The following is a 57509-nucleotide window of genomic DNA, read 5'->3' on the forward strand; positions in this document are numbered from 1 at the left end:
GGCCCGAGGTCCTGGATGAGGGGGAGCGTGACCGTCTCGAAGCTCTTGCCCCCCGCCTCCGAGGCGAAGGCGATGTCGAGAACGGCGACGTTGCCGCGCAGATCGCGGGCGCGGGGGAGCTTGCGAGGGGAGGCGAAGGCGAGATCGAATCCGTGCATGGCGTGGCTTCCCGGAGAGGCAGGTACCGTCCAGCCGGGCGACCCGGCGCGTGCCGCGGCGGGCGCCCTGCTCCATACACCCGAAACGGTCGAAGCGCTGCGGTGGAGGACCTTTCTCGGGCGAGGCCTGAATGTTCCGCTAGGATGATCCGACCAACGGCAGGGGCGGCTCGGCGTGCCGGGCGGCCCCGCAGTGAGTGCGCCGCCGCGCAGAGCAGGCCGGCGGTTCCAGGGAGACTCGACAGCTGGGGACCGCGCTCGGGCTCGCCGCGCGAGCGGGGCTGCCGGCCTGTGTCGGAGGAAGTGGATGAGAAGCGACGTTCTGGGACTCGGTCTTCTGGCTCTTGGGGGGGTCCTCTGCGCGGGGCTCCCGGGCACGCCGGCCGTCTCCGAGGCGAAGGCAGAGCCCGCCCAGGTGGTGGTGTCGGCCGCGCAGGTGACGGGGGCGGCCGCGCAGGCGACCGCGACGGTCGTCCAGGCGGTGTCGGGGCCGGCGTGCAAGCTGAAGGGGACGGCGCCGGTGCCCAAGGGCGCCCGGCTGCATGACGCGCCGAGCGGCGGCAGGACGGTCGCGAGCTTCACCGGCGCGCTGGTCCCGATGACGCTGAGCGCGATCCCGGCGGATCCGGCGGCGGGCCGCGCGCGGCTGAGCACGTCGGACAGCTCGCCTGCGCTGCGGATCGACGGCTACATCGCGCCCACGGACGTCGCGGTGTTCACGACGCGCGACATCCCGGTCATCGCCGGGCACGTGTGGATCTCGAGCGCGCAGAAGGTGAAGCTCGTCGCGGCCACGGGCGACTCGCTGCGCGCGGAGCTCTCGATCTCCGGGACCGAGAGGCAGACGGCGAAGGCCTCGGCCCCCTGCGACGCCTTCGCGCTGCAGCGCGGCGTCTCCACGAAGATGGAGATCCCCGGCAGCGCCCGCGGGTACCTGATGAAGACGTCGACGATCGAGCTCTTCGATCGCCCGGACGGCGACGTGATCTTCACGCTGAGGATGCTGGAGGGGACGGCCCAGCTCTTCTGGAGCACCGAGGCGAAGTCCGGCTTCGTCCACCTGATGTCCCGGGGCGACCTCACGATCGACGCCTGGGCGCGCCTCAAGGATCTCGAGCCGCTGAAGAAGGGCGAGATGATGGACCAGTACATCCCGCCGACGACCGCGGTGGCCGGCGCGCAGCTGGCGCTCGACAAGGCGCCGCCGATCGTGAAGGCGACGAGGGCGATCCCGGTCCGCGCGCGGCGCGACGAGAAGGAGAAGCCGATCGGCGAGATCGAGGCCGGCGCGGAGATCTACCTGCTCGAGACGGTGGCGGGCTGGACCAACGTGCTCCCGAAGGCGCTCGGGATGACGCCGCCGGACGAGGGCGGCTTCTGGATCCCCGCCACGGAGACGCCGAAGTAGCGAGGGCGCCGCGGGCCCGCTGTGCGCGGCGGGCCCGCCTGGACGACGCGCCGCAGCGCCGGTCCGGGGGGAGCGGCGCTGTGATCGAGGCGTCAACTCTCGATCAACTCTCGAGCGGTTTCGCCGCGCCGGGCGACTAGGATGGCGCGCATGTCCAGATCGCCGTTTCGTTTCCGGCGGCCCCGCCTTGGCGCCGCGGCCGGGGTGATCGCGGCCTCCGCGGCCGTCGGTGGCAGCGCCGCCGCGCAGGTCGCGCCCGTGGTGCTCCCTCACGCGGCGGGCCAGCAGGCGCTCGCTGTCCGCATCGATCCGGGCGGGATCACTGCCCGCGCCTGTCCCGCTGCGGCGGCGTGCGCGCCCGACGGCGGTAAGGTCCTCGCCGTGCCGTCCGAGGTGGCGCCGCTGCTCGGCGGCGCGCGCGTCGTGCCGGTCACCCTGGCGGACGGCAAGCGCCTCGCCAAGATCGAGGTATCGGCCGGCGGAAAGCCGGCGGGCGCCGGCGCGCCGGAAGGCGCGAGCGGCAGCTGGGTGATGCTGCTCGCGGCGCCGCTCGCGGGGAAGGGGACGGAGCCGCTCGCGCTCTGGAGCGGCTGGACCGGCGTCGCCACAGGGGAGCACGGCGAGGGGCGGAGCGACGCCGTGGTCGTGGAGCCGCTCGGCGGCAGCGGCAGCCGTGTGCTCGTCGGGCAGCTGCGAGACGACGTGACCCTCTGCGGGCGGCCGGCGCTGGTCGGCGCGAGCGAGGTCGATCCCCGGACCATGACGCTCCTGAAGGGGGCCAGCTTCCAGAACCTCTCGGCAGAGGAGCGGCGCGCCGCAGGCAAGCTGGTCGCCGAGCGCCGTGACGCCGACGCGGCGGCGGCCGCCTTCCGGCTGCTGCGCCCGACCGCCGCGTCGAGCGCGCTCGGCAAGCGCTTCGCGGAGATCGCCGACGGCGACCCGAAGACCGCGTGGTCCGAGGGCAAGGCGGGCGCGGGCCGGGGCGAGTTCGTGTCGTTCTCGTCGGCGGACGAGGTCGGGATCACGGGCCTGGGTCTGCGCATCAAGCCGCCCGACGGCGTCGAGGGCGGCGCCGCGCCGCGCACGCTCTTCGTGGCGACGCCCGACCGGCTCTTCCAGGTGAGCCTGCCCGAGGACGCGTGGCTCAAGGAGTCCGCCGGCTACGAGGTGAAGCTCCCCGAGGAGATCAAGGCCTCGTGCATCGCCGTCGTGCTCGACGACGCGTACGCGCCGGCGGGGGCCGGGGGGGGCCGCGGCGCGCCCTCGGCTCCGGAGGTGCGGGTCACGATCGCCGAGGTCACGGCGCGCACGGCGTTCGACGGGCAGGGCCCGGCGGCGCTCGTGGGCGCGCTCGCGGGCGGCGGCGAGCGATCCAGGGCGGCGGCGGCGCTGCTCGCGCGCGGCGGACCGGAGGCGGTCGAGGCGGCGATCGCCGGCTATGACAGGCTCGACCCCGCGGGCAGGCAGCTCGCCCGGGGCGTGATCGACACGGCGCCCTGCGCGATGCAGATCCCGTTCCTCACCGCGCGGCTGGCGTCCGGCGCGTCATCGGCGGCGCAGCTCGCGCCCGGCGCGGCATCCGCGGGGCGCGCGTCCGGGTCGGCATCGGCCGCGCCGGGGCGCGCCGCTCGCGTTGCGCCGCCCGAGCCCGATCCGGAGCTCCACCACGCGCGCGATCGCATCCGCCGTTGCGGGCGCGCGGCCGCGCCGGCGCTCGCGGAGATCGTGAAGGCGGGCGCGGCCGCGGCCAGGGTCGCGGCGGCCCGCGAGCTCGCGCTCGTCGCGCCGGCCGAGGCGATCCCGGCGCTGCTCGACGCCCTCGCCGAGGCGCGCGGCGCGGCGCGGAGAGAGCTCCGGGCTGCGCTCGCGCTGGCGGCGCGGAGCGAGCGGGCCGCTTCCGTGGTCGAGGAAGAGGTGCAGATCGAGCGGCTCCGCGCCCGGCCGGAGGACGCGCAGCTCGATCTGCTGCGCGCGCTCGGGCCGGCGCTCGGGCGGGTGAAGGGCGGCGGGGCGGCGTTCCAGGCGCTCGCTTCGGCGGGCGGCGCGCCCTTCGAGCGGCGTTACCTGCTGCAAGCGCCGGCCGCGGCGCTCGCGCGCGCGGGCGAGGCGCCGGCGGAGGCGTACCTCCGGGCGTCGCTCCGGAAGGACGCGGACGCGCACGTGCGCCTCCGCGCGGCCGAGGTCGCGGCGGACGTGCCGTCGCTCGCGCAGGACCTGCTCGCGGCGGCCTCCGATCCGGACGCGCGCGTGCGCGAGGCGGCGATCGTGGCGCTCGCGCGCGCGGCCGCTGCCGGCGCGACGCTGCCCGCCGGCGCGGCCGAGGCGCTCGCGGCGCGGCTCACCTCGGACCCGTGGACGTTCATCCGGGGCGGCGCTGCGCTCGCGATCGGCGCGATGCCGGCGACGCCGGCGGGCGACCGGGCGCTCGTCGGGGCGCTCGCCGACAGCTCGCCCGAGGTGCGCCGGCACGCGCTCGACGGCCTCGGCGCGCACCGCGCGACCGCGCACATCGAGGCCGTGCGCGACCGGGCGGAGGACAAGGAGGAGGACCTCGAGGTGCGCGCGCGGGCGATCCTCGCGCTCGGGGCGATGTGCGACGCGAGCTCGGTCGACCTGTGGACGCGGCTCGCGCTCCGGGCGAAGGCGCCGATCGGCGAGCACGATCAGCGGCTCGGCTCGGCGGCGCTCGCGGCGCTCGGGTCGGTGCACCCGGCGGATCTGCCCGCGCGTCTCAAGCCGCTCCTCGACAAGGACACGCCGCACGGCCTGCGCGAGGCGGCGAGGGCCGCGCTCTCCGCGGCGCCGCAGTGCCGCCGCCGCTGACTGAGAATTGAAGGCAGGGGGCAGCAGGCCGCCAGCGATGCCCCTCGCTCTCCGCTCTCCTTCATTGGCCAACGAAACGCATGCTCAACCTTCACAAGCTGGTTCGGGACGCGCTTGTGGACGACGCCACGCACTCCCCGACCCTGCGGGGTTGCCTCGAGCGGGACGGGGCGCGCGCCTTTCGCTACTTCGACCGGATCCTGCGCAGTCGTGAAGCCTACGCCAGGGTCGGTCTCGATCTCACCGAGTTCTCTTCGCTGCTCCCCTTCGATATCTCCAGTCTGTCGACCCCGCTCCTGGTTTGTCTCGCCATGCAGCGCGACGGCTACCTGCGCCAGCGCGCCGTCTCCGCGCTCGCCGTCCGAGTGGAAGCCATCTCGCTGGCTGGCGTCGCAAACCGGATCGTCGACCCCGTTCACCAGGTCGCTGAACAGGCGTGCGATGCCTGGGCCTCTCTGCTGGCGTACTCGAGCGTCCAGCACCTGGTTTGGTGCCTCCCGCTCATCGACATGGTCATCAAGACGCCACGGGGCGCGCGCTCCAGTGTTCTGCAAGACGTCGACGGCTTCATGTCCCGCTTTCCGGACCTGGCCGTCACCGAGCTCGATCTCGCGACCCGTTCGCCAGACCAATCCTTGCGCCTGAGCGCGTTCACTCACCTTGCTCGCTTGTTTCCGAACGAGCTCACCCCGCGCCTCGCTCAAGCCCTCGAAGACGCGAGCCCTCCCGTCCGACGATGGGCAGGGCGGACCGCGCTCTCCGTCGTTCCACAACATGAGGTGGAACCTCTTCTTCGGCTGCTCGCAGACAATCGCAGCCCGTCCCTCCGACTCCTGGCATTGCGTGAGTATCGTCGGCGCGCAGACGCCGATCGCATCGAGGACGCATGCCTCGACGGCAACGCCAATGTACGCTTTTACGCTCGGCGCTACCTCCGCAAGCTCCACAGGCGCGTCGACCACCGCGACCGCGCGCTCTCGATTCTCACGAGCTCTGCCGGCCAAACAGCGCAGCTCATCGGCGCCCTCGCGGTCCTGTCAGAGTTCGGCCGCGAACAGGATCGACCTCTCATCGAGACGTTTGCGAAGGACAAACGCGCAAGGGTCGCCGCCGAAGCAGCTCGCACGCTTCGACTTCTGGGATAGCCACTACCGACCATGGCTGTTTCATCGTGAGGACGTCAGCGCTCACCTCACGACGCGCCCTGCCCGCCGCGGGAGCACCGCGCGCGCGCGCGCGAGCCACTCGCCGAGCGACGTGGCGTCCGGGGGGACCGCGTCGAGGTCGGCGTCCTCCGCCACGCGCACCATGGCGGCGCCGTCGCCCGGCATCATGCCCTTCGCAGCGAGCATCGCCTGCGCCCTGAGGGGCGACATCTCCTCGGTCGCCTTCTCCCCGAGCAGCGCGAGGATCCAGCCCCCCAGCGCCGGCGCGGCCACGCCGCCGATCACGTCGGGCGGCGAGGACAGGGCCGACGAGACGCGCCGGATGCCCTCCGCGATCGCCTCGCGGCGCGCCGGATCGCGGTCGATGTCGCGGGCGAACGCGAGGATCTCGCACCCGGCCTCCTGCGCGTCGAGCGCCGCGCCAAGCACGTGGTGCGTGTCCTCGTGGGCCGCGCCGCGCGCCTGGTACTTCCGGATGCTCCTCCACTCGCGGGCGCCGCCGACGACCCATCCGCTCGGCTGGACGCGGGAGAGCAGCGTGACGAGCACGCCGGGGTGCTTGTCCGACTGGTAGGCGGGCGCCCCGGCGCGGCTGCCCAGCTCACCCTCGCCCTCGCCGACAAGGAAGACCCGGATCCGATCGGGCGCCTTCATCACGGCCGCGGCCCTCCTCCGAGGAGCGGCGCCTCGTCCCCGCCGTTGGCGTAGCTCAGCCAGAGCTCCCCCAGCGCGTACACCCTCGCCCGCTCCTCGAAGCCCGGCGTGTCCAGGATGCGCGTTGCCCTCATCCCCCGCTCGCCCGCGCGGGTGACGACCGTGACCTCCTCCGGCTGCAGCTCGTTCACCACGAGCGGGCTGTGCGTCGCGAGGAGGACCTGGGTCTTCTCGGAGACGAGGCGCAGCGCGCGCATCACGTCGGCGATGCGCGCGGGGTGCAGCCCGTGCTCGGGCTCCTCGACGAGGAGCAGGGGCGTCGGATCGAGGTGCGGCAGCGCGGCGAAGGCGAGGTAATACAGCATGCCCTCGCTCATCAGCGACGCCGGCACCACGGCGCCGCCCTCGAGCTTCACGCCGATGGCCTTCGTCGTGGAGCTCGGGTTGGCGAGGTGGAGGCTCTTCACGCTGGGGAACAGGCGGGTGAGCTCCTCGTTCAGATCGACGTACGCCGACAGGTCGCGGCTGATGACGGCGTCGTAGACGGCCGGCAGGCCCGTGCCGCGCTCGTCGGCGAAGCAGAGCGGGTGCCCGTCGGGGATGAGCGGGTGCGGGGCCCTCAGCGCGTCGGGATCGAGGCGGAGCATCTGGGCCCCGCGCAGCGCCTGGACGATGTCCAGCGCAGGGCGCTCCGGGCTGGGCGCGCCGCCCGCGTCGTCGTCCCCGTCTGCGTCGTCGAGCAGGGAAGGGGGCTCGAGATCCCTGGGGAACGACATGGACCGGACTCGCCCCCCGGCGTCGAGCTCCACGCGCCACGTCGTGCTCGCCGCCGACACCTCGAACACGGCGCCGTCCGGGGCCTTGCTCGTGGGGCCGGCGCGCCCGAGCGTGTCCAGCGACGGCGCCCCGAGCGCCCGCTCGAGGACGGAGGAGAGCGTGCGGAGCGCCCGCAGCACCGTGCTCTTGCCGCTGTCGTTGGGCCCGATGAGCGCATGCAGCGGCGTCAGCTCCAGGGTCGCGTCCTGGACGCAGCCGTAGCCCTGGATGCGGAGCTGCTCGACGTAGGGTCGGTCCATCGAGATCGACGCCAGCATAACCGCTCGCTCCGTAGCAAGGAACTTGGCCCGTCCTCGCCAGCCCCTCTACGCCGCGGTCATGCGCCGCCTCCCGTCGATCGCGCTCGTCGTCCTCGTCGCGCTCGCCGTCCCCGTGGCCAGCGGACTCGGCGAGCGGCACGCCAGCGCCAGCGTCGCCTATGAGTCGCCTTACACCTTCGAGCAGACCTTCGGCACGGCGCTGCGCCTCGTGCGCGTCGATCTCGGCTTCAAGATCGTCGAGAAGGACGTCGCCAATGGTTACCTGCTCTTCGAGTACCGGAGCCCGGAGAGCGGCGGCAGGGTGACGCAGGGGGCGATCGAGGTGGTGGACGGCCGCGCCGGGGTGCACGTCGCCGTGCAGCTCCCGGCGATGCCGCAGTACCACGAGCAGGTGCTCCTCGACGGGCTCGTGAAGAAGCTCACCGACGAGCACGGCGACCCGCCGAAGAAGGCGCCCGCGGGCGGGGGCGCACCTCCCCCTGACGCGGGCGCGCCTTCGCCCGACGCGGGCGCGCCCTAGCCGCGCCGCACGTACTCGAAGTCGACGGGCTTGCCCTTGAGCCCCTTCGTCGGCGCCGCGATCCAGTTCGCCATCTGCTTCGGATCGAACACCGGCTTCTCCATCAGGCTCCGCACGTAGGCCTCGTCGCTCGCCGTCGGCAGCCACGCGTCGCGCCGGCGCTCCCACGCCTCCTTCGAGAGCGGGTTGCCGTCGACGTCGAAGTGGAGCCCCGCGTAGATCCCCGAGCTCCGGTGGAAGCGCCGGCTCGGCAGGCTCAGCTTGAACGACACGCCGGACGCCTCGATCACCCGGTTCATCTTGTCGATCCCGCGCTGCGAGTCGGCCACGTACTCGTCGCGCAGCACCTCGTTCATCGCGTTCCTGAGCGGCACCTCCTCGCGCCGCCAGCCGGTCACCGCGCCGCCCCCGGCGGCGGATGCCTGCGGCACCTGCGGCACGTCGATCACGTACACGCCGTCGAGCGCCCGGTGGTCGTCGTACGACGCCTCCTTCGCGCGGCCCTTCACGCTCGAGGCGAAGAACGACGCCGCGTTCGACGAGATCTCGCCGCCGAAGAGGTCCAGCGACAGCGAGTACCAGAGGTTCAGGTACTTCTGCATCGTCGGCAGATCGATGCCGCCCTCGGCGCGCGCGTCCTCGTTCGCGTTGCGCTTCATCAGCTCGCACGTGCGCTCGACGATGCGGAGCAGGCCCGTCTCGCCGACGAACATGTGGTGCGCCTCCTCGGTCAGCATGAAGCGCGTCGTTCGCGACAGCGGATCGAAGCCGCTCTCCGCGAGCGCGAGCAGCTGGTACTTGCCGTCGCGATCCGTGAAGTAGGTGAACATGAAGAACGAGAGCCAGTTCGTGCACGGCTCGTTGAAGGCGCCCAGGATCCGCGGCTTGTCCGGGTCGCCGCTGCGCCGCTCCAGGAGCCCCTCCGCCTCCTCCCGGCCGTCGCGGCCGAAGTGGCTGTGCAGGAGGTACACCATCGCCCAGAGGTGCCGCCCCTCCTCGACGTTCACCTGGAACAGGTTCCGCAGGTCGTAGACGCTCGGGCAGCTCTGGCCGAGCAGCCGCTGCTGCTCCACGCTCGCGGGCTCGGTGTCTCCCTGCGTCACCACCAGCCGCCGCAGCATGTTCCGGAGCTCCCCCGGCACCTCTTGCCACGCCGGCTCGCCCAGGTGGTCGCCGAAGCCGATCGTCCGGTCCGCCACCCGATCCGCGAGGAAGATGCCCCAGCGGTACTCGGGCATCTTCACGTAGTCGAAATGCGCCCACCCCTCGTGATCGACGCTGATCGCCGTGCGCAGGTAGATGTCGTCCGCCTGGAAGCCCTCTGGCCCCGTCTCCCGCCACCAGTCGAGGAACTTCGGCTGCCACGCCTCGAGGGCGCGCTGCAGCTTCCTGTCCGACGCGAGATCGACGTTGTTCGGGATCCTCTCCGAGTTGACGACCGCGCTCATGTCCGCCTCCAGTCGAATTCGGGGCGCTCCGGCCGCCCGTATACCGTCAGCGCGCCCCGCTGACCCACCGCATTGGGGCGCTGGAAGATCCAGTTCTGCCAGGCCGACAGCCGCGAAAAGATCTTCGTCTCCATCGTCTCGGGCCCGCAGAAGCGCAGGCTCGCCTCCATCCCGGTGAGCGCGTCGGGCGACAGGCTCACCCGCTCCTCGATCGCGAGCCGCACCTCGTCGTCCCAGTCCATCGCGTCCGGCGCGAAGGTGCAGAGGCCCTCCTCCAGCGCCTCCTCGGCGGACAGGAGGCCCGTCTTCTCCTTCAGCGCGGCCACGCGCTCCGGCGCGCCGAGGAAGCGCGACGCGAGCCGCGTCAGGCCGTTCGACATGACGAGCGGACCGAAGTTCAGCGAGCTCAGCGCAATCGACGCGGGCGCCCCTGCCTGCCCCTCGTCCCCTCCGCCGTCCAGCATGTAGGAGCGGTCCGCCGCGAGGGCGAGCTCGAACAGGCTCCCCGCGAAGCAGGAGCCCGGCTCGATCAGCGCGAACACGCTGCGCGCCGTGAGGTCGAGCCGCTTGAGCACGCGCCGCATGTGGAGCAGCACCTCCTTCACGAACCAGTCGTCGCGGCTCGCCCACAGCGCCTCGTCCGCGGCCCGCACCGCGGCGGGAGAGCCGGACGTCCGCAGGAGCACGAGGCCCACCGTCGGGTGGTTGAAGCGGAGGTCGAGCAGCGCGTCGTCCAGCTCGCGGAACGCGCGGAGCGCCCACAGGTCCGCGCCCGCCCGGCGCATCCCGGCGGCGTCGGTCGGCGCCTCGCGCGTCTCGCGCGTCTCGCGCCCTTCGCCATCCGGCCCGAGCACGCGGATCTCCGCGGTCCTGGCGGCGCGGTCCACCTTCATCGACACGTGGCGGTAGTCGCAGGTGGACACGTCGCCCGCCGTGGCGCGCCGCGCCTCGAGCGGCGAGAGCCTCACCCCGGGCCCCGCCCTGTCCGGCGTCGCCGCCGCGAGCTCGGCGGCGCGCTGGGCCACCGCCTGCTCGAAGCGGCTCTTCGGGATCGATCGATCGACGAGGCCCCACTGCTCCGCGCGCTTGCCGCGCACCCCCTCGGCCAGCGTCGAGAATACGTCCGCGAGATCGCGCCGCACCTTGCGCTTGTCGACGAGCCGCGTGAGCCCCCCGGTCCCCGGGAGCACGGCGAGCAGCGGCGTCTCCGGGAACGAGACGGCGCTGCTCCCGTCGTCGGCGAGGAGGATCTCCTCGCACGCGAGCGCGAGCTCGTAGCCGCCGCCCGAGGCGACGCCGTTCAGCGCCGCGAGGTAGCGCTGCCCGCTCTCGGAGCACGCCTCCTCGAGCGCGAGGCGCGTCTCGTTCGTGAACTTGCAGAAGTTGACCTTGAACGCGTGCGTCGACGACCCGAGCATGTAGATGTTCGCGCCGGCGCAGAAGATCCGCGGCTGCGCGCTCGTCACGACGACCGCCTTCACCTCGGGGTGCTCGAAGCGCAGCCGCTGCACGATGTCGGCGAGCTCGATGTCGACAGCGATGTCGTAGCTGTTGAGCTTCAGCTGGTAGCCGGGCCGCGCCGCCGCGTCCTCGTCGACGTCCATCGCCACGCGCGCGATCGCCCCCTCGAACGAGAGTTTCCAGTGCCTGTAACGGCCCGGCTCCGTCTCGAAGCGGAGGGGCGCGTCCTCGCCGGACGCGCCGTCTTCCCGGGCCCTGGTCTGCGGCGCCGGCGCCGCGGAAGGAGGAGAGGTGGTCGCTTCCATACCCGACGAGCCCACCACCGCGCCGGGGTTCAGTCAAGCAGTATAATTCTTGTTGGTCCGGCTTTCATGAAATATAGTGCATCGACGAGATGAAGTCCCGTCAGACATCGCGCAGGGCGCGCGCAGGCCAGGGGCCGGAGGCCGGCGCGGGGGGCGTCGCGGACGGCGCGCCGCCGATCCTCGCGCACCTCGGCGGTCGGCTCCGGCAGCGGCGGACGGAGCTCGCGCTCACCTTGCGGGAGCTCGCCGAGCTCGCCGGCGTGAGCGAGCGCTTCCTTGTGCTGCTCGAGAGCGGGCGGGCGAACGTCTCCGTGGTGCGGCTCGAGGACATCGGTCGCGCGCTGGGCACCTCGGCCGCCGCGCTGCTCTCGGCGGGCGAGCTCGGCGAGGAGGCGCCTCTGCGCGGCCGGTCGGCCGGCGAGGACGGGGGAGGGGCGGGCGAGCCCCTCGTCGCGCTGCTCGGCCTGCGGGGGGCCGGCAAGACAACGATCGGCGGCCGCGCCGCGGCGCGGCTCGGCGTGCCCTTCCTCGAGCTCGACGCCCTCGTGGCCGCGCGCGCGGGGATGAGCCTCGCCGCCCTGTTCGAGATCCATGGAAACGCCTACTACCGGCGGCTGGAGCGCGAGGAGCTCGCGCGGCTCGAAGGCGCGCGCGCCCACGGGATCGTGGCCACGGGCGGCGGCCTGGTGACCGATCCGGCGACCTTCGAGCGACTGAGGCGCTGCGCGGTGACGGTGTGGCTGCGGGCGACGCCCGAGGACCACTGGCGCCGCGTGGTCGAGCAGGGGGACGCGCGCCCCATGGCCAACCGGGCCGACGCCATGAAGGAGCTCAGGGCGCTCTTCCAGGCGCGGCGCGCGCTCTATGAGCAGGCCGACTTCGCGGTGGACACGTCGGCGCTCGGTCTCGCGCGCTCTGTCGATCGCGTGGTCAAGATCGCGCGTGAAGCTGGTAGAAGGAACGCGACGCGCTCGCCTTGAGTCGGGGGCGCGCTCCCCCTCCTTCCCATGCCCATGCCGCGCCTCAAAATTCTCTTCGTGGTGTCCGAGTGCGTCCCCTTCAGCAAGACGGGTGGTCTAGCCGACGTGGCGGGCGCGCTGCCGATCGCGCTCGCCGCGGCCGGTCACGACGTGCGCGTCGTGATGCCGGCCTACCGTGTCGCGAAGCGCTACCTCGCCCGCCAGAGCGCGCTCGCCGAGCAGCAGCCCGCGGGCAGCGAGGCCGTCGCCGCGCCGGCCGTCGCCGCGGCGGCCGCCGGCAGCGGGCTCGCCGCCTCGGCGGCCGACGCGGCCGCGTCGGCCGACGCCGCATCGGTCGCCGACGCGGCCCCGGCCGCCCCGGCGGCCGATGCCGCCCCGGCGGCCGACGCGGCCCAAGGCGGAGACGGCGAGCCCCCGGCGGAGCGCTTCGTGCCGCACCGGCTGCCGATCTCGCTCGGCGTGCCCCTCGGCGGCGGCGAGGCGTGGACCGCCGTCTGGGAGACGCGCCTCGATCCCGGGGCGCCCGGCACACCTGCGCCCCGCGTGTACCTGCTCGAGCACGACGTGCTCTACGATCGCGACGGCATCTACGGCGACGCGCACGGCGAGTTCGGCGACAACCTCGCCCGCTACGCGCTCCTGTCTCGCGGCGCGCTGCAGCTCTGCCACGCGCTCGAGTTCTGGCCGGACATCGTCCACGTCCACGACTGGCAGTCGGCGCTCGTCCCGCTCTACCTCAACGTGCTCGAGCACCGGTCGCCGCTCGCCCGCGCCGCGTCCGTGCTGACGATCCACAACCTCGGCTACCAGGGCTGGTTCAACAAGGGACAGCTCCCCACGACCGGGCTCGGGTGGGATCAGTTCCACAGGTTCTGCCTGGAGGCGTACGACAGCATCAACCTGCTCAAGGGCGGCATCTACAACGCCACGCTCGTCTCCACCGTCTCCCCCAGGTACGCGCAGGAGATCCAGACGTGGGAGGGCGGCGAGGGGCTCGACGGCGTGCTGCGGGATCGCGGCACCGACGTGATCGGGATCCTCAACGGCATCGACGATTCCATCTGGAACCCCGCGACCGATCCCCACATCGCGGCGCCGTTCTCCGCCGAGGATCTAGGCGGCAAGCGCCTCTGCAAGGCGGCGCTCCAGCGAGAGATGGGGCTCGAGGAGCGCCCCGACGTCCCGCTCCTCGGGCTCATCAGCCGCCTGGCGACCCAGAAGGGGATCGACATCCTCGCGGGCGCGCTCGACCACATCCTCTCGCTCGACGTCCAGCTCATCGTCCTGGGCTCTGGCGAGCGCTGGGCCGAGGACCTCTTCTCGCGAATCTCCGGCGCGAGCGACCGCTTCCGCGTCTACGTCGGCATGAACGAGGGGCTCGCCCACCGCATCGAGGCGGGCGCCGACCTCTTCCTGATGCCGTCGCGCTACGAGCCCTGCGGGCTGAACCAGATGTACAGCCAGCGCTACGGGACGCTGCCGGTCGTGCGCGCCGTCGGCGGCCTCGACGACACGGTCGAGAACAACGTCACGGGCTTCAAGTTCGAGGAGATGTCGTCGAGCGCGCTCGGGAACACCGTCGCGTGGGCGGTGCACCTCTACCGCGCCGACCCGGCCTACTTCCGGTCGATGCAGCTGCGGGCGATGAAGAAGAACTTCGGCTGGGCGCAAGCCGCGCGGCAGTACGAGGCCCTCTACCGCCTCGCGATCGCCCGCCGGACCGGCCGCCCGTTCTGACCGCGTCCGCGCCCCCGGCGGAGGCGCGGCGCAATCGGCACGTGGGCGGCGCGCGCCTCCCGTGCGGGGAGCGCGCCCGGGCGGTCACTCCTTCTCGGGCTCGGGGGCGGCGGGCGCGGCGGGCGCGGCCGGCTGCGCGGTCCCGGCGGCCTCGCGCGTCGCCGCCTGGCTCTTCGCCATGAGCGAGCGGGAGAGCGCGCGGTGCTTCCCCTCGATCACCGACACGAAGCTCGTGACGACCGGCAGGAACAGGGCAGGGGAGGTGATCCCCTTGTCCGTCAGCTTGGGCTCGGCGGCCTTCACGTCGCGGATGAAGCCGGCGAGCGCGGGCTCCATGATCTTGGCCCACGGGTCGGTCTGGTGGGTCGAGCCGTACGTCTTGAGCGCGGCCGCGGACGTCTCCAGCTTCTGGAGCGCGGCCTTCTCCGCCGCGGGATCGACGTTCTTGCTGGCGAGGATCAGCATGAGCGCGCGCGCGTCCTCGAGGGCCGTGATCGCCTCCTTCTGGCCCTCTTCCGCCTTCGCGAGGTCGGGCAGGTGCGACGCGTGCCACGCGGACACCGCGAGGCCGAGCTTGTCGGAGTGCGCGTCGAGCTTCTGGAAGTCGGCGAGGAGCTTCGCGTGGAGCTCCTTGCCCTTCGCGAGGCTGTCCTTCTTGTACTCCTCGCGCTGGTAGTAGTTGGCCGCCGCGGCGATGTTCTTCGCCAGCTCGGTCGCGAACGGCGCGTACTCGGCGAGCGCGGCGTCGACGTCCGCCATGGCCGGCTCCTTGAGGCTGAGGGCGACGGTGCAGGCGCGTGCGTTGCGCTCGTGCGGCGCGCGCGCGCTGAAGTTGATCGGCCGGCGCTCGTCCGGCTTGCCAGGCGGGGTCGGCGCGCCCTTGGCGGCGGGGGCGCTGGTGCCGCCCGGCGCGGCGGCGGCGCCGGGCAGGCCGGTCGTCTTCGGCGCGGCCGCGGCGCCCGGCGCGGGCGGCTTCGCGGGGAGCGCGCCCTTCGCGGCGTCTCCGGCCTTCGCCTGATCGTCGTTGCCGAAGCTCGGGATCTTCTTCTCGCTGGGCTCATCCTTGCCGAGGCTCGCGAGGTACGCGTCGCGGGCCTGCTTCAGCGAGAGCGTCCCGAAGTAGCAGACGTCGACGCGGTACTCCTTCATCGACTGCGGGTCGACCTTCGCCATCGGCGACACGGGCGTCCGCAGGCTCGCCTTTCCCTTGTTCGTGTTCGCCGCCGCGGAGCTTGCCGGCTCCGGCTGGGGAGGGGGCGGGTCCTCCTTGCAGCCGGCGGCACCGCTGGCGACGAGCACGAGCGCGATAGAACAGAGAGACCTGACGGAAATCATTCGGTGTGCCTCCTCGGCTGGCGCAGGAACGGGCGCATCATGCCTAAGCCGGCGGCGCTTGCAACACCCGGCCAGGGGCGAGAACTTGCGGCCCTGGTCGGGAAAACCCCGCCCGCGGCACAAAACACGCGACGCCGCCCGGTTCTTCCAGGCCTCCGCCGGGGCTGTCCTTCCCCGGCCTCCGCTGTGGCTGACGAAACGTTCCGGGTCTAATGTCCGCCGCGTGAAGCTGCGAACCTTGACCCTGGACGAGCTGACCATCGACGACGAGCGCTCCTTCCGGCACGTCGCGCTCTACGACGATCTGAAGCAGGCACTCCGGCGCGACGGGTACCGCTTTCGCGTGCCCGAGGGCGAGGCGAGCTGGGATCGCGTCGTCTTCTTGAACCTGACGTTCTGGAGCCAGAGCGAGCAAGGCGACCTGATCGCCGGCGATCACCTCGCCGCCGACGTCATCGCGCACGTCGCGTGGCACCACCTCGCCCACCGCGCGCTCACGGCCGCGGGCGCCGGCGCTCCGCCCAGCGCTGAGTCGCTGCTGCTCGCCGAGGCCATCGCCAGCGCGTTCGATCTGTACCTCGTCGGGCGCCTCCTTGGGCACGCCCCCAGCTCCGACTTCCTGGCCACGCAGGTGCCCGCGATGGCCGAGGCGGCCGAGGCGGCTGGCCTCTCCGACGCCGGGTTCGAGGCGCTCCTGGAGAGCGTGGCCGGGAACCCGGAGCGCGCCTTCGAGGACCTCCGCGCCCTGCTCTTCGACGTCACGACGGCGCTCGTGCGCTGCGATCGCCTGAGCCGCGCCGCAGAGATCCTCGCCGGCTTCGACGCCCACCGGTTCGCGCCGCTCCTCCACCACTACGAGCTGTCGAACTGGATCCTGTCGACCCGCGCTTCCGGGTCAGCCCCCGCCCCCGATCCGGTCGCGCGCGCCGTCGACACGGCGCTGCGGAGCGCGCCGGTGTCGCTCGACTGGTTGGAGCAACGCTGGGTGCGCCCGCCCGCGCCCCTGCCGGCGCCCGCCGGCGAGCCCTCCGCCTAGGCGAATCCAGCGGGATCCGGCGGAATCCCGCGGCGCGGAGCCGGGAGGAGCGGGCGAGCCCGAGGACGACCGCCCTGGTCACCTGTGAAGAAGATTGCGCGTGCTGGCGAGCTGCGCGATTCTCTTCTCAAGGTGCAACTCGCCTGCTCTCTCTGCAGGACCTACGTGGAGATCGGTGTAGGACGCGAGATGCGTCCGTCCTTGCCGTTTGTCTGCAAGACGTGTCGCATGAAGAGCAAGCAGTCCGCTTCCGAGAGGGGTGAGCCACGGTCTTCCCCCTCGGGCGTTCCGAGCTCCGCGAGCGGACGCGACCGGCGAGAGCCGTCGAGCGAGCCGGAGCGCGCGAAGCCTTCCTCCGGGCGCCGCTCGGAGAGGGGGGCCGGGCCGACGAGCGATGTGCTGGACGCCGAGACGACGCTCCCGGGCGCTGGCATCCAGCACCGGCTGGAGCCTGCAGGCGACACGGAGCGGCGCGCGGCGCCGGCGGCGGCCGGAACCAGGCGAGGGCTCACGCTCGCGGAGCGGATCGCGCAGCAGGAGCTGGACGCCGCGCCTGAGTCCAGCCCGAGGGCGCTGGATGCGTTCTACGCGGCGGCCGAGGCCTCGCTCGAGCACGCCGTCGTGACGCCGGACGGCGGGCTGGGGCGGCGCGAGGTCCCGGCGCGGCATCGGACGTTCGCCGGCCTGTCCTGGGACGACACGCCCCGCGGCGGCGCGGCGCCGACCAGGAGCCCGTCCGCGCTCCCTCCCGCCGACTCGGATCCCGTCTCGATCCAGGACCTCGCGCAGATGCTCTCCCCGGGCGTCGAGCCGCCCTCGCTCTCGTTCGGCTCGCACGTCATCGAGGAGGAGCGCGCGAGCCAGCCCGCGCCCGCGCCCGAACCCGCTGCCGTGCCCCGCGCGACCCCGCGCACGCCGGTCCCGGCGCGACCGCCGGCGCGGCGCGAGCAGCGCACCACGGCGCCGGTGGCGCGGCCCCGGACCGCTGCTGTCCCGCGCGCAGGCGGCTCCGCGCGGCCTGTCGCGCCGCCGTCGGAGATGCCGCCGGCGCCGCTCTCCGAGATACCGTCGGCGCCGCTGTCCATCGACGAGGGCCGGCCGTCGTCGCACCGCTCGTCGCCCGAGCTCCGGCTCCAGGACGTGCAGGCGATGGCGGCGCTCGCCCCGCAGCCCATGTCGTCCGCGCGGCGCGCCCGGTCCGGTCCGAGCGCCGCGCAGCCCGCCGACGCCTCTCCGGCGGACCTCGCTTTGCTGGGTTCGCTCGCCCCGTCGCCGGCCGCGGGCCCGCCGCGCGTCGCCGAGGAGCAGCGGCGAGACCGCGCCAGGTCCAAGGCGGCCGAGGCGCAGGGCGCCGCGGGAGAGCCGCGGGATCAGGGGAGCGACGAGCGGCCGTCGCACGAGCCGCTCGCGCTCACGAACCTCTCCCCGCGCTCGAGCCCCCACGCGGCGGGCGGCGGGCCCGGCCAGACCGAGCCTCGCGGGCGCGCCGAGCGCAAGGAGACCTCGGGCCTGATCGACCTGCGCAGCATGGCGCCGCCGCCCGGCGAGGAGGGCGAGGCGCGCCGCAACGAGGACCGGGCCGATCACGAGATCCTGAGCATCAACAGCGGGCTGTTTGATGACGCCTCCGCTGGGCGGAGCTCGGACTCCTCGTTCCCCTCTCAGCCCGTCGAGCCCGAGCTCCTGGCCGTCGAGGGACACACGTCCTCCGGGGAAGAGACGCCGGTGCGCACCTCGATCACGGCCGGCTCCGTCGTGTCCGAGAAGCTGCGCGCCCTCTCGACGCCGGCATCGCGGCAGAACATGGCGCTCGCCGGCTGGGTGACCGTCGTCTTCATCGTGTTCGGCGCTGCGCTCTACCTCGCGCAGGCTCACGGCCGCTCGTCCAGCGCCGTGGCGACCCAGAGCGCGCCCGCAGGCAGCGGCGCGCTCGTTGCGGCGCCGCCCGAGGTGCCGCCTCCGTCGTCCGCCGCGGCGGCGCCCGCTGGCCAGACCGCCGACCGGGAGCCGTCCCTGGACGACGAGCCGGTCGCGGACCCGCCGGCCGCCGCTCCCGGCCCTGCGGAGCAGGCGCTGGCCGCCTCCGCCAGCCCTGCCGGCGAGCCAGCCGCACCGCCGCAGCCCGCGCAGACAGGGGCTGTTCCTTGGGCCGCACCCGAGCCGACCGCCGCGCCAGCAGCGACCGCCGCGCCAGCAGCGACCGCCGCGCCGGCGGTGAGCCCCGCGGCAGCGGCGACCGCCGCGCCGGCGGCGACCGCCGCGCCGCAAGCCAGCCAGAAGCCTGATGTACCCGAGCGTCCTGCCCGGGCCGCGGCGCCGAGCGAGCCCGAGCGCGCCAAGCCGGCGGGCAAGCAGCCGCCGCCGGCGCCGCTCCTTCCGGCGAAGGACGAGCCAGCGCGCTTCGATCAGAGCGCGGCGTCCGCCGTCCTCGCGTCCGCGGCGGCGGCCGCCGCCGGGTGCACCGGCGAGGGCCTCACCGGCACGGCTCGCGTGGCCGTCACCTTCGCCCCCACGGGGAAGGCCATGTCGGCACGCGTGGAGGGGGGCGACCTGGTCGGGACCGCCACCGCCGGATGCATCGCCGGTGCATTCCGCGACGTCGCGGTGCCGCCTTTCGAGGGAATTCCGGTCACCGTCATGAAGCAGGTGAAGATCCGCTGACGACGGGTCGAAAGCTTTCTATCCTCCCGCCGCTGTGCTGGTCGCGCTTCGGGTCAAGAACTTCATCCTGATGGACGCCCTCGAGCTCCGGCTCGAGCCCGGGTTCAACGTGCTCACCGGCGAGACGGGCGCGGGCAAGTCCATCGTCGTGGGCGCGCTCTCGCTGGTCCTCGGCGGCCGCGCGAGCGCCGAGCAGGTCCGCCCTGGCGCGGACGAGGCCGAGATCGAGGCGCTCTTCGACGTGCGCGGCTCCGATCGCGCGATGGCGATGCTCGACGCCGCCGGCATCGCGAGCGAGGGCGAGCTCGTGGTCCGCCGCGTGGTCCAGGCGACCGGCCGCTCGCGCGCCTACCTGAACGGCCGTCTCTGCACCGCGGGCGAGCTCCAGGCGCTCGCCCCGGAGCTCGCCGACGTCGCCTCGCAGCACGAGAGCGTCGCGCTGACCGATCCGTCGACGCACCTCGGCTACCTCGATCGCTTCGGCCGCCTCGTGCCTGCGCGCAGCGAGCTCGCGGCGGACGTCAGCGCGCTCGAGGCGCTCAGCGCCGAGCTCAGGGCCGCCCGCGAGCTCGAGCGCGGCCGCGGCGAGCGCGAGGCGTTCCTCTCCTTCCAGCTCCAGGCCATCGACGCGCTGTCGCCGCGCCCCGGCGAGCTCGCCGATCTCGCGGCCGAGCGCAACCGGCTCCGCCACGCGGGCCGCCTGCACGACATCACGCGGCGCGCCGCGTCCCGCCTCGATCAAGGGGACGACGCGATGTGCGACGAGCTCGCGCGCCTCGCCTCGGAGCTCCGGGCGGCGGCGGAGATCGATCCCGCGCTCGACGATGTCGCCCGCGCGGTCGACGGCTGCTGGACGGAGCTCAGCGAGGCGGCCCGCCAGATCGCCCGTTACGCCGAGCGCGCGGAGGCCGACCCGGATCGCCTCTCCGAGATCGAGGATCGCATGTACCGCCTCGAGGGCCTGCTGCGGCAGCACGGCCCCACGCTCGACGACGTGCTCGCCGCGCGGGCGCGCCTCGCGGCCGAGCTGGAGCGCCTCTCGGGGGTCGAGAGCCACGTCGCGGAGCTCGAGCGGCGGCGCGACGCCTTGCTCGCCGTCGCCGCCGAGCGCGCCCGCAAGCTCTCGGCGAAGCGGCGGAAGGCCGGCGAGAAGCTCGGCGCCGCGATCTCCACGGAGCTCGGCGATCTCGGCATGGGCGGGGCGCGGGTCGTCGTGGACATCGAGCCGCACGGCGGCGACCGCGCCGAGCTGGTCGTCGACGGCGCCCGCCTCGGCCAGGACGGGATCGACCGCGTCGAGTTCCTCATCTCGCCCAACAAGGGCATCGAGCCTCGCCCCCTGCGCCGCATCGCCTCGGGCGGCGAGCTCTCGCGCGCCCTGCTCGCCCTGAAGCGGGTGCTCGCGGAGTGCGGGCCCGCCGGGCTCTACGTCTTCGACGAGGTCGACAGCGGCGTCGGCGGTGCCGTCGCCGACAAGATCGGGCGCGCGATCGGCGACGTGGCGCGCCACCACCAGGTGCTCTGCATCACCCACCTCGCGCCCATCGCGGCGTTCGCCGGCGCTCACTTCGTCGTCGCCAAGGAGAACGCGGGCGGCATCGCCAAGAGCTCGGTCACGCGCGTCGACAAGAAGGACCGCATCGCCGAGGTGGCGCGGATGCTGTCGGGCGCGAAGGTCACCGGCGCGTCGCTCCGGGCGGCAACGGAGCTCATCGAAGCGGCACGCCTATAGATCGACGGCGCACCCAGGGCGACGGCGTAGCCGAGGTGACGGCGTAGCCGAGGCAGGGCGCGTGGGGCGGATCAGCTCCGCGCGAGCGCGTAGTCGTTCAGATCGACGCGGATCAGGTCTTTCAGCCAGGGGTGCACCGTGATCGCGGTGCGGTAGAGCCCCTGGGCCATGCGCCGGTAGCTCGTGTGCCCCTGCTTCGCCGAGCGGAGCTCGATGACGTGGAAGAGCTCGCGCAGGTTCAGCGTCCAGAGGGTCCTCACGCGGAAGCCGAGCGGCACCGCGTACTGCGCCTCGAGGGGGTAGCGCTCCTCCATCGCGTTCCACACGTCGCGCGCGGCGAGCATCGCGTCCTGATACGTCTCGGCGTGGCCGAGATCCGAGAGGGCCTGCGGCGTCTCGAAGCCGAGCCGGCAGGTGAGCCGCTGCGTCGCCGGCGTCAGCATCCTGTGGCGCTGCAGATCGCGGTAGGCGCCGTAGTCGAGCATCAGCTCGAAGGTCATCGTCGACGCCTCGAACGCGCGCGGCGGCGCGTCGTACGGGCCGCGCTTCTCGCACGCGGCCTTCGCTATCCCGATGAGCTCCGGCAACGTCGCGCGGTGGAGCGCGTCGCCCAGGTTGTAGGCGTGCACGCCCGGATCGCTGCCGTCGTACGCGAGCGCGAGCGCGACGCGCTCCAGCGCGTCCTTGTCGTAACGCACCAGCCGGACAGGCTGGTTGATCACCATCGTCGCGCTCACGCCCTCCTCCGGCGGCGTGTAGACCCGCTTCATCGCCGCGGCGACGGAGGCCTGCAGCGTCTGCCGGAGCTCGTTCGGCGCGGCGTACTTCACGAGCGTCGGGGTCACGGCCAGCGCCGCCGTGTGCATGTCGCGGGCGACCCTGCGCACCTCCTCGAGCGGATGCGACAGCATCTTCGTGAGCAGGACCTCGAGCGCCCTCGCGTTCGCGGTGAGGCCGATGTTCGTCCGCGTCCCCGCCGGCAGGAGGCCGCGCAGGAGATCGCACGCCTGCGCGCGCAGCGCCCCCTTGTAGGCGGCGTCCGACATCTTCTCGGGCTTCGGCGAGCGCGCGCCGAGCTGCTCGGTCACCCTGGGGACGAGGTCGAGGTAGGTCGCGAAGAGCCGCTCGCTCGAGGCCTTGTATTTGGCGGCGTGCTCGGCGTCGAGCTCCGGCAGGCCGACGAACGAGTGCTGATCGAAGACCACGTAGCGCGTGCTCTTCTCCGTGTACGAGCCGAGCCGCAGGTCCTCGATCACCTTGGACGCGACGATGCTGACGTTCTCGATCGCGAGGTGCACCACGGCGTGCTCGGCGACCGACGCGTGGCCGTAGCCCACGACCCATTTCTCGTGGAAGCTCCGCGCCTTGTCCGACGCGAACGCGAGGCCCCGGCGCGGCCGGCCGTCGGCCTCCGGGGCGACGTCGAGCTCCTCGTCGCCGAGCAGGCGCGCCAGGTTGGTGCGCAGATCGTCCCGGCTGCGCGAGTAGTACGCGAACAGGACGGCGATGACTTCTTCCGGCAGACCCGACAGTGAGAAGACGTCGGCCGTCGGGCTCGACACATACGGCGCGATGCGGGCACGCGACGCTTCGTCCAAGGCCATGCCCCTGCTTCTACTCCCAATCGCAGGCCGGACGGTCGACAAAACTCGGTTTCCGATCGACAGATCCGGGCCACGTCGGCGCACCGCCGCGCAGGCCCTCGCGGCCGGGGCTGGCCGGCGCGCGCGCGGTTCGGACGCGCCGCGCGTTCGGTGTTGTGCGCGTCGTTGGCGTCGTGCGCGTCGTGCGCGTGGTGCGCGTCGAGCGCGTCGTCGAGCGCGCTCTGCGTCAGAGCGCGCCCTGGGTCAGAGCGCTTGCGCCGCGGAGACGACGAAGGGATCGGGGAAGATCTCGCTGTTCGCGAGCGGCCGGCTGCGACGGGTCAGCACCTCGCAGCCGTTCCTCGTCACGACGATGGTGTGCTCGAACTGCGCCGACAGCGAGCGATCGGCAGTCAGCGCGGTCCACTTGTCTTCCTGGATCTCGACCTCGTAGGTGCCGAGGTTGATCATCGGCTCGATCGTGAAGCACATGCCGGCGCGGAGGCGGGCGCCGCTGCCGTACTTGCCGACGTGCGAGACCTGCGGCGCCTCGTGGAAGCGCCGTCCGATGCCGTGCCCGACGAAGGCCCGCACGACCGAGCAGCCCTCGCCCTCGGCGAATTCTTGGATGGCGGCCCCGATGTCGCCAAGGCGCGCCCCGTCCCGGACCTGGGCGATGCCGAGCTGCAGGCTGCGCCGGGACACCTCGGTCACGTGCTTCGCCTCGGCCGAGGGCTTGCCGATGTAGAAGGTCGCGGACGTGTCGCCGTAGAAGCCGTTGTAGATCGTGGTGACGTCCACGTTGATGATGTCGCCCGGAACGAGGACGCGATCGCACGGGATGCCGTGGCAGACCACCTCGTTGATCGACGTGCAGACGCTCTTCGGGAACCCGTGGTAGTTGAGCGGCGCGGGGTAGCCGCCGCGGCGGATCGTGTCCTCGTGGACGAAGGTGTTGATGTCCTCGGTGGTGATGCCGGCGCGGATCATCTCGCCGACGCCGAGGAGCGTCTCCGCAGCCATCTGTGAGGCTGTGCGGAGGGCGTCGACTTCCTTGACCGTCTTGATACTCACGTTGCTCACGGCGCAGACAGCTCCCCGAGGACGACGGCCTCTTTGACGGCCGCGGCGACCTCCGCTGTGTCAGGTGAAAGGTGCCAGTGGATCTCCGGCTCGCCGGCCTCGCCGGCGAAGCGCCGGATGAAGGCGATGAAGGTGAGCCCGCGGAGCCGCGCGTCGATCGCCTTCGCGACGCCGAACGCGCGGTTCTGCGGCCGGATGTGGAGCTCGAACGCCCGGTCCGGCGCCCGGGGTGCGGCCAGCGGAGGGTAGCCGACCTGGATCCCGAGGTGGTAGGTGCTCTGTTCGCCGATCGAGTCGACGGTCACCGTGTTGACGCGGACCCGCGCGACCACGTCTCCCGTCTGCGCCCTCTCGCGGAGGAACGGGTCGGATCTGGGCGAGGGGCCGTCCAGCGAGAAGCCCACGGCGGCCGGCTCGATGTTGTCGTCGAAGACCTCGCGCGCGCGCCCCTCCCATGGGGGCAGGCCAGCCTGTGGATCGACGGACGCCGCGGGGCGCTCGTGATCGGCGACGCAGCCGCCGGCGGGGCCAACGGTCGCCAGCGCGGCGAGCGCAAGGCGCAAAGGTGCAGCACCGGCGGCAGGGATCATCCTTGGGGCCAGAGCTCGTAGCACGTCGGCTGGTCCCTGTCAGGACCCGGCACACACCGGCCACATGCGCTGTCGAGGCTGTTTTGCCCTCGTCGCGATCCGCCTCGTGCTGGCTCTCCATCGATCCGGCCGAGCGATCGTCCAACGGCGGTCGACCCCGCTCGGTGCGGAGAACCTATTCTCCTGTCCTACCGCAGGTGCTAGCGTTCTCCGGCTTGCCGGGCTGGGTTTCCTGGCTTTTGCGATTGCACAGAGCGCAGGGACAGAGCCTGCGCCGGCTGGAGGAGGAACATGAAAGCGAAGAGGCTCCTGGGAGCGGCGCTGGCTCTGGGGCTGGGCCTTGCGGCGTTCACGAGTGCGACCGTGGCGGCTGCCCAGCAGAAGCGGGGGACGAGCGGGGCGCCTGCCGCGGCTCCTGCCAAGCCTGCCGATACGCCGGCGACGAAGAAGACGATCGCGCTGACGCCGCCGGGCATCGCCTGGGGGATGACCACCAAGCAGGTGGCGGCGGTGATCGACAAGATGCTCGATGAGGCGTACGTGCCGCGTTACAAGGCGATCTCGCCCGGCGTGAAGATGAGGGCGCTCGACGCGGAGCTCGCCGAGGAGAAGAGCGCGTTCCGCCGCAGCCGCATCGACTTCGGCGGGTTGCCGACCGGCATCGACGCGACGCCGCTGAAGGGCGAGTACACCTACCTCAACAAGGAATCGATGATGACGCTGACCCGCGAGAGCGGGAAGCGGTACTTCTTCTTCATCCAGGACAAGCTCTGGAAGATCATCGACGAGCACCCGCTGGGCGAGAAGGCCGCCCGCGGGAAGGACTATGCGTCCGCCGTGGTCAAGCTGGCGACGGTGTTCGGGGTGCCTGGCCGCGTGACGCCGCCTGCTCCGGACAAGGGCCGCTACGTCAACGAGGTCGACTGGAAGGACGCGGCCACGCACTTCCGTGCGATCGAGCGGAACGACTCCGAGATCGCGTTCGCCTACGAGGACCTGGTCACGCTGGGCAGCCTAGAGTCGCTCCGCCCCAACAAGCCGGTCGACGCGAACGCCATCGATCCCGCCGTCGCCTCCGCCGTCCGCAAGGAAGAGCCCCCTCCCGGCCCGCCCCCCTCCGCCGACAAGCCCGGCAAAAAGAAGTAGCCCTTTCCCCACCCCGCCCCGGTAGCCCAGCTGCGGCGACCCCCCCGGTAGCCCAGCTGAGGCGGCCCCACCCCGTCCCGGTAACCCGGCTGAGGCGGTCACCCGCACAGGAGACGGGTCCAGATCGGCGTTTTCGGCGCGCAAGCGCGCTCCAGTGCGCTGAGCACCGAAAACGTCGAGATGGGCCCGTCTCCGCAGCGGGTGCCCGCCTCACGCCAGGGAGGCGCCGTCGGGGACACGCATGCCGTTGGTCACGATGACCCGCGCGGACGGCGCGACGGCGAGCACCGCTGGCTCGATCACCGCGCGCGCGGTGAGCATGGCCCCGGGGCAGCCCGAGCACGCGCCGGCGAGGTGGAGCGTCAGGTGATCGGGCTCGACGGCCACGATGTAGAGCTCACCGCCGTCGGCTCGGACGAGCGGCGCGATCACCTCGCGGCAAACCTTGAGAAGCTGATCGATGGAAGCCGGCATGGGGGTGAGCTCGGCAGCGCGAGCCAGTCGCCACAGCCTAGCACGGTAGCGCTCGATAAGGAGATCTCCCCCAGGCCTGCCGCGCGCCGTCACAGCACCCGGGCCGTAGCCAGGGGGACCGCCCCGGAGGGCGCGCTCAGAGCGTCGAGACGAGCGCGGCGACGCCGGCGTCCGCGGCGAGCTCCGGAACGCGCTGCGCCGCAGCGCCGAAGGTGCGGCCGGCGATCTCCACCGTGCCGCTCCAGGGGCCCGAGGCCGTCTTCGCCGGCAGCTCCAGCTTCTCGAGCGCCTCGGTGTTGACGTCGGGCGTCACCGGTCCGCCGTACGCCTTCGCGCCCTTCCACGCGAAGACGTAGAGCAGCGGCGTCGACTTCAGCCCGTCCCGCTTGGCGATCTCGGCGATGTCGCGCTTGGCCGCCTCCTGCAGCCGGTACGCGTAGGCGCGGAACGACCAGCCCGTGACGAAGAGGCCCTGGAGCTCGCCGCCGCTCCGTGTGACCGGGTGCACGGCGACCCACTGGAGATCGGGGCCGTTCCTGACCCCGCGCATCTCCTGCATCTCCCCGAACGCCTCGACGACGCCGCTGCCCGGGGCCAGCACCTTCCTGAGCTCGGGGAACGAGGCCAGGACGGACCTGTTGGCGAGCATGTCCGGATCGGCCTCGCTGCGCAGCACCGTGCCGCTCGGATCGGCGAAAGAGAAGAAGGTGCTCTTCGCGAACCCGAGCTCCTTCACCGAGGCGCGCGCTCCCGCGATCGCCTTCTGGAGCCCGAGCAGGTTCGCGCCCGGGTCGGTGTCCACCAGCGCCGCGAGCTTCTGCGAGCCCGCGGGGAGGCCCGTCCGCACCTGGCCGACGTCCTCCGCGACGACCGGCGCGAGCTTGGCGCAGAGCTCCGCCGCGTGCTTCTGGGAGGTCTTGCCGTCCTCCTGACACGCGCTCCCGAGGGCGGCGGCCAGCGCACAGGCGAGCACGGCAGGCTTGCTTTCGCTTCGGGCGAAGGTGGAAGAGCGCATCATCGAGAACGACTCTCCGAGGCGAGCGGAGTTCCGGCGGCCGGGACCATCACGCCTCACAGGGTTTCCGGAGTTACAAAAATGATCTCGACCCGGGCGTTGCGGGCGCGCTCGCTGCCCCCCGGATCGACGACCGGGGACGCGGATCCCGCGAGGAACGGCGCGATGGACGGGCCCGCGGGCGCCCCCGCAGCGATCGCACCTTGCGCAGGACCGAGGGCGCGGACGACGGCATCGGCCCGCGCCGCCCACGCGGGCTCTTCGCTGGCGCGGATCTCCCGGTCCGTGTGCACGACCACGGCCACGGGAAAGGAGGGGTGCGCCGTGGCGACCAGCGCGAGGTCGCGGAGGCGCGCCTCGCCGGCCTTCGTGAGGGCGTTGCCGGCAAAGAGCCCGCGGAGCGTGACCACGATGCCGCGATCGTCGCGGACGGGCGACCAGGTCCCTGCGGCCGAGAGCTCTGCGAGGAGCGCGTCACCGGCGCCAGGCGCGCGGGTCACCGGCGTGGCGGCGCGGCGCGCGGCCGTCAGCGCGGCGAGGCAGCCCGCCCGGGCGCGGGAAGCCTGATCGATGGGCGCCGGGATGGCGCGGGTGGAGCCGCTCGCCTCGGCGAGCTCCGCGTCGAGCTTCTTGATCGCGGCGGTCGCCCCCTCGAGCTGCGTCGCGAGCTCGGCGCTGCCGGGCTGCGCACCGGCGGGGCTTGCGGCCGTGGGCTGCGCGCCGGCGGGACTTGCGCCTGCGGGCTGGGGTCCGGCGGGGCTTGCGCCTGCGGGTTGGGGTCCGGTGGGGCTGGCGCTTGCGGGCTGCGAGCTGTCCTGCGGCGCCGGTGCGATCAGGAGGCGCGCCGCGCCGCACAGCAAGCGGGCCTGGAGCGCGAGCGAGCGCGCGGCGGCGAGGCGCGCCTTCTCGCGATCCGCATCGGCCTTGCCCGATGGGACCACGGGCTGCGCGTCCCGGGCGACCTTGGTCCGCATGTCGAGCGCGTCGACCTCGGCCGCGACGCGCGACTGCTCAGCCTCGAGGCCCGCGAGCGACGCCTCGCCCGCGGAGCGCTGCGCCTTCGCTTCGGTCTCAGCCGCCTCGGCCCGAGCCACCCGCGACAGCGCGTGTGCGTGCGCGTGCGCCGCAATGGCCTGCTCGCCCAGGATCTGCGCCCCGGATCGATCCTCGCTCTCGAGCGCGGCGAGCGCGTCGCCGCGCAGCTTCTCCGCCCGCGCGAACGCGCCCGGCGCGTGCCGCTTCGACTCGGCGGCAACCGCCCCCGCGCGGACGTGATCGAGCTCATCGAGCACCGCTGGCCGCGGGATCGGCGCGCACGCGCCGAGGAGCACCCCCGCGACGGCGACCCCTGCGAGGCGACGCGCGCTCAAGGCGTGCCCTCCTGGCCCACCGGAGCCGTCGCCTTGCCGGCGCCGCCCTTGGGCCCGGCGCCTGGCGCTGCGGTGGGCGCTTGTTCGGCCCCTCGCGCCCCCCGCGTCGCCGGCGTCGCCGGCGTCGCCGGCGTCGCCGCCTTGGGCGCCGCCCCTCTCTTGCCGGCTTCTATCCGCTGCGCTTCGACGTTCGCCGCTGCCCTGGTCGCCTCGCGCGCCTCGGCCTCGATCCGCTCGAGCTCCGCCGCGGCGCGGCCTCGCCGCGCCTGCGTCTCTTCGAGCAGCGCGCGCGCCCGCTCGAGCTTCGTCTCGACCTCGCGCGCGCGCTTCGCGGCCTCCACGGCCGCCGCCTCCGCCGCGGCGGCGCGCAGCAGCGTCCTCGCCGCCTCCGCCCACTCGAGGGCCACCGCGTCGAGCCGCCGCGCGTTCGTCGCGTCGCCCGCCGCGCGCGCGCCGTGAGCGCGCTGGAGCGCGCGCTTCGCGTGCGCCATCGGCTCGGCCACGACCTTCGCGGCGCTCGGCGAAGGCCCGCTCGCCGCGATCGGCGCCCCGACAGCGGTCTCCTCGCCGCCGGCGGCCTTCTCGCCGGCGACGGCTGCGGGCGGGGGCGCGACGCGGCCCTCGATCTCGCGGAGGATCTGCGCCGCCTTGGCGCCGTCGCCGGGGGGCGGCGCGGGCACCGTGGCGAGCGGCTTCTCTCCTCCGCCGTGCGCCAGGGCGTCGGCGCTGCCGAGCGTGGCCGCGACGGCGAGGAGCAGCGCCTGGCTCCACCGGCGCTGCCGCGCGTCACAGGGAATGGGGCGGGAACGCACGTCCGCCAGGTAGCAAACAGGGCTTCCGCGAGCAAGCGCAGCGGCGCAGCGGCTGTAGGGCCGCGCGCGCGCGGCCGACGCGGGCGGCGCGTCACTCAGGCAGGAAGTTGCGGATGGCCCAGTCGATCTGCTGCTGATGCCGCTCGACCAGCGCCTTCGCTCCGCCCGCCTCGTGGAGGAAGACGCGATCGTCGTTGACGAAGACGGTGAGGTAATAAAGGTGCGCTTCCTTCCCCTCGTCGTGCCCGAAGCGCAGCTGGACGCCCGGCAGGCCGTTCCGGGCCTTCACGTCGGTCTTGCCGAGCAGCGCGTAGCCGCCGCCCTCGCGCAGCCGCTTCTCGATCACGCGGGACCAGAAGGCGAGGTCGCCCTTCGGATCGTTCTCGAACGCGCGGATCCCGATCACCAGCCCCTCGGCGGTGGTCGCGCGGTACTCGTCGTCGCCATAGCGGTCTTCGAGATCGACGAACCCCGGCGGGGTCGCGGGGACGAAGGGCCGGCCGCAGGCGAGCAGCGCCGCCGCGCCGGTGAGCGTGGCGAAGAGGGCGAAGGCGTGGCGAAGGGAGTGGTTCATCGGAGGCGCCCGGTTCACAGGTTGAGGAGCCGCGAGAGGCCGAGCTCGTTGAGCCAGTCGATGGGGAGCCGCGGTCCCGACGGGGCGAGGGTCTCCGTCGAGCGCGGCTGGAAGGTCACGGTGAGGGTCGAGAACGCGACCCGGTCGCGCAGGAACTTGAGCCGCCCCTCGAGGCGCTCGAGCTCGCTGGAGACGCGCGCGAGCTCGCGCTCCAGCTGGATCGACTCCTCGACCTTGGCGGCCTTCTCGAGGAGCTTCTCCAGGCGATCGCGCACCGCCCGCGCGTTCCGGATGCGGATGCCGAGGTCGAGGAACTCCTCGGTCACGTCCTCGGCGACCACGTTGCGCTGGAGGATGTCGCCGAGCCCCTCCAGGCGCTTCAGCGCCTCGTCGAACCGGGCGGCGGGGACGCGGATCGTGATCGCCCGATCGTCGCGGCGGGCGAGGAAGCCGCCGAGATCCCGCGCGAGCGCCTCGACCCTGCCGAGCGATGCGCCCACCTCGAACACCGCCATCGCGATCTCCGCCGTGTAGACCAGGAGGGGCGCGCGCGCCGCGCTCACCTCGCCGGCGGCCTGGGGCGCGCCCTGCGGCGCGGCGCCGGACGAGGTCGGCGCCGGCTGCGGCGTGGTGGCGGTCGGCGCCGGCCTCGCCGCCGGGGGCTGAGCGCCGCCGGGCGCCGGCGGCGGCGCAGCCTTGGCGAAATCGGCCGCCGCCGACACCTCGGCGTCGTACGACTCCTCGCGCACCGAGCCCGAGCGCGTCGACTCGCCGGCCGTCTGCATGACTCCAGGAGGCATCCCTGCCATCGGGGCCGGCGCCGCTCCGTACGCCGGCGAGCTGGAGGCGTCGCGCGCGGCCGACGGGGCGGAGCTGCAGGCGGCAGGGCCGGCGAGCGAGGCAAGGAGAGCCCAGACGGGCAGCGTTCTTCGCATGGTTCCTCGGAGCATGGAGCCGGTGGCAGACGCTCAACGCGCCGCCTGGGCCGACCTTACACCAGGAGCGCCCCCAGGCGGCGCCTACGCCGCGCCGGGCACGCGGCGGAGCTGGCGCGCCCAGTACGAGACGCCCGCGGCTGCGCCCGCGATCGCCGACGCGGCGAGCATCGCGGGCAGCGCCGAGGGGAGCGCGATCGCGGTGAAGACCGCAGCGAACTGCACCACCGTCGCGAGCTTGCCAGGGATGTTGGCGCTCGCCGTCGACAGGCGCGCGCCCTGGAAGCGGCGGCTCACCGCGATCCAGAGCGCGAGCGGCAGCTCGAGGAGCTCGCGGGCCAGCAGCGCCGGGATGCCCCAGAGGGGGAGCGCGCCGCTCTCGAGGAGCGTGCCCACCACCGCGAGCGCGAACACCTTGTCCGCGATCGGGTCGACGATCGCCCCGGTGGGCGTCACCTGACCGGAGCGGCGGGCCAGCCAGCCGTCGAGCACGTCCGTCAGGCCTGCGCAGCAGAGGACGGCGAGGGCGAGCGCAGGCCGCGTGGCCACGATCGGGAACAGGGCCGCCAGCGGCAGCCGGGCCAGGCTCACGAGGTTCGGCGGAAGCGCGAGATCGCGCGGACACAGGGGCGACATGCGAGGAACTCCACGCGCCGCATGCGACGCAGAAGCCGGGGCCCTGACCCACGTCGAGCGCGGTCGAGCCCGCCCTAACCCAGTCGAGCGCGGCCCTGCCCGCCGCGCCCCGGCCGGCAGCCGCGCCGGCCCGCCCACCGCGAGGCGCCGCGGAGGATCAGCTGGCCACGCGCACCGTGAGCACGGGGACGTTGCTCTTCCGGATCACCTGCTCGGCGACGCTCCCGAGGAAGAGGTGCGTGAGCCCCCGGCGGCCGTGCGTGCCCATGACGATCATTGCCGCCCCCTGCTCGTCGGCGGCGGCGAGGATCTCGGTCGCAGGGTCGCCCTCGCGCAGCGCCGTCGAGAGTCCCCCTGTCTGCGCCGAGAGCTGCTGGACCGCGCGCGACGCGGCGGCGCTCACCTCGGCGTGGAACCCGGGCATCAGCGCCGGCTCGAGCCCGGGGTACGTGTAGACCGGGAGCTGGTAGACGTGCAGCAGCACGACCCGATGCCCGAGCCTCGCGCCGAGATCCCTCGCGAGCTCGATGGCCTTCATCGAGGCCGCCTCGAAGTCGACGGGCACCAGTATCACGTTCGCGCCTTCCTTCATCGCGCTCTCCTCGCACGCGGGACCGGGTGTCCCGTCGAACTTCGAACTTCGACCGACGCTGACCTCCAGGACGCCTTCGATGCTGGCGGAGGCGCGTCGCGCGCATCTTGGATCCAAAAATCGGCCACTCCCAGGAGAAACTGTTCCATGGAAGCCGCGCCGACGCCCTGGGCGGTACGCGGCGCGCGGGGGCGCTCGGGCCGATCCGCCCGGATCCCGGCGGCAGATCAGGCGTCGCGCGGGCGCGCAGCGGTGAGCGCGACGGCGCGGCAGCGCAGGAGCGCGGCCGCGATCACCTGGCGGACTGCCGGGGCCGCGTGCGCGCGCCGTCGAGCGTGACGCCGCGACCGACATCGTCGGCAGGGTCGGGCGCCGCGGGCTCAGGCTCGCCGCCGGGGCGCGCGCGCGGTGCCCCTGCGCGCTGGCTCCGCAGCGCGCGCTCGAGCGCGCTCTGGTTCGCACGCACGAGCGAGGACAGCAGCGAGCACTGCGCCCTCCGCCGCGCGACGTAGGCCGCGTCGCGCGCGATCGTCGAGCGCGGGCGCTCGCGCTCCACGCGCTCGGCGATCGCGAGCGCCTCCTCCGCCTGCCTCAGCTCGGCGATCGCGAGCGGCGAGAGCGGGTTGTCCTGCGCCTGTACGACGGCGGCGCGCGCCGTCAGCAGCTCGGGCGGCGGCGCGGCAGCGCGCGTCGCGCAGCCCGCGAGCGCGAGCGCCATGGCGAGCGGGGCTCCGGCGCGCACGCGGGCCCTACTCCTTCCCCTCGGCGAGCGCGCTCGCCTGGTCCAGCGTGCGGCCCGCTGCGTCGCGCAGCCCCGCTTCCCTCACGACGAGCGCCGCGAGCTCCGCGTCGACCTCGGCCCGCCGCAGCAGCCAGCGCGCGCCCTCCACGTCGCCCACCGAGATCCGCCGCCGCGCCCGCGCGAGCTCGCTCCTCGCCAGCGCGAGGTGCATGGCCGCGCGCCGGTCGGCGCTCGCGCCCTCCCGCTCGGCCGCGCGGATCGCCGCCCGGGAGCGGGCGAGCTCGGGCGGCGACGCCGGCGGCCTGAACGCGGCGCATCCGGCGAGCTCCAGACAGGCAATCACGAGCGCGGTTCTGGCGAGCATTTGCGTGGATTCCCGATCTCGCGGCGCCGGTGGCACCGTCGCTCCCGGCGGCGCGCCTGGGATCGCGCTGTGCATCGGGCAGGCCAGCCTGGCCGGCGCGATCCGTGCGCGCGGGCTGCTCGCTGCCCGCGGACGAGCCGGGCCGATCTGGCCCATGACCCCGAGCGCCGTGCTCCTCGCCGATGGCAGGGTCCTGGTCGTCCGCTGCTGGTCCCCATTGCGCAATGGATTGCGCTGTTGCGCATCCGATGACGGCGCCTGAGCCCCCGCATGCGACCTCTTATCGCGAGCGACGCCCCGGGATCGACAGCCCTCGTTGCAATGATCCACAAGGACCATCCGAGCGAGCCGGCTGCGATGGCCATGCGGCCGTTCGTCGAGCGGCGCCAGGGACATGGAAATGATGGGCAGGGACAGGGAACAGGCCGACTGGGACAAGCGGCAGCGTCGATCCCGAGCGGCGGTGTTCTTGCCAGGGACACGGACATCGTCGCCAGGGACACGGAGATAGCTGCCAGGGACACGGAGATAGCTGCCAGGGACACGTTGTGAAGCGCCAGGGACACCCCGGAGGTCTTCGCGTGTCCCTGGCGCCGTGTCGTCCAGGCACGGGACGTGGATCCCTGTCGCCCTGCCGCGAAGCTTCCGCATCTCGCCCACTTCATGACCCGCTCTCGGCGGCTCGTGGTGCGAGAGGGCGGGAGTCTCGGGCTCAGGTCCTTGTGGAGGGGAGTCCGAGCCAGGGCTCTCCGGAATGGATGCCCGGGATTGCGGCTCTGGACGGGGGGTCCGGCGCCGCAACCCAGGGGAGGTCGAGATGGCGAAGAAGACGAGCGATATCGAGCGGTGGTCGGACGTCGTCCAGCAGATGAGCGCCGGCAATCTCCCGGCGATCACGGTGCCCTTGCACGTGCTCTTCGGGGAGGCGGTCGATGCGGCCCACCTCGACGAGGCGCGCGCCGTGGCGGCCGAGCTGCGGAGCCGGCCGGCGCAGGCGGAGGCGATCTCCGGGCAGGCGCAGGACGCGCTGCTGCTCCGCAACAAGCTGGCGACGCTGCTCGTCGAGCGCATGGGCCTCGTCCGGAACGCGGCGCGCTTCGTGTTCCGTGGCCAGCCCGAGATCGTGCACGAGGTGACGAGCGCGTACGAGCGCCGCAAGCGCGCGGCGGCCCGGCGGGCCAAGGCGACGGCGGCCTCCTCGCCGGCAACGCCAGCGCCGGCGGCGCCTTCGCCAGCGGCGCCGGCGATGCCGCTGGAGGGCTGAGCGGCAGGCGAGGGGCCCGCCTCGCCGCGGCAAGCGATCCCGAGCGCGAGGCCGGGGCACAATCCACACACCGGCGGCGCAACGGCGCAAACGGGTGAGCCCCCCGGCGCCTCCGCCAGCCCCCCTCGAATAAACGCCCCGCGCCGGCCGTCTTCCGTCCGCCGGCTTCTTTCTCAGCGCTCGCTGCTTCCGCTAATCTGGCAATCGCTGTGCCGCCCGTCGACCCCAACCTCCGCACCACGATCGTCCACGCGTTCGCCGTCACGGTGGCGGATCCGTCCAGCCTGGTGCGCACCACGTCGCGCGGCGGGAGCGACGACCCCGCGAGGAGCAGCAGCCGCGGCCCCTCGATCCTCCCCGAGGTCGGCCAAATCGTCGGCGGGCTCTACCGCCTGGGGCGCCTGCTTGGGCAGGGCATGTTCGGCAAGGTCTACGTCGCCCAGCGGATCGACGTCCCCGAGCACCAGGTCGCCCTCAAGCTCATGCCCCGCTCGCTGTACGCGATGCGGAACGTCGAGCGAGAGCTCGTCATGCTCGCGACCGTCGGGCACCCGCACGTCGTCCAGCTGAAGGACCACGGCATGAACGCCGACTACGTGTGGCTCACCATGCCGGTCTACGAGGGCGAGACCCTCGCCCAGCGCCTCGAGCGCAGCCCCCTCGCCCTGCGCGAGGCGCACGACATCTTCCTCGCCGTCGCGCGCGGGCTCGAGGCGCTCCACGCCGCCGGGCTCCGGCACCAGGACGTCAAGCCCGACAACATCTTCCTCGCCAGGTTCGCCGGCCGCGTCCACCCCATCCTGCTCGACCTGGGCGTGGCCGCGGAGCGAGAGGCCTCCTTCTGCGCCGGTACCGCGCTCTATGCCTCTCCCGAGCAGCTCCGGGCGCTGAACGGGTTCCCCGGCGCCGTGCCGCTCTCCGAGAAGATGGACACGTACGGGCTCGCCACGACCCTGCTCTACTCGCTCGTGAACCCCAGGGACTTCCCGGGCGAGTCCGCGCAGAGCCGCACCGAGCTCGCCGAGTCGCACGACGTCCGCGCCGACAAGCCGCTCGCCGACAACGCGCTACCAGACCTCACCGGGCGCCCGCGCGAGATGTTCCAGGCCGCGCTCAGGCGATGGCTCGCGATCGATCCGAACGAGCGCCCGACGATGACCCAGCTCGCCGAGGAGCTCGACGTGCTGCTCGAGCCGGAGCGCGAGGCGGAGCGCGAGGCGGAGCGGCTGCGGATCAAGCAGAAGACGTCCTACCTGCGCGCGCGGATCGCGGCCGGCGCGATGACCCTCGTGGGCTGCGCGGTCGTGCTGCTCGGCTTCTCGAAGCGCGAGACCCTGCGGCTCGCGAACGAGCTCGAGCAGGCCCGCCAGCGGGGCGCCGAGTCGTTCGACAAGCTCGACACCTGCGTCGCCAGCCACCAGATCGCCCAGTCCGAGGCGATCGCGTGCCGCGGCGCCCGCGAGCAGGATCGCGCGGATTTCAACGCGACGCTGGCCACCCTCCAGAAGAGCGGCTCCACGTCGGAGGCCGAGCACGCCCGCGAGATCCAGGTGCTGCACGCGACCCAGGCGGCGCGCCTCAAGACCTGCGAGGACAGCGCAGCGGCCGCGCAGAAGGCGGCCATGGACGAGCGCGCGCGGCTCGCCGAGGTCGAGAAGGCGCGCGCCGCCGTCACCGCCGAGCGCGACGAGGCCAGGGCGCTCGCCGACCAGCGCTCCGCGGACCTCGCCAGCGCGGCGCAGGCGCGGGCCGCGTGCGACGCGGAGCGCGCCAGCTGTTTTGCAGAGCGCGATCGCCTGAAGGCCGACCCGTACGAGCCGGACGAGCCCGCCACCCCGCCGCCCTCGCCGCCTGCGCACGCGCCGCCCGCCGCGAGCGGCGCGCCGCCGCAGGCGCCGCAAGCGCCGCAGCCGGCGAGCACGGGCGCTTCCCCCGCCGCAGGCGCTCCGGCGACGCCAGCGGCCCCAGCGGCCCCGGCGCCGTCCACTGCGGCTCCTCCTTGAGCGCCGTTGCTGGAAGCGCCGGGAGGCGGCGCACGTTGGTTCCGCCAGGCCACCTCTGCTTGTGGCGACCGCCCGGGGAGGCTATCCGTAGGTCCAGGGAAGGCGAGGGCCATGGGTGACATTTCTCGACGTGAAATGCTGCGTCGGCTGAGCGCGGCGGGCCTCGTCCTCGGGGGCGCGGGGGGGCTCGCGGCGGCCCGGTGGGACCGCGGCGGCAGCGTCGCCGCCGCCGCCGAGCGCCAGCAGACGCGGGACTATCGGCTCCGCGACGCGCCCGACGGGCTGCCGGAGCTCGTCGTCGCCCGCGCCGGCGTCGAGGCGCTCGCAGGGGGCGCCCCGGACCCGGCCGCCCTGGTCCGGAAGGCGGTCGACGCGCTCGGCGGGATGCGCCGCTTCATCTCGCGCGGCGACGTCGTGGTCGTGAAGCCGAACATCGGCTGGGATCGCACGCCGATCCACGCGGCCAACACGAACCCCAAGGTCGTGGCCGAGGTGGTGCGCCTCGCCTACGACGCCGGCGCCAAGACCGTCATCGTGACGGACGCCTCGTGCAACGAGCCGAACCGCTGCTTCCAGCGCTCCGGCATCTGGAAGGCCGCCTACGACGTCGGCGGGGAGGTCGTCATCCCCGCGGCGCACCGCTTCCGCGGCATGCGCCTGAAGGGCGAGGTGCTCGACGACTGGCCCGTCTACACGCCGCTCGTCAACGCGGACAAGGTCATCAACGTCCCCATCGCGAAGCACCACAACCTGTCCAAGTACACCGGCGCGATGAAGAACTGGTACGGGGCGCTCGGCGGCCGTCGCAACCGCCTCCACCAGAACATCGACGTGTCGATCGCCGATCTCGCGACGTTCATCCAGCCCACGCTCACCATCGTGGACGCCGTCCGCGTCCTCATGCGCAACGGGCCGCAGGGCGGGAACGTCGCCGACGCGAAGGACATGCACACCGTGATCGCGACGATCGACCAGGTCGCCGCCGACGCGTACGGCTGCCAGCTCATCGGCCGCAAGCCGGAGGAGATCCCGTACCTGAAGATGGGCCACGAGCGTGGCCTGGGCACGATGCACTGGCAGAACCTGCGGCTCGCCGAGGTCTAGTACTCATGGCAAACCTCGATCCGACGCCGGCCGCGCCGGCGCACCATGAACCCGCGGCAGGAGCGGCCGTGGCGCCCGCGAAGGCGAGCGCGGCGCCGCCCGCCGCGCCGAGCGCGACGCCGCCTGCCGCCTCCGCGAAGGAGGCCCCCTGGGGCGCGCTGTTGCGCACGTTGCGCAAGGCCGGCGCGATCGTCCGGCCCGCCCCGAAGCGCCGGTCCGGCTCGGGGCTGCCGGCGCGCAAGGTGATCCAGGTGCTCGTCTGGGTGCGCCGCGCCGTGCAGGCCGGCTGCCTCGGGCTGTTCCTCTACTTCCTGTTCCAGACGGGCTTTCGCGGCTCGTTCGCCTCCGCCGAGGCGCGCGTGCGCCTGCCGCTCCCCGTCGAGGGCTTCCTCCTCGCCGACCCGTTCGTCGGCGCGATGACCCTGCTCTCGACGCACACCGTCTACCGCGGCCTGCTCTGGTCGCTCGGGATCCTCGCGCTGACGCTCGTCTTCGGGCGCGTGTTCTGCGGCTGGATCTGCCCCTTCGGCACCCTCCACCATTTCTTCGGGTGGATCTTCCCGTCGCGCTACGGCAAGGGCGGCAAGCGCGTCGAGGCGAACAAGACGTACACGCGGCAGCGGGTGAAGTACTACCTGATGTACGCCTTCCTCGCGGCGAGCGCGACCGGCAGCGTGATCGGCGGGCTGTTCGATCCGATCTGCGTGGCGGTCCGGGCCATCGGCCTCGCCGTCATCCCGGCCGCGCAGTACGTCGCCGCCGTGGTGACCGGCTCCGCGGCCACGACCGGGAGCCGGCCGGTGCAGCTCGCCGCGGATCACGCGCAGGATTTCCTGGCCGCGAGCGTGTGGCAGACGAAGCAGTTCTACTTCCACCACACGTGGTTCGTCGGGATCCTGTTCGTCGCGATCCTCTTCATGAACCGGTTCATCCCGCGGTTCTGGTGCCGCGTGCTCTGCCCGCTCGGCGCGTTCCTCGGCGTGTTCGCGCGCTTCGCGCTCTTCGGGATGCAGAAGGATCACGCGAAGTGCACCGACTGCAACCTGTGCCTCGTGCACTGCCAGGGCGCCGACTCGCCCCAGGGCGGGGTGAAGTGGCGGCAGGACGAGTGCCACATGTGCCTCAACTGCGAGAGCGCCTGCCCCGAGGACGTCATCAAGTTCCGCTTCCTGCCGAACCGGAAGAGCGCCCTCGTGACGCCCGACACGGGCCGCCGCACCGCCCTCGCGACCGCCGCCGCCGGCGCGGTGATCATCCCGACGGCGCGCATCGCCGACGTGCTCGACGCGAACTACGACCACCGCGTGATCCGGCCGCCGGGCTCGGTCGAGGAGCGCGAGTTCCTGGAGCGCTGCATCCGGTGCGCGGAGTGCATGAAGGTCTGCCCCAACAACGCGATCCACCCCGCGTTCTTCGAGGCGGGCATCGAGGGGCTCTGGACGCCGATCGTCATCCCGCGCATCGGGTATTGCGAGCACTCCTGCGTCCTCTGCGGCGACGTCTGCCCGACCGGCGCGATCCAGAAGATCACCGAGGAGCAGAAGATGGGCATCGGCCAGAAGCCGATCTCGATCGGCACCGCGTTCTACGATCAGGGGCGCTGCCTGCCGTGGTCGATGAGCGTGCCGTGCATCGTCTGCGAGGAGTTCTGCCCGACGTCGCCCAAGGCGATCTGGGTCGAGGAGGTCGACATCCCGAAGCGCGAGCCGGTGGCGGCCGAGCACGGCAAGGAGCCGCCGATGAAGATGGTCCACGTGCAGCGTCCGCACGTCGATCCGTCGCTGTGCATCGGCTGCGGCGCGTGCGAGAAGGTGTGTCCGGTGCAGGACAAGCCCGCGGTCTACGTGACCAGCGTCGGCGAGACCCGCTCGAAGACGAACGTCATCCTTCTCGAGGACACGGACTACAACAAGGCGTCTTGACCGCGCACGCCGGCTCCGCGCGGCGGGACCACGACAGGAGGCAGCTCGGGTGCGCACGCTTCGCTTCTACGGAACCTTCTCGCTCGCCGCGCAGCTGGCGCTCGCGGCGCTCGCCGGCTGCGGCGAGCGGTTCACGGCGGCCGGCGCGAGCGCCACGTCCACGTCATCGAGCGGCGGCGAGGGCGGCGCCGGCGGCGACGGGGGCGGGGGCAGCGGGGGAGGCGGGGGAGGCGGGGGCTCGGCCTCGTCGTCCGCCGCGTCGGGCGGGGGCGGCGAGGGCGGCTGCGGCGCGTGCAAGGACGGGGAGTTCTGCACGGCCAGCGAGACGTGCGTTTCCTGCGCGGCCCGCGGCGGCGTGCTGTCGTTCGGCGCGCTCTCGGAGGTCGAGGTGGCGGGGGCGATGCCCGCGTTCCCGCGCGTGCGCGCGGAGACCGGAGAGGGCGAGGCGACGCTCCGGCTCGTCTACACGGCGAAGTTCGGATCGGACGACACGAAGATCGCCACGGCCACCGGGCGGCCCTGGACGGCCGGCGAGGTCGTCTCCAGCTTCCTCGTCGACGCCGAAGGCCAGGAGTCGGGCCCGCTCCTCCTGCCCCTGGACGCGCCCTCGCCGCATGACGGCTTCCCTGCGGGCTCGTTGCTCTTCGACCGCCTCCCCGCCGCGCCGGGCAGCCTCCCGCTGCTGCTCGTCGCGGATGGGCTGGGCGCGACCCAGGCGGACGCGCTCCCCGCGCTCAACCCGGATGGGGGGAGCCGCTCGGTGGCGGTCGCCCACGGGCAGCGGCCCTCCTACCGGTACTGGTTCATGAACACGCACCAGGACGGCGGCGGGAACACGAGCCGGCTCGTCACGAAGCGCGCAGAGGACGCGGAGGTGCAGGTGCTCGACATCCACCTGCCAGGCGACTGCCCCGCGCAGGGAGACGACCTCGCTCCGTGGGTGACGCCCGACGGCCGCCTGCTCTTCTTCCAGGCGCCCTACAGCGCGCGCGGCGAGTGCGAGGAGGCGTCGGTGCTGCGGAGCTTCTACGTGGCGCTCGGGGACGACGGGCTGCCCGTGGACGATCAGCCGGCGAGGATGCTGCTGCCCAACCTGGACCCGAGCGTCGCCGTCATGACGCCGTCGCTGTCCCCGGACGAGTGCACGCTCTACCTGGCGTCCGACAAAAACGGGCAGCAGAAGCTCTACGCCGCCTCCCGGCGGTAGGCGGCGCGGCGAGCAGGCCCACCTCGGGCCTGCAGCCGCGCGGGCAGGCAGGGGCTCACTGCGCGCGGAAGCCCTCGGCGGGGCGGAGGCGCGCGGCGTAGAGGCTGGGCACGATCGTGGCGGCGAGGCAGATGAGGATGGCGATGCAGCCCGTGATGATGAACTCCTGCGGGCGCGCCTGGACGGGGAGGCGGGAGATGAAATAGACCTTCGGGTCGAGCGGGAAGCCGTAAACCAGGAGCCCCTTGCACACCGCCACGCCGAGCAAGAGGCCCAGCGTGGTGCCCGCGACGCCGATGATCCCGCCCTGGTAGAGGAAGATGCGCAGGACGGCGCCGTCCGTCGCGCCCATCGCCTTGAGGACCGCGATCTCCTTCTTCTTGTCGAGCACCACCATGATCAGCGTCGCGATCACCGTGAACGCGGCGACCACGATGATGAGCGCCAGCACCGCGCTCATGCCGATCTGCTGGATGCGCAGCGCCGTGAAGAGCCCGTGGTTCAGCTCCTCCCAGTCCATCGTGTAATAGAGCCCGCTGCCGAGGAGCTTGCTGATCTCGCGCGCGATGCCGCTCGCGCTGTCGATGTCGTCGACCTTCATCTCGACGCCGGTCACCGTGTCGCCCTGGTCGTAGAACGCCTGCGTCTCGTAGAGATCGGCGTACGCCAGCTTGGTGTCGTACTGCTCGAAGCCGGCCTCGAAGATCGCGATGACCCGGAATCGCTTGGCGACCGGCGGCTTGATGGCGCCGTTCGCGAACGAGAAGCCGATCGTGGGCGAGGTGACAGTGACGCACTGGCCGAGGTCGAGCGACAGGTTCTTCGCCAGCGCGGCGCCGATCACAATGCCCGGCATCCTGGCGATCTGCTCCTTGTCGGCGCAGGGGTCCGGATCGACCTCGGGCGGCAGCTCGTCGTCCTCCGGGAGAACGCTGCCATAGCCGCCCTGCGGCTCGATCGCGCCCCGCGGGGCGCCCTCGCCGAGCGCGACCTCCGCCTCCTCGGCCCCGGCGCCGGGCGCGCCTTCCGCCTCGGCCGCGCGCGGCGTCGGGGGCGCGAGCGCGGCGTCGCGCGCGGCCGCGGCGCGCTCGTCCTCGAGGATCCGGGCCTCGTAGGCCTTCAGCAGATCGATCTCGGCGCCCGCGTCCGGCGCGAGCGCGGCCGAGGCTGACGGCGCGCCAGCGTCCGGCTCGAGGAGGGGGACCTCGGGCAACGACGGCACGGCGCGCTCGGCGGGCTTCGAGCCAGGGCGCCGCAGCCCGGCGAGATCGCCGCCCGGGAGGATGTGACGGGGCAGGTCGAGCACGGCCGTGGAGGCGCCCTCGGCCCCCACGCCGAGGCTCCTGGCCGGGTCGACCCCCTTGACCAGGACGCCTGTCGCCGTCGCGTCGCCGTGCGTCAGCATCATGGGGTTGATGCTGAACGGCGCGACGCCGACGACGCCGGGAACCTTGGAGACCTGCTCCATGATCGAGCGGTACTCACGGAAGTCCGTCGAGTACTTGATCACCAGGACGTGCGCGTTGACGCCCAGGACCTTCTCGCGGAACTCCGCCTGAAAGCCCCCGGTCACGCTCATCACGGTCGCGAGCGCCGCGACCCCGAGCGCGACCCCGAGGATCGCGAACGTGGTGCCGACCGAGATGAACGCCCGCTTCTTGGAGCCGAGATATCGCAGCGCGACCTCGATAGGGTAGCTCATCGCGGTGCCCTCCTAGCAGAACGCGGCGCGCGCGGCACGCTGGGCCGCCATCGTCGGCGGCGGGTCGACACGCCGTCGACGCGCGCTCGCCGCGCCCTTTCGCGCGCGGGGTCCGCATGATCTCGCTTCCCGGACCGAACGCCTGCTAGAATCCAACCCTGTCGCAGCTGCCGGCATGTGGCGTGCACTTCTGCCCGCGAGCCTTTCATGAGCGCCACCAAAAACGAGCACCACACCGCGCGCAGCAGGGTCTTCAACGCCGAGGAAGGCGCGCTCGAGGAGCCGCCCCCGTCACGCCCCAAGAGCGCGGCGGGCGGTCCCCGCTCGTCCGGTGTCGCGGCCGCGTTCGCGCCGTCCTCCATCGAACCGAGCGGCGCCGACGACGACGTGCCGGTGGAGGTCGAGCTCCGCCCTTCGTCGAGGCCCTCCAGGGCAGGGTGGGTCGAGGGGCCCGCGAGCGAGGTGCCGCCGAGCTTCCGGGCGCCGCCGCCGCTGCGCCAGATGGCCCCGCGGTTCGGGCGGCAGAGCGAGCCCGACAATGACGAGATCGGCGGGCGAACGAGCCCGGTGCCGATCAGCGAGGGGGAGCCTTCCCTGGAGATCCCGCCGCCGGACGAGGTCGAGCCGCGGGAGCGGCGGCCGCCGGGCGCCAAGGACCCTTACATCGGGACGACCTTCGATCACCGGTACAAGATCGAGCGGCTGCTCGGCGAGGGCGGGATGGGGTTCGTCTACCTCGCCCGCCACAAGGTCATCGACAAGCGCGTCGCGGTGAAGGTGCTCCGCGCGGAGCTCGCCAGGGACCGCGAGATCTTCGAGCGCTTCGTGCAGGAGGCCCGCTCCGCGTCGAGCATCGGCAACCCGCACATCGTGGACATCTCCGATTTCGGCGACCTGCCGGACGGCTCCACGTACTTCGTCATGGAGTACCTCGAAGGCGTGAGCCTGGCGCAGCTCATCGACTCGCCGAACGAGCTGCCGACGGAGCGCATCTGTCACATCGCGCTGCAGCTGTCCGCGGGGCTCGCCGCCGCGCACGACGCCGGCATCATCCACCGCGATCTCAAGCCGGACAACGTCTTCGTGGTCGCCCGCGGCAGCGATCCGAACTTCGTGAAGATCCTCGACTTCGGGATCGCGAAGGTGTCGACGAGCACGACGACCAAGCTGACGCGCGCCGGCGCGGTGTTCGGGACGCCGCACTACATGTCCCCGGAGCAGGCCGCGGGGGCGCCCATCGATCACCGGACCGACATCTACTCGCTCGGCGTGATGCTCTACGAGCTCGTGAGCCGCCAGCTCCCGTTCAACGCCGACAACTTCATGGGGATCCTGACGCAGCACATGTACAAGGCGCCGGTCCCCATCCGCGCGCTCGTCGGCGGCCCCGACTGCCCGCCCGGGCTCGAGGCGGTGATCCTGAAGTGCCTCTCCAAGAAGCCGGAGTCGCGCTATCAGAGCATGAGCGATCTCCACGCCGACCTCGATCAGGTGAAGTGCGGGGGCGTGCCGGGCGCGGTCGCGGAGATGATGGCGCGCTCGGGCGGCTTCAACGTGCCGCACGATTACTTCAAGACCTCAAAGGTGATCGTCCCCGCGACGCCGCCGTCGCCCCCGCGCTCGCCTTGGCCCCGCTACGTGTGGGTCGCCGGGGCGGCGGCCGCGGTGGGGATCGTGACGGCGATCTTCGTCATCGGCGCGAGCGGGTCGGCCAGGGACAACGCGCAGAAGGCGCAGAAGCCGCCGGTCGAGGCGCCCGCCAAGCCGGCGCCCCCCGAGCCGCCGCCGGTCCAGAAGATGGTGGTGGCGCTGGCCGCGGTGCCGGAGACGGCGGTCGGCTACCGCAACGGCGTGGAGCTGAAGCTGCCGGCGAGCATCGACGTGGAGCGGGGGCAGACGGTCACGATCGACATCCGGGCCGAGGGGTACCAGCCCAGCACGGTGGTGCTCGACGGCACCGAGCCGAGCAAGCTCGTGAAGCTCGAGGCCGACGAGAAGAGCGGTCCGAAGGCGAGGCCCGGGACGGGACGGCCGCCGGCGGTGCCGACGACCCGGACCCCCAAGAACCCGGATGTCCGGGACCCCTGGGCTCACCCGAAGAAGTGAGCGTGCGCTCGGCGGGGGCCCTGCTCGCCGTGCCCCGTGATAAGCCGCAGGCGTGACCCGGATCGATCACCTCATCGAGGCCGTCCCCGAGGACGTGCTCGGCATCTGTCGCCGCCTCCGCGAGCGCGGCAAGCGCGGCTGGATCGTGGGCGGCTGCGTGCGCGACCTGCTCCGCGGGCAGGACGCGAAGGACTGGGACGTCGCGACCGACGCGCGGCCGGAAGAGGTCGTGGCCGCGTTCCGGAAGGTGATCCCGACCGGGATCCAGCACGGGACGGTGACCGTCCTCGTGCGTGGCGTGCCGTACGAGGTCACGACCCTGCGCGGCGACGGGACCTACAGCGACGGCAGGCGGCCGGACCGCGTCGAGTTCGTGGACGACATCACCGCCGATCTCGCGCGGCGGGACTTCACCATGAACGCCATCGCCATCGATCCGGTGGACGGGCACCTCATCGATCCGTTCGGCGGGAGGAGCGATCTCGAGGCGAAGGTCATCCGCGCGGTCGGGGATCCGGGCGAGCGGTTCGCCGAGGACGGGCTGCGGGTGCTGCGCGCGGCGCGCTTCGCCGCGACGCTGGAGGGCACGCTGGACCCCGAGACCGAGCGCGCGATGGGCACCGCGCGGTCGCACCAGACGTTCCGCTGCGTGAGCGCGGAGCGGGTGCGCGACGAGTGGCTGAAGGCGATGCGCGCGCGCCGCCCGAGCGTGGCGTTCGAGATCATGCGCCGGACGGAGCTGCTGGCGATCACCTGCCCGGAGATGATCGAGTCGGTCGGGTGCGAGCAGAACCGATGGCACGCCTACGACGTGTGGGGGCACGCGATGGCCTGCCTCGACGCGTGCAAGCCCGAGCCGATCCTCCGCGTGGCGGCGCTGATGCACGACATCGGGAAGCCGAGGACGCGTGAGTTCTCCGACAAGACGAAGGACTACACGTTCTACGAGCACGAGCGGGTCGGGGCCGAGATGGCCGACCCGATCCTCACGCGGCTCCGCTTCTCGAACGACGAGCGCGCGCGGATCGTGGCGCTCATCCGACACCACCTGATCTGCTACGACGACACCTGGACGGACGCCGCGGTGCGCCGCTGGCTCCGCCGGGTGACCCCGGCGCTGGCGCCGGATCTCTACGAGATCGGCTTCGCCGACGCGCTCGGCAAGGGGCGCGAGGCGACCGAGGACATCGCCACGATTGGGCGGCTCCGGGAGCGCGTGGACGCGCTGCTCGCCGCGGGCGCGGCGCTCTCCGCCAAGGATCTCGCCGTGAACGGCAATCGATTGATGAAGGAGCTCGGCATTCCGCCGAGCCGGCTCGTCGGCGAGCTCCTGGAGCGCCTCGTCGAGCTCGTCACCGAAGAGCCCGAGGCGAACACGCCCGAGCGCCTGCTCGCGGCGGCGCGCGAACTCGTCGCCTCGAAGAGCGCAGTCTAGCCCCTCCCCATCGCAAAGTTGCGACTCCCGCCGCCGAGCGGCCGAGGAGAGCCGTCAGGATGGCTGTGCGCCGTGCTCGCTGTGTGTACCCGAGGGTGGTCTCGCCGGGCTGCCCTGGGGCCGCCGCGTCGTGCGGCGCTCCGGTTCACCCGCCCTCGGCCATGTCCTCGCTCCTTTGGTGAGCCTGTCCCAGAGGGCGAGTCGACCGGTCGTGGACAAGGTACCTGGACCGACAACGGTGGTCGGTTGTCTACCTCATGTCGGTCTCGATTATTTCATGCCGATCGCGTCCACTGGGACGTGAGTCTGGTAACATCCGTCGCTGCGCATTGTCGCGTTCCCCAATTTGGAGGTCAATTTGAAGCTCTCGACGAAGACGCTTGTTGGGCTGGTTGGTCTGGGTTTGCTTGCGGCGGCGGCGGCCATCGGTGGGTGCTCCGGCGGGGGTGGTGAGGCGAACCCCGGCAACAGCGGCTCTGGAAGCGGCAGCGGCAGCGGCAGCGGCGGCAGCGGCAGCAGCGGCGAGACGTCCGGGAGCGGGCTCGGGGACGGCGGTGAGTTCGATGTCGACGCAGGGGCCGGGGACAAGGACGCGGCGCTCAATGGCGATACGGCGTGCGTCGCGACCCGATTGCAGGCCGATTACCAGCAGCGCCCGGCCGACATCATCTTCATCATCGACAACTCGGGGAGCATGACGGAGGAGATCAACAGCGTCCAGCGGAACATCAACCAGAACTTCGCCTCGATCATCGCGGCGAGCAAGATCGATTACCGCGTCATCATGCTCTCGAGACACGGCAGCTCGACGCTGGAGCAGTCGGTCTGCATCGAGGCGCCGCTCGGCAGCGGGAGCTGCTCGCCGGTCCCACAGACCCCGAACACCAACCCTCCGCACTTCTACCAGTACAACCAGGATATCAGCAGCCTCGACTCGCTCTGTATGGCGATCGACACGCTGAAGGGGGCGATCCAGCCCCGGGGCGAGACCACGTCGCCCGGGTGGTCCCAGTGGCTGCGGATGGACTCGCTGAAGGTGTTCGTGGAGATCACCGATGACGGCGTCGACTGCACGACGAAGTCGCTCGGTGCGGACAAGGCGGTCTTCGAGGAGGGGGCTGACATCAAGCTCCTCGACACAGCAGATGATGAAAACAAGAACGTCGCCGGCGGCACCCTCGCCGCAGAGACCTTCGACGCGGCCCTGACGGCGGTCGCGCCGGAGTTCTTCGGCTCGAAGGACGCGCGCAACTACAAGTTTTTCAGCTTCGTGGGCATCAAGGAGAACGACCCAATCACCACCCCCTGGCCGCCGGAGGCGCCAGCCACCTGGGAGCAGTGCCGGCCAGACTCGGTCGATCCCGGGACGACCTATCAGGTCCTCAGCGTCATGACCGGCGGGCTGAGATACCCGATCCAGCAGCACGCCACCTACGATGCGGTGTTCCAGGCCATCGCAGACAGCGTGATCTCGGGCGCCAAGCTGTCGTGCGAGATCGAGGTGCCCACGGCGCCCGATGGGCACTCGATCGACCTGAAGACGGTGCAGATCGAGTTCACGCCGAGCGACGGCGGGCAGAAGAAGACCTTCTCCCAGGTGAAGAGCCTCGAGGAGTGCGCCGGGGCGGCCTCGTCCTTCTACATCGAGGAGGGGCAGATCAAGCTGTGCGAGGACACGTGCGCCATGGCGGCGCAGGACAACACCGCGGGCATGGAGCTGCTCTACGGCTGTTCGGTCAACCCGAACTGAGCGAGGAGGCGCTCCCGGGCGCGACACCCCGGGAGCGCCGCCATTGCGGGGCGTCCGGCCGAGCGAGCCCCCTCCGTGGAGGGATCGCGGGAGCCAGGCGCCCGCACCTGCTACCCTGCGCGAGAGGCAGATGCGGGTCGATGTGGCGTGCCGTGCCGGCCACGGCGGGAGCGAAGAGCCCGAGACGGTCACCCTGGGGGAGCGCCGCGTGCGGGTGACGGAGATCCTCGACCGGTGGCCCGGGGGCGATCACCACTACTTCAAGGTGCGCGGGGACGACGGCGCACGGTACATCCTGCGGCGAGACTTCGAGATCCTCGTCTGGGAGCTCGAGGTCTATGAGGCCGCCGAGGACGAGAGGGGGACCGGTCAGGGGTAGACTGGCCGGCCGCGCACGAACGCGCGCTGGACGGTCGCGTCGGACGCGAAGACGAGGTGGTTCAGCGTCTCGGCCTCGCCGAGCACGTGCTCGGGGAAACGCACGGCGATGAAGTCCGCCTCCTTGCCGGCGTCGAGGCTGCCGACGACGCGGCCGAGGCCAACGGCGTCGGCGGTGCCCTGCGTGGCCATGACGAAGAGATCCGCCGGGGTCAGGCGGTCGCCCAGGCAGAGGGCGTTGTCGAAGGCGCTCGACATGCTGCGGCGCATGTCGAAGCTGCGGCCAGCGCCGACGTCGCTGCCCAGCCCGACCGGGACCCCGCGCGCGCGCGGGTCGGAGAGGCGCATGCGGCCGCTGCCCAGGAAGAAGTTCGAGTCGGGGCAGTGGACGACCGAGGAGCCCGTCTCCGCGAGGCGGTCCCACTCGCGCGGCGAGAGGTGAATGGCATGCGCGAGCAGGACGCGCCCGGTGAGCAGGCCGACGCGGTCGTAGACGTCGACGTAGTCGCGCGCCCAGGGGTGCGCGCGCAAGGTGGCCTCGCCCTCGGCCGGGTTCTCGGCGACGTGCGTTTGCACGAGGAGGCCGTGATCGCGGGCGAGCCGCGCGGCCGCCTCCATCAAGGGACGGGAGCAGCTCGGGGCAAAGCGGGGGGTGATCGCGAACTCGAGGAGGCCGCCTCCCTCGCCGTGCCAGCGCTGCACGAGATCGCGGGCGGCGGGGATGGCCTCGTCGCGAGGGACGCGGAGCGCCTCCGGGCAGCTCTGGTCCATGAGCGTGAGGCCGGCGATGCCGCGCAAGCCGGCGGCCAGCAGGGCGTGGAACAGCCGGTCGGTCGCGCCGGCGCACGAGCTGGAGAAGACGACGCAGGTGGTCGTGCCCGACGCGAGCAGCCGGCTTGTGAACTCGCCCGCGACGAGCGTGGCATAGGCGTCGTCGCGGAAGCGGGCCTCCTCGGGGAAGACCGACCGATCGAGCCAGTCGAGCAGCGGGCCGCTGGCGCTGCCGATGATGCGCGTCTGCGGGAAATGGACGTGCGCGTCGATGAAGCCCGGCATCAACACCGCAGGCCGCAGGTCCAGCACCGGCCCGCGGAACGCGCCCGGCGCGAACGGCGCTGCCTGGGCGATCCGACCGTCGCCGCCGACCACGAGCAGCGCGTCGTCGGTGAAGCGGACCTGAGCGCCGTCCGGAGACGCGGGGATCGGGGTGAGCAGACGACCGCGGTAGGCGCGCGGCGACTCCGGCGAGCGCGCGCTCATCGGATGGCGATCTCGCTCCGGCGGGCCCAGCCCATGAGCAGCTCGCCCCCGCCGTTCTTCATGACGAGGGCCCACGCGCCCGACTCGCGCACGATCATCACGATCTCGCCCGCGGCGATCGCGCCGACCCGGGTGCCGTCCGCCCGCGGCTCGTCGAGCAGCGTGATGCCGCGCGAGGCGATGCCCGCCTGGAGGCGCGCAGGCCCGCCCGGGTCCTCCTCGTCGTCGAAGGCAGGGCCGTCGTCGTGAGGGGATGGCCGCTCGTCGGAGCCTGGATCGTCGTCGAACGGGAAACGAGGGTGGAGCTGCGCGCGCCGGTCCGCCGGAGAACGCCCGTCGAGGAGGTGCGCGAAGCGGCCAGCGCTCTGCGCCGGCGAGCGATCGCCGGCGACCGCCCGCAACACGACGGGCGCCGTCGGGAGCAGCACGACGGCGGCGGCGGCGAGGAGCACGAGCCCGGTCAGCCGATCGAGCTGGCGCGCGCGCGGCGGGGCTGGCGCGGCGCCCGGCGGCTCCGCCCGCGCAGCGAGGCGCGTGCCGGCGTGCGCGGCGCGCACGTCGCGGGGGCCAGGCGAGGCGCCCTGTCCGGCGGGGGGGTGGTCCATCAGCGCAGAGGATACGCGCTGCGGCGAGCGCGGTCGACTGCGCGGCGGCGTGAGCTCCGCTGACGCGCGCCGCGCGCTTGTCTGCACGCCAGCGAGCGCGTCAGCGGAGCTCGCGCGGCAGCGGGGCGGCGGCAGGATCGCCGGAGACGGCGCGCTCCGCGGGGACGCCGATCGTGGCGCCGCGGTCCGCGCAGCAGCGGAAGCCCTGCTGGTAGAACATGTGGTTCTCGTCGTGCGAGCGGGTCGAGGGGCGGCAGCGCGTGCGGACAGGACCCCAGTAGCCACCCTTCAGGATGGAGGGGCGCTCGCCCTCCCGGACGGAACGGGTCCACTCATCGATGTTGCCGGTCATGTCGTAGACGCCGAAGGGGCTCCGGCAGCGGGGCTGGACGCCCGACGCCATGCCCTGCCAGAGCCGGTCCATCTCGGCCATGGCCGCGGGGCCGCCCCGGGGGCGCAGCGCGGTCTCGATGTACGGGCGCCAACCCTGATCGACGACGCACGCTTCAGGCTCGCGGACGTAACCGTAGGGGTAGGGGCGCGCCTCCTCGCCCTCGCAGGCGAAGGTCCACTCGGCCTCGTCGCAGAGGCGCTTGCCCTCCTCGGCGCAGAGCTCGTTCGCCTCGTAGAACGAGACGAGGATGAACGGATAGACGCCCTTCTGGTTGGGGTACTCGTAGCGATCCATGCAGAAGTGCATCGGCTTCGTGTCGAGAGCCTTCGACATCGAGAGCCACTTCTCGCGATCGAACTCCGCGCACCGCTCGGGGTAGTCCCTGCTGATCCAGTGCTTGCAGGTGGTCCGCTGCATCTCGTCGATGGAGCGCAGGTCGCCCTGGGCCTTCGGAGCGGGGTCGAGCTTCATGAGGCCGGAGACCTCGACCATGCCCGTCGGGCAGGTGCCGCGGGTGCCCTCGATCTGGTCGGTGGCCTCGCGCGACTCGGCGGGCGACGAGGCGATCTGCCAGTGGCGATCGCGCACGAGGCGCCACTCGAACCGGAGGCGCCGCGGCAGCGAGCCCGTGATGGCGCCCGCGCCGAGCGTCAGCGGCACGGACGGCGCCTCCGCGAGCCGCACGACGAGCAGCGCGAGCGAGGCGAGGCCCAGCGCGAAGCCGACGGCGACGGCGGCGCGCAGCGCCCTCGCGCGGGGGGGCGCGGGCTTCCGCGTCGAAGGGGCGAGTCGGTGCATGATCCCTCGCAGTAAACTCTACTGCGAGGGAGACTCGAAGGCAGACAACTTTTCGCGGAGCCGCCCGAGGTCGGCCTCGAAGCGCCGCTCGCCGGACAGGTCGCGGGTCTCCCGCGGATCGCTCCCGAGATCGAACAGGAGCAGCCGGTCGCGCTTCTTCCGCTCGATCACGAGGAGCTTGAGCTGCCCGTCGACGACCGCGGCGCGGCGGGCGGTGCGGGCGAACACCGGCCCTCGGGGAGCGCGCTCGGCGCCGGTGGCGATCGCGGCCAGGGAGGCGCCTTCGACGGCCGTCGCCTCCGCGCCGCCGACGTCGAGGACGGTGGGCGCGATGTCGACCGTGCTCACGGGATGCGGGTAACGGCCCGGCGCGGCGCCGGGGAGGGCGATGACGAGGGGGACGCGGATCGCCTCCTCGTAGAGCTCGACGCCGTGCCCCACGGGGCCGTGCTCGCCGAGCCCCTCGCCCTGCGAGCCGTGGACGATGACCGCCGTGCGGCCGGCGCGGGGGCCCCTCGCCACGGCGTCGAGCAGGGCGCCGAGCTGCCGGTCGACGTAGGCGATCTCGCCGTCGTAGGCGGCGGTCCTGCCGGCGCCGAAGCGGATGCCGGGGTGGGCGACGTAGCGCTCGTGGGCGTCGAAGAGGTGGAGCCAGAGGAAGATCGGCTGGGTGCGCTGGGCATACCCCTCGAGGAGCGCGATGGCCTTCTCGACCGCGAGGTGGCCTGTCGCCTCGCGCTCCGGGTGGGCGTCGCCGTAGACGGTCTCGAAGCGGTCGAACCCTTGATCGAAGCCGCGCTCCTGGCTGATCCACGTGAACGAGCTGACCGCGGCGGTGAGGTAGCCGGCGCGCTTCATGCGCTCCGCGAGGGTGTCGTTCTCGGGCAGCAGCGTGGGCCACTCGCGGCGGTCGCGCGCCGCTCGGTTGAGGCGGCGGCCGGTGACGAGCGGCGAGATGGCCCGCTGCGTCTCGCTCGATGCGGCGTAGGCGCGCTCGAACAGCACGCCGCGGGCCGCGAGCTCGGCGAGCCGCGGGCTGGTGTCGCGGCCATAGCCGTAAGCCGATGTGTGGTCGGCGCGGACCGTGTCGAGCGTGACGAGGAGGACGTCGGGGCGCGTCGGCGCGGCGGCCGGCGCGGGCGTGGTCCCGGCGGGGGAGATGGTCTTCGTCAGGACGGCCGGGATGACCGCGCCGCCCTCGTCGCGCGCGGCGGGCGCGGAGGTGGCGCGCACGTGCGCGGCCGTCGTGGCGCCGGCAGGAGCGGCCGTCGGGACGCCGGCAGGCGCGGCCGGCGGGCCGCCGAGAGCGGCGGCCGGCGGGGCGCCGGAAGCGGCGGCAGGCGGGGCGCCGGCGGCCGCGGTCGTCTGCGCGCCGGCAGGTGAGCCCGCGACGGCCCTGGCGGGCAGGGGGGCGGCGCGCTCGTGGGCCCCGTCGCTGCAGTCCTGATCGATGCCGTCGCCCGGCGTTTCCCGTGCGCCATGATACCGGGTGGGATCGCCCTCGTCGCAGTCGAGGCCGCCGAAGTGCGAGCCCATCCCGTCGCCGTCGCGGTCGGTCCACTGCTCGAGCGCGCTGAAGAGGGTGGCCGCGAGCCCGCCGCCGGCGCGCACGGCCTGGCCGAGCGGGGGGAACGACTCGATCCGGGCGGTCGCGGTCATGAGGACCAGGGCGGCGAGGGGGACGCCTGCGATTCCGGCGATACGGCCGACGGCCGCGCTGAGGTCGACGCTCGAGACGAGCGCGGTCGCCACGAGCGCGATGGCGCCGTCGACGATGGCGGCGCGCACGGCGGCCCCGGCGTCGCCGGTCGTGCTGGCCGCGTGGGCGGCGAGCGGAGCGAAGGCGGCGACGAGGGGCACGACGCCGATGGCCGTGCCGGCGACGGCGAGGAGCCACGGCTTCACGCCGCGGGCGGCGAGGCGATCGCCGAGCGCGACGAGGCGCTGGGTGACGAGCGCCGCTGCCACGACGCCGGCGAGGCCGAGGACGCCGAAGGTCGCGCCGGCGAGGCCTCGGTGGTGCGTCGTCGCCTTGAGGAGGGCGGCGAGCGCGGCGAGCACCGGGAAGGCGACGCCGATCCAGAGCGCGACGCGGAGGACGGCGAGCCGCTCGCCGCCCGCGCCGACGATGCCGCGGAAGCCGCGGCCGGCCGCGCGCGAGAGGATGAGCGCGAGCGTGACGAGCGGGAGCAGGACGGCGGTCCCGACGAGGAGCCCGTCGAGGAAGGACGCGCCGGCGCGGGCGGTGCGGAGCGCTGTCGGCACGGCGGAGAGCGAGGCGACGCCGAGGCCGAGCACGCAGGCCTCGCCGAGGCGGGTCGTCCAGGCGCTGCGGCGCGGCGGGGGAGGGGCCGACCGCCCCGGCGGGGGGACGGACCGCCCCGGCGGCGCGCTCTGCCGGGCGGGCGGGCCGCTCGGCGATCGCGGCGGGACACTGTCATGAGAGCCGGCGGCGCTCGGCGGCGGCGGGGGACCTGGTTCGGCGGTGATCATGGGCACACAGGGGGGGAGGGCCGCGTGGGCGCCTCGCGAGGGCCTGTCGCGCCTGGCCGCGAGGTCGTGCGCCCTGGAGAACGGGGCCTACCATCGGTGTACCGGGCCGCAAAGTATCCTGCGGGAGCGGACGAGCCGGGGGCGCCGGCGGCCGGCAATCTGAGCGCGCCGGCGCCCCTCCCGGGCTGGTCACGCCTGAGGCCGAGCCGACGGGGCGCCCGGACGCCCGCTCATCGGCAGTCCGCTGGACCAGCCCCTCGCCATGCCCTGCACCATGGCCTCGTAGTCGGTCGCCTTGCTCCTGCGATCCCTCGCCTCGCAGAGCGCAGGATCGGTCGCGAACAGCGAGCGCGCGAGGTCGCGGGCGCCCGCGTTGATCGCGGCGTTCTTGGCGTGGCGGCGCTTCGTGAAGGCGGTGAACGCCTCCTCGAGGGAGGCCGCGCCGCCCAGGCAGTCGGCCAGGTGCCACGCGTCTTCGAGGGCCTGACTGGCGCCTTGGCCCGACGTGGGCAGCGCCGCGTGCGCGGCGTCGCCGATCAGCAAGACGTTGTCTCGATGCCACGTATCGATGGGATCGTGATCGTGGACGTAGATCTTGTTCATGCGCTCGATGGGCGTCTCCTCTATCAATTGCGGTATCGGGCTCGGCCACCCGCGGAAGAGGGCGCGGAGCTCGGCCCGGTGATCTGCTGGTTCCTTGCCCCGAGCTTCAGGGCAAGCCGCGGCGCCGGCCCAGTACGCCTTCGATCGAGATACGGGCACGACGCCGAAGCGCACGCCGACACCCCAGCAGTCCATCACCTCGATCTGCGATTCCGAGAACACCGCGCGATCGCTCTCGAACGTGCCAAGCCAGTTGACGAAGCCCTGATATCTCGGGCGATTGTCGCCGTGCACGAACGCTCTCGCGACCGATCTCATCCGCCCGTCCGCTCCGAGGATCACGTCCGCCGCGACGGTCGCTCCGTTCGCGAAGTGAACGCTCGCCGAGCCGGTGGCCGAGGGCTCGATGCGATCGGCGGCGTGCCCGTACCGCACGCGGACACCCAGTTCGGTGACGCGCGACAGCAGCGCCGCCTGGAGCTCTCTCCTCAGCACCGAGAGGCTCGGGGACCCCATGAGCTGGTCCAGCTTCCGGATGTCCAGCGCGCCGAGCTCCTCGCCGGTACACGAGACCCTCCGCATCCGGGTCGGGCGCCCCGCCAGCCTGGCGACCGATTCCAGGAGCCCGAGCTCCTGGAGCACGAACGAGGCGTTTGGCCAGCAGACGATCCCCGCGCCGATGTCCGTCGGCGCAGCGTGTCGCTCGAAGACCTCGACCTCGAACCCCCGTCCGGCGAGGGCGATCGCCGCGCTCAACCCGGCGATCCCGCCTCCAAGAACCGCACTCCTCAACATGAACCTTCCCGTGCTCTCTCGTGGCCTCCCTGCGACCACGACCCTTGCAACGACGCTGCCGGGCGTTCCCTACCACATGCCCCGCGCGCTGCACGCGGCGCCGTTCCGAGGCCTGTGTCCTCGGTGACGCGTCATGTTCGGTCGCCCAGGCCCTCGACCCGCGGAGGGGCCCCATCCGAGTCGCCGCCCCCGACCTGGACCCCACCTGGTCCGGACGGCGCAACGGCGGACACCGTCGGAGATGTGCGCCGGCGCCGCCGCGACCCGGTTCTCCTTGCTCTGGCCCCCCCGGCGACTTGTATCGTCGCAAAGACGCTGCCCTTGCTTCATCAGCCGCCCTGTCCTTCATCCCCTCCAAGGAGCTTTTCATGACGCTGCTGCGACGTCGCGCTTCCGTCTCTGCGCTGATCTTGCTCGCCTTGTCCGCCTGCGGAGACGACGATGCGGTGAGCGAGACCGGGCTGTCGTGCGGTCCAGGCACGAAGGCCGAAGGCGGCGTGTGTGTGCCTTCGGCGACGAGCCCCGGTGTCGTCTGCGGCGAGGGCACCGAGGACGTCGACGGCGCGTGTGTGCCTTCGGCGACGAGCCCCGGTGTCGTCTGCGGCGAGGGCACCGAGGACGTCGGCGGGGAATGCGTCCCGACCGCGCTCCAGCCCGGGCATTTCCTGAGCCCGCTTGTGCAGCTCCAGAGCTTGCACGAAGTCGGGAGCCACACGGATGAGGTCCGCGTCCGCGACGATGACTTGCTCCTCAATTGCAGCTACACATTCAACGTCATCGATGCGGAGGACCCCGCCGACATGGAGGTGCTCGCGGGGGGGCTCAAGCACACAATCCCCGGCGATACCCGCACGCCCGGCTGCAAGCACCTCGCGTGGGACGATGATCTCGTCTTCACCACGCACCTCGGCAACATCCGGAACCCGGCGTTCCTGAGCGGCTGGGACATCAGCGATCCCGAGGCCCCGGTGCAGCTCCCCGTCCTGCAAGAGGAGGGGATCAGCTACGAGGGAGTCGACGTCGCGAACCACAACATCTTCGTGGGGCTGCACGGAGATGGCCTCGGCGTCTACCGCTACGACAGCGCGGTCGGGTTCACGCGGGTCGGAAGCCTGGGTGGATTCACCAATGCGTGGGGGGTCGCGGCGCGCGACAACCATGTCTTCGTCGCCGACGGCGTGGACGGGCTCGTCACGGTCGACGCGACGGACCCGACGGCCCCGGTGGAGCTCGGGCGCGTGGCGACCGGCGGCCAGGCGAAGGGCGTCGTCGTGGACGGCGACTTCGCTTATGTGGCGGCGGGCTCTGCGGGCGTCGCCGTCGTCGACATCTCCGACCTCGCGCGCCCGGTCGTTGTCGGGCGCGCCGAGATGCCCGGGACCCCGCTTCGCCTGGCCTACTCCGAGCGCCGCCTCTTCGTCGCCGCGTGGAACGACGTGCGCGTGTACGACGTGTCCACGCCCGCCGCCCCGACCTTCATCGCGGCCGTGCGCATCCCGAGGGCGTTCGAGTACGAGGATCCCGATCGCGAGCTCCCCACGATGCGCACCTTCGGCGTCGCCGCCCGGGGTCAGGACGTGTTCATCGGCACCTGGGAGAACCCGTATTCCTACCGCCTCGATCCGGACCGCCTCGCCCCCAACATCCGTCTCCCGGAGTCCGCCGCGCGGATCGATTTCGGCCCGGTCGCGGCCGGGGACAGGAAGACGCTCCCGCTCGAGGTCACGAACCAGGGGACGGCGCCGCTCACGCTGGTGGACAACTGGGTCAGCGGCTCAGCGTTCAGCGTCGAGCCGCGCCAGGCCCGGATCGCGCCCGGCGAGACGATCGAGCTCAACGTGACCTACCTCGCCTCCGCGACGGACCAGGAGATCGGCTATCTCCACATCACCTCGGACGACCCTGCGGCCCTGGTGCGGAAGAGCTACCTTGTTGGCAACGCGCCCGGCGTGAGCGTCGGGGCGCCCCTGCCCGCGACGACGGGCACGATGCTGGACGGCACGACATGGACCTCGGAGGAGTCGGCGGGGGGCGTGCTTCTGCTCACCTACTTTGCCACCTTCTGTCCGGTCTGCGCCAACCACCTGCCGGACACCGAGGAGCGGTTCTGGCTGAAGTACAAGGACCAAGGCCTGCAGATCGTCGCCCTCAACCCGAGGGAGCCGGTCGATCAGATCGGCCAGGTGCAGGCGTATTGCGACAACATCAAGGTCAGCTTCCCGGTCGGGCTCGAGGAGACCGCGAGCACCTACGCCGCCGTGACGTCCAATTTCCCCGGCCCCAACCCGTTCCCGGTCGACGTGATCGTCGGCAAGGACGGCATCGTCCGGTATGTCACGCATGAGTACGATCCGGATGCGATGACGGCTGTCATCGAGCAGGCGCTGGCCGAATGATGAAGCGCGCCCTGCTCCTGATGGTCGTGCTGGTTGCGTCCGGTTGCGACGGAGGCGGCGGCTCGACCAGCGGGGCGGGGGACGCCGGCGGCGGCGCAGCGACCGGCGGCGGCGCCGGAGGCGGCGGCAGCGCAGCGGTCAGCGGCGGTGGCGACGCTGGCGGCGCGGCGGGAGGCGGCGGCGCGACGGGCGGCTCCGGCGCAGGCGGCGCGCCGGCGGGTCCAGGCGTGACCGGCGTGCTCGCGGACGAGGCGGGACAGCCCATCGGCGGAGCCACAGTGCTGTTTTGCAACACCGCGGTCTGCTACTCGGACCGATCGAGGGCGGATGGTCGCTTCACCTTCCTCTGCGACGCGGAGCCGCCTGTCGACTTCGTGGTGAAGTCGATGGAGGACGCGGGGACGACGCCGCGCCGGGGAACGACCATGTTCCCGCTGCGCTTCACCGACGCGGTCACCATCGATGCGGGATCGCTCTTCGTGCCGCACCTGCCCGCGGGCGCCGTCCTTGGTCCGAACAGCGACGATCCGCAGGTCCTGGAGGTCGGCGATGGCCTCCAGCTCACCGTGAACCGCGCCGCGCTCGCGACGCCGCTCGGCGAGGCCCTCCACGACATCGCGGCCCGGAGGATCCCGCCGGAGCGCGTGCCACCGCTCCCCGATCTCGGCGGGGAGGAGATCGTGGCGGTCTACGCGCTCTACCCGTTCGCGACGACCAGCGACTCGCCCATCGGGGTCCAGGCCCCCTCGGACCTGGCGCCAGGGACGCCCGTGAGGTTCCGGACGATGAGCGAGTACGACGGCAAGCTCTCGGCGCCGGCCGAAGGGGAGGCCGACGGCGCGGTCGTCAAGACGGCG

At 72.8% G+C, this 57509-nt stretch carries 46 protein-coding genes (2 of these 46 only partly in view); 21 read left to right on the top strand and 25 right to left on the bottom strand.

Features of this window, described 5'->3' with window-relative positions; genetic code table 11:
* Nucleotides 1-158, bottom strand: partial view of a hypothetical protein gene (locus WMF46_RS05995; protein WP_437984713.1) — the 5' portion only. The gene continues 757 nt to the left of window position 1, outside the view; 158 of the gene's 915 nt are visible here — the first part of the coding sequence; the start codon lies at nt 156-158; its stop codon lies beyond the left edge, outside the window.
* A 307-nt stretch (nt 159-465) separates the two neighbouring features.
* On the opposite strand from WMF46_RS05995, the gene WMF46_RS06000 reads away from it, so the two are divergent.
* The 3 genes from WMF46_RS06000 to WMF46_RS06010 all read left to right on the top strand — a co-directional run bounded on the left by WMF46_RS06000 (nt 466) and on the right by WMF46_RS06010 (nt 5534).
* On the top strand, nt 466-1566 hold the full coding sequence (locus WMF46_RS06000; RefSeq protein WP_437984714.1) for a hypothetical protein: 1101 nt from the start codon (nt 466-468) through the stop codon (nt 1564-1566).
* A gap of 150 nt (nt 1567-1716) precedes the next feature.
* Nucleotides 1717-4389, top strand: a complete 2673-nt coding sequence (locus WMF46_RS06005; protein ID WP_437984715.1) for a HEAT repeat domain-containing protein — start codon at nt 1717-1719, stop codon at nt 4387-4389.
* A gap of 80 nt (nt 4390-4469) precedes the next feature.
* The gene (locus WMF46_RS06010; protein ID WP_437984716.1) at nt 4470-5534 is read left to right on the top strand and encodes a hypothetical protein; all 1065 of its coding nucleotides are present in this window, start codon (nt 4470-4472) and stop codon (nt 5532-5534) included.
* A 42-nt stretch (nt 5535-5576) separates the two neighbouring features.
* Here the strand turns inward: WMF46_RS06010 and WMF46_RS06015 are convergent, their stop codons facing one another.
* Both WMF46_RS06015 and WMF46_RS06020 read right to left on the bottom strand, forming a co-directional pair.
* On the bottom strand, nt 5577-6209 hold the full coding sequence (locus WMF46_RS06015) for a hypothetical protein (RefSeq protein ID WP_437984717.1): 633 nt from the start codon (nt 6207-6209) through the stop codon (nt 5577-5579).
* Nucleotides 6209-7285, bottom strand: coding sequence for an AAA family ATPase (locus tag WMF46_RS06020; RefSeq protein ID WP_437984718.1), 1077 nt, complete (start codon nt 7283-7285; stop codon nt 6209-6211). Before WMF46_RS06020 ends, WMF46_RS06015 begins: the two co-directional genes overlap by 1 nt.
* A gap of 43 nt (nt 7286-7328) precedes the next feature.
* Between WMF46_RS06020 and WMF46_RS06025 the strand changes: the two genes are divergently transcribed.
* Nucleotides 7329-7826: a hypothetical protein gene (locus WMF46_RS06025; RefSeq protein ID WP_437984719.1), complete on the top strand. Its 498-nt coding sequence runs from the start codon at nt 7329-7331 to the stop codon at nt 7824-7826.
* Here WMF46_RS06025 and boxB read toward each other — a convergent pair.
* Nucleotides 7823-9274 (bottom strand): benzoyl-CoA 2,3-epoxidase subunit BoxB, encoded by a 1452-nt coding sequence (gene boxB / locus WMF46_RS06030; RefSeq protein ID WP_437984720.1) that lies wholly within the window; start codon nt 9272-9274, stop codon nt 7823-7825. The genes WMF46_RS06025 and boxB overlap by 4 nt on opposite strands.
* Nucleotides 9271-11040, bottom strand: a complete 1770-nt coding sequence (boxC, locus tag WMF46_RS06035; RefSeq protein ID WP_437984721.1) for a 2,3-epoxybenzoyl-CoA dihydrolase — start codon at nt 11038-11040, stop codon at nt 9271-9273. The genes boxB and boxC overlap by 4 nt, the downstream gene beginning before the upstream one ends.
* An 89-nt stretch (nt 11041-11129) precedes the next feature.
* On the opposite strand from boxC, the gene WMF46_RS06040 reads away from it, so the two are divergent.
* The gene (locus tag WMF46_RS06040) at nt 11130-12020 is read left to right on the top strand and encodes a shikimate kinase (RefSeq protein WP_437984722.1); all 891 of its coding nucleotides are present in this window, start codon (nt 11130-11132) and stop codon (nt 12018-12020) included.
* Nucleotides 12021-12053: 33 nt separating this feature from the next.
* Entirely contained in the window at nt 12054-13757 is a 1704-nt protein-coding gene (locus tag WMF46_RS06045; RefSeq protein ID WP_437984723.1) for a glycogen synthase, read from the top strand.
* Nucleotides 13758-13841: 84 nt separating this feature from the next.
* Here the strand turns inward: WMF46_RS06045 and WMF46_RS06050 are convergent, their stop codons facing one another.
* Entirely contained in the window at nt 13842-15092 is a 1251-nt protein-coding gene (locus WMF46_RS06050; protein WP_437984724.1) for a DUF3829 domain-containing protein, read from the bottom strand.
* Nucleotides 15093-15315: 223 nt separating this feature from the next.
* On the opposite strand from WMF46_RS06050, the gene WMF46_RS06055 reads away from it, so the two are divergent.
* The 3 genes from WMF46_RS06055 (at nt 15316) to recN (ending at nt 20521) form a co-directional block, all read left to right on the top strand.
* Entirely contained in the window at nt 15316-16128 is an 813-nt protein-coding gene (locus tag WMF46_RS06055) for a hypothetical protein (protein WP_437984725.1), read from the top strand.
* Nucleotides 16129-16524: 396 nt separating this feature from the next.
* Nucleotides 16525-18789 (top strand): hypothetical protein, encoded by a 2265-nt coding sequence (locus WMF46_RS06060; protein WP_437984726.1) that lies wholly within the window; start codon nt 16525-16527, stop codon nt 18787-18789.
* A gap of 34 nt (nt 18790-18823) precedes the next feature.
* Nucleotides 18824-20521: a DNA repair protein RecN gene (gene recN / locus WMF46_RS06065; RefSeq protein ID WP_437984727.1), complete on the top strand. Its 1698-nt coding sequence runs from the start codon at nt 18824-18826 to the stop codon at nt 20519-20521.
* Between the two features lie 71 nt (nt 20522-20592).
* Here the strand turns inward: recN and WMF46_RS06070 are convergent, their stop codons facing one another.
* The 3 genes from WMF46_RS06070 to WMF46_RS06080 form a co-directional block, all read right to left on the bottom strand.
* Nucleotides 20593-22125 (bottom strand): FAD-dependent thymidylate synthase, encoded by a 1533-nt coding sequence (locus WMF46_RS06070; protein WP_437984728.1) that lies wholly within the window; start codon nt 22123-22125, stop codon nt 20593-20595.
* A 243-nt stretch (nt 22126-22368) separates the two neighbouring features.
* Nucleotides 22369-23187, bottom strand: coding sequence for a type I methionyl aminopeptidase (gene map / locus WMF46_RS06075; protein ID WP_437984729.1), 819 nt, complete (start codon nt 23185-23187; stop codon nt 22369-22371).
* Nucleotides 23184-23777 (bottom strand): cobalamin ABC transporter substrate-binding protein, encoded by a 594-nt coding sequence (locus tag WMF46_RS06080; protein WP_437984730.1) that lies wholly within the window; start codon nt 23775-23777, stop codon nt 23184-23186. Before WMF46_RS06080 ends, map begins: the two co-directional genes overlap by 4 nt.
* 291 nt (nt 23778-24068) lie before the next feature.
* On the opposite strand from WMF46_RS06080, the gene WMF46_RS06085 reads away from it, so the two are divergent.
* Nucleotides 24069-24923 (top strand): hypothetical protein, encoded by an 855-nt coding sequence (locus tag WMF46_RS06085; protein ID WP_437984731.1) that lies wholly within the window; start codon nt 24069-24071, stop codon nt 24921-24923.
* A 210-nt stretch (nt 24924-25133) separates the two neighbouring features.
* On the opposite strand, the gene WMF46_RS06090 is transcribed toward WMF46_RS06085, so the two are convergent.
* The 10 genes from WMF46_RS06090 to WMF46_RS06135 form a co-directional block, all read right to left on the bottom strand.
* Nucleotides 25134-25397 (bottom strand): NifU family protein, encoded by a 264-nt coding sequence (locus WMF46_RS06090; RefSeq protein ID WP_012233706.1) that lies wholly within the window; start codon nt 25395-25397, stop codon nt 25134-25136.
* A 136-nt stretch (nt 25398-25533) separates the two neighbouring features.
* Nucleotides 25534-26370 carry a hypothetical protein gene (locus WMF46_RS06095; protein ID WP_437984732.1) on the bottom strand — a complete coding sequence of 279 codons (837 nt, stop codon included), beginning with the start codon at nt 26368-26370 and terminating at the stop codon, nt 25534-25536.
* 98 nt (nt 26371-26468) lie between these two features.
* Nucleotides 26469-27782, bottom strand: coding sequence for a hypothetical protein (locus WMF46_RS06100; RefSeq protein ID WP_437984733.1), 1314 nt, complete (start codon nt 27780-27782; stop codon nt 26469-26471).
* A complete protein-coding gene (locus WMF46_RS06105) occupies nt 27779-28594 on the bottom strand; it encodes a hypothetical protein (protein WP_437984734.1) in 816 nt (271 codons plus the stop codon). Before WMF46_RS06105 ends, WMF46_RS06100 begins: the two co-directional genes overlap by 4 nt.
* Nucleotides 28595-28685: 91 nt before the next feature.
* Complete coding sequence (locus WMF46_RS06110; RefSeq protein ID WP_437984735.1) at nt 28686-29168, bottom strand: serine/threonine protein kinase; 483 nt, start codon at nt 29166-29168, stop codon at nt 28686-28688.
* A gap of 14 nt (nt 29169-29182) precedes the next feature.
* Nucleotides 29183-30103: a DUF4349 domain-containing protein gene (locus tag WMF46_RS06115; RefSeq protein WP_437984736.1), complete on the bottom strand. Its 921-nt coding sequence runs from the start codon at nt 30101-30103 to the stop codon at nt 29183-29185.
* 84 nt (nt 30104-30187) lie between these two features.
* On the bottom strand, nt 30188-30739 hold the full coding sequence (locus WMF46_RS06120; protein WP_437550118.1) for a CDP-alcohol phosphatidyltransferase family protein: 552 nt from the start codon (nt 30737-30739) through the stop codon (nt 30188-30190).
* Between the two features lie 157 nt (nt 30740-30896).
* Nucleotides 30897-31331, bottom strand: a complete 435-nt coding sequence (locus tag WMF46_RS06125; protein ID WP_437984737.1) for a universal stress protein — start codon at nt 31329-31331, stop codon at nt 30897-30899.
* Nucleotides 31332-31623: 292 nt separating this feature from the next.
* Entirely contained in the window at nt 31624-32073 is a 450-nt protein-coding gene (locus WMF46_RS06130) for a DUF4398 domain-containing protein (protein WP_437984738.1), read from the bottom strand.
* 7 nt (nt 32074-32080) lie between these two features.
* Nucleotides 32081-32437 carry a DUF4398 domain-containing protein gene (locus WMF46_RS06135; protein ID WP_437550124.1) on the bottom strand — a complete coding sequence of 119 codons (357 nt, stop codon included), beginning with the start codon at nt 32435-32437 and terminating at the stop codon, nt 32081-32083.
* Between the two features lie 817 nt (nt 32438-33254).
* Here WMF46_RS06135 and WMF46_RS06140 point away from each other — a divergent pair.
* From WMF46_RS06140 to WMF46_RS06160, 5 genes are all read left to right on the top strand, one after another.
* A complete protein-coding gene (locus WMF46_RS06140) occupies nt 33255-33701 on the top strand; it encodes a hypothetical protein (protein ID WP_437984739.1) in 447 nt (148 codons plus the stop codon).
* Between the two features lie 209 nt (nt 33702-33910).
* Nucleotides 33911-35704: a serine/threonine-protein kinase gene (locus WMF46_RS06145; RefSeq protein WP_437984740.1), complete on the top strand. Its 1794-nt coding sequence runs from the start codon at nt 33911-33913 to the stop codon at nt 35702-35704.
* A gap of 111 nt (nt 35705-35815) precedes the next feature.
* Nucleotides 35816-36808 carry a DUF362 domain-containing protein gene (locus tag WMF46_RS06150; RefSeq protein ID WP_437984741.1) on the top strand — a complete coding sequence of 331 codons (993 nt, stop codon included), beginning with the start codon at nt 35816-35818 and terminating at the stop codon, nt 36806-36808.
* Between the two features lie 5 nt (nt 36809-36813).
* Complete coding sequence (locus WMF46_RS06155) at nt 36814-38730, top strand: 4Fe-4S binding protein (RefSeq protein WP_437984742.1); 1917 nt, start codon at nt 36814-36816, stop codon at nt 38728-38730.
* Between the two features lie 49 nt (nt 38731-38779).
* Nucleotides 38780-39937, top strand: a complete 1158-nt coding sequence (locus WMF46_RS06160; protein WP_437984743.1) for a hypothetical protein — start codon at nt 38780-38782, stop codon at nt 39935-39937.
* Nucleotides 39938-39992: 55 nt separating this feature from the next.
* Here the strand turns inward: WMF46_RS06160 and WMF46_RS06165 are convergent, their stop codons facing one another.
* A complete protein-coding gene (locus tag WMF46_RS06165; protein ID WP_437984744.1) occupies nt 39993-41639 on the bottom strand; it encodes an ABC transporter permease in 1647 nt (548 codons plus the stop codon).
* Nucleotides 41640-41846: 207 nt separating this feature from the next.
* Here WMF46_RS06165 and WMF46_RS06170 point away from each other — a divergent pair, with 207 nt between their 5' ends.
* The 4 genes from WMF46_RS06170 (at nt 41847) to WMF46_RS06185 (ending at nt 47309) form a co-directional block, all read left to right on the top strand.
* Nucleotides 41847-43745, top strand: a complete 1899-nt coding sequence (locus tag WMF46_RS06170; protein ID WP_437984745.1) for a protein kinase domain-containing protein — start codon at nt 41847-41849, stop codon at nt 43743-43745.
* Nucleotides 43746-43797: 52 nt separating this feature from the next.
* Nucleotides 43798-45180, top strand: coding sequence for a CCA tRNA nucleotidyltransferase (locus WMF46_RS06175; protein ID WP_437550139.1), 1383 nt, complete (start codon nt 43798-43800; stop codon nt 45178-45180).
* A gap of 358 nt (nt 45181-45538) precedes the next feature.
* Complete coding sequence (locus tag WMF46_RS06180; RefSeq protein ID WP_437984746.1) at nt 45539-46930, top strand: hypothetical protein; 1392 nt, start codon at nt 45539-45541, stop codon at nt 46928-46930.
* Nucleotides 46931-47072: 142 nt separating this feature from the next.
* Entirely contained in the window at nt 47073-47309 is a 237-nt protein-coding gene (locus WMF46_RS06185) for a hypothetical protein (protein ID WP_437984747.1), read from the top strand.
* On the opposite strand, the gene WMF46_RS06190 is transcribed toward WMF46_RS06185, so the two are convergent.
* The 5 genes from WMF46_RS06190 to WMF46_RS06210 form a co-directional block, all read right to left on the bottom strand.
* A complete protein-coding gene (locus WMF46_RS06190) occupies nt 47300-48568 on the bottom strand; it encodes a guanine deaminase (RefSeq protein WP_437984748.1) in 1269 nt (422 codons plus the stop codon). The two genes, WMF46_RS06185 and WMF46_RS06190, sit on opposite strands and share 10 nt — an antisense overlap.
* Entirely contained in the window at nt 48565-49173 is a 609-nt protein-coding gene (locus tag WMF46_RS06195; RefSeq protein WP_437984749.1) for an SH3 domain-containing protein, read from the bottom strand. The genes WMF46_RS06190 and WMF46_RS06195 overlap by 4 nt, the downstream gene beginning before the upstream one ends.
* A 100-nt stretch (nt 49174-49273) precedes the next feature.
* Complete coding sequence (locus tag WMF46_RS06200; protein ID WP_437984750.1) at nt 49274-50365, bottom strand: formylglycine-generating enzyme family protein; 1092 nt, start codon at nt 50363-50365, stop codon at nt 49274-49276.
* A gap of 18 nt (nt 50366-50383) precedes the next feature.
* Complete coding sequence (locus tag WMF46_RS06205) at nt 50384-52858, bottom strand: sulfatase-like hydrolase/transferase (RefSeq protein WP_437984751.1); 2475 nt, start codon at nt 52856-52858, stop codon at nt 50384-50386.
* 189 nt (nt 52859-53047) lie between these two features.
* Entirely contained in the window at nt 53048-54256 is a 1209-nt protein-coding gene (locus WMF46_RS06210; protein ID WP_437984752.1) for an FAD-dependent monooxygenase, read from the bottom strand.
* Between the two features lie 368 nt (nt 54257-54624).
* Between WMF46_RS06210 and WMF46_RS06215 the strand changes: the two genes are divergently transcribed.
* Both WMF46_RS06215 and WMF46_RS06220 read left to right on the top strand, forming a co-directional pair.
* Nucleotides 54625-56652 carry a redoxin domain-containing protein gene (locus WMF46_RS06215; protein WP_437984753.1) on the top strand — a complete coding sequence of 676 codons (2028 nt, stop codon included), beginning with the start codon at nt 54625-54627 and terminating at the stop codon, nt 56650-56652.
* On the top strand, nt 56649-57509 hold the 5' portion of the coding sequence (locus WMF46_RS06220; protein ID WP_437984754.1) for a hypothetical protein. Its footprint extends 48 nt past the window's final position; the window shows 861 of its 909 coding nt (coding positions 1-861); it begins with the start codon at nt 56649-56651; its stop codon lies beyond the right edge, outside the window. Before WMF46_RS06215 ends, WMF46_RS06220 begins: the two co-directional genes overlap by 4 nt.

Source organism: Sorangium sp. So ce117 (genome assembly GCF_051524395.1).
Lineage (GTDB): Bacteria > Myxococcota_A > Polyangia > Polyangiales > Polyangiaceae > Sorangium > Sorangium cellulosum_B.

Excerpts from the sequence above, each read along its gene's own strand:
- WMF46_RS06000 (WP_437984714.1), top strand. The coding sequence starts at position 466 with ATGAGAAGCGACGTTCTGGGACTCGGTCTTCTGGCTCTTGGGGGGGTC.
- WMF46_RS06005 (WP_437984715.1), top strand. The coding sequence starts at position 1,717 with ATGTCCAGATCGCCGTTTCGTTTCCGGCGGCCCCGCCTTGGCGCCGCG.
- WMF46_RS06010 (WP_437984716.1), top strand. The coding sequence starts at position 4,470 with ATGCTCAACCTTCACAAGCTGGTTCGGGACGCGCTTGTGGACGACGCC.
- WMF46_RS06015 (WP_437984717.1), bottom strand. The coding sequence starts at position 6,209 with ATGAAGGCGCCCGATCGGATCCGGGTCTTCCTTGTCGGCGAGGGCGAG.
- WMF46_RS06020 (WP_437984718.1), bottom strand. The coding sequence starts at position 7,285 with ATGGACCGACCCTACGTCGAGCAGCTCCGCATCCAGGGCTACGGCTGC.
- boxB (WP_437984720.1), bottom strand. The coding sequence starts at position 9,274 with ATGAGCGCGGTCGTCAACTCGGAGAGGATCCCGAACAACGTCGATCTC.
- boxC (WP_437984721.1), bottom strand. The coding sequence starts at position 11,040 with ATGGAAGCGACCACCTCTCCTCCTTCCGCGGCGCCGGCGCCGCAGACC.
- WMF46_RS06040 (WP_437984722.1), top strand. The coding sequence starts at position 11,130 with ATGAAGTCCCGTCAGACATCGCGCAGGGCGCGCGCAGGCCAGGGGCCG.
- WMF46_RS06045 (WP_437984723.1), top strand. The coding sequence starts at position 12,054 with ATGCCGCGCCTCAAAATTCTCTTCGTGGTGTCCGAGTGCGTCCCCTTC.
- WMF46_RS06050 (WP_437984724.1), bottom strand. The coding sequence starts at position 15,092 with ATGATTTCCGTCAGGTCTCTCTGTTCTATCGCGCTCGTGCTCGTCGCC.
- WMF46_RS06070 (WP_437984728.1), bottom strand. The coding sequence starts at position 22,125 with ATGGCCTTGGACGAAGCGTCGCGTGCCCGCATCGCGCCGTATGTGTCG.
- WMF46_RS06080 (WP_437984730.1), bottom strand. The coding sequence starts at position 23,777 with ATGATCCCTGCCGCCGGTGCTGCACCTTTGCGCCTTGCGCTCGCCGCG.
- WMF46_RS06085 (WP_437984731.1), top strand. The coding sequence starts at position 24,069 with ATGAAAGCGAAGAGGCTCCTGGGAGCGGCGCTGGCTCTGGGGCTGGGC.
- WMF46_RS06090 (WP_012233706.1), bottom strand. The coding sequence starts at position 25,397 with ATGCCGGCTTCCATCGATCAGCTTCTCAAGGTTTGCCGCGAGGTGATC.
- WMF46_RS06110 (WP_437984735.1), bottom strand. The coding sequence starts at position 29,168 with ATGAACCACTCCCTTCGCCACGCCTTCGCCCTCTTCGCCACGCTCACC.
- WMF46_RS06115 (WP_437984736.1), bottom strand. The coding sequence starts at position 30,103 with ATGCGAAGAACGCTGCCCGTCTGGGCTCTCCTTGCCTCGCTCGCCGGC.
- WMF46_RS06120 (WP_437550118.1), bottom strand. The coding sequence starts at position 30,739 with ATGTCGCCCCTGTGTCCGCGCGATCTCGCGCTTCCGCCGAACCTCGTG.
- WMF46_RS06125 (WP_437984737.1), bottom strand. The coding sequence starts at position 31,331 with ATGAAGGAAGGCGCGAACGTGATACTGGTGCCCGTCGACTTCGAGGCG.
- WMF46_RS06135 (WP_437550124.1), bottom strand. The coding sequence starts at position 32,437 with ATGCTCGCCAGAACCGCGCTCGTGATTGCCTGTCTGGAGCTCGCCGGA.
- WMF46_RS06140 (WP_437984739.1), top strand. The coding sequence starts at position 33,255 with ATGGCGAAGAAGACGAGCGATATCGAGCGGTGGTCGGACGTCGTCCAG.
- WMF46_RS06150 (WP_437984741.1), top strand. The coding sequence starts at position 35,816 with ATGGGTGACATTTCTCGACGTGAAATGCTGCGTCGGCTGAGCGCGGCG.
- WMF46_RS06155 (WP_437984742.1), top strand. The coding sequence starts at position 36,814 with ATGGCAAACCTCGATCCGACGCCGGCCGCGCCGGCGCACCATGAACCC.
- WMF46_RS06165 (WP_437984744.1), bottom strand. The coding sequence starts at position 41,639 with ATGAGCTACCCTATCGAGGTCGCGCTGCGATATCTCGGCTCCAAGAAG.
- WMF46_RS06170 (WP_437984745.1), top strand. The coding sequence starts at position 41,847 with ATGAGCGCCACCAAAAACGAGCACCACACCGCGCGCAGCAGGGTCTTC.
- WMF46_RS06190 (WP_437984748.1), bottom strand. The coding sequence starts at position 48,568 with ATGAGCGCGCGCTCGCCGGAGTCGCCGCGCGCCTACCGCGGTCGTCTG.
- WMF46_RS06195 (WP_437984749.1), bottom strand. The coding sequence starts at position 49,173 with ATGGACCACCCCCCCGCCGGACAGGGCGCCTCGCCTGGCCCCCGCGAC.
- WMF46_RS06200 (WP_437984750.1), bottom strand. The coding sequence starts at position 50,365 with ATGCACCGACTCGCCCCTTCGACGCGGAAGCCCGCGCCCCCCCGCGCG.
- WMF46_RS06205 (WP_437984751.1), bottom strand. The coding sequence starts at position 52,858 with ATGATCACCGCCGAACCAGGTCCCCCGCCGCCGCCGAGCGCCGCCGGC.
- WMF46_RS06210 (WP_437984752.1), bottom strand. The coding sequence starts at position 54,256 with ATGTTGAGGAGTGCGGTTCTTGGAGGCGGGATCGCCGGGTTGAGCGCG.
- WMF46_RS06215 (WP_437984753.1), top strand. The coding sequence starts at position 54,625 with ATGACGCTGCTGCGACGTCGCGCTTCCGTCTCTGCGCTGATCTTGCTC.